The following is a 56760-nucleotide window of genomic DNA, read 5'->3' on the forward strand; positions in this document are numbered from 1 at the left end:
CTGCGCGACTCGGTCGACAATGCCCGCGCGGCGGCCCGCGGCACGGGCGGGGTGCTGCGCATCGGCTTCCAGGGCACGGTGGACGACTACCTCGCGGGCGCGCTCACCCTGTTCCAGGAACGGTGCCCGGGCAGCACCATCGAACTCGTGGAGATCCCGCTGTCCGACCCGTTCGGGCCCTTGCAGCGCCAGGAGCTCGACGCGGCGGTCGTGCTGCTGCCGGTGGAGGAGGAGGACATCGTGCTCGGGCCCGTGTTCTCCCGCCAGCCGCAGACCCTGGCCGTCTCGGCGCGGCACCCGTTCGCCGCGCGGGAGTCCGTGACGGCGGAGGAGCTGGCCGAGGGGCCGCTCATCGGCGTCAACGGCTCCGCGCCCGCGTACTGGCGCCGCGCCCAGGCGCCGAGCCGGACGCCCGGCGGGCGGCGGGTGCCGCCGGGCCCCGCGGTCAACACCCTTCAGGAGGGCCTGAGTCTGACCGCGGCCGACCGCGGCACGATGCTGCTGTGCCGCTCGACGGCGGACTACCACGCCGGCCGCCGCTCAGTCGCGTTCGTACCGGTCACCGGGCTGCCCGACTCCGAGCTCGGCCTCGTCTGGCACCGCGACCACACCCCGCCGCTGGTGACCGCGTTCGCGTCGGCCGTCAGCGAAACCCTGCTCTGACGGGCTCCGACCCGCACGGCGGGGTGGGCCTCAGAGCTTCATGGCCACCCCGCCGTACTGGTGCACCTCCTCGGGCAGGCCGAACGCGAGCGCGTCCGGCCGCCACCTGGAGCAGGAGACGACGCCGGGCTCCAGCAGGTCGAGGCCGTCGAAGAACTCCCGTATGTGCGCCGGGCTGCGCAGGATGTAGGGGACGGCGGCGGCCTCGTTGTAGCTCCGGATCGCCGCCATATACCTCTCGCTGGTGTCCGTGCTGTCGTACTGCACCAGGTAGCTGCCCGGCGGCAGCGCCTCCAGCAGGCTGCGCACGATCGACTTCGCCCGGCCGAAGTCCTCCACGTGTCCGAGAACGCCCATCAGCATCAGCGCCACCGGGCGGTCGAAGTCCAGCGTTCCCGACGCGGCCCGCACGATCGCCGCCGGCTCGAAGAGGTCGGCGTCGATGTAGTCCGCCACGCCCTCGGGCGCGCTGGTCAGCAGGGCGCGCGCGTGGGCCAGCACCAGCGGGTCGTTGTCCACGTAGACGATCCGGGAGTCGGGGGCGACCCGCTGCGCGATCTCGTGCGTGTTGTCGACGTTGGGCAGCCCGGTGCCGATGTCGAGGAACTGCCGGACACCGGCCTCGCCCGCCAGGTGCCGCACGGCCCGCGCCAGGAAGTACCGGGCGGCGCGTGCCCCGTCGACGATGCCGGGGAAGGTCGCCCGGAACCGGTCCCCGGCGACGCGGTCCACCTCGTAATTGTCCTTGCCGCCCAGCCAGTAGTTCCAGATGCGGGCCGACTGCGGCACGGCGGTGTCGATGGGGACCTGCGGCTTCTCTGGCATTGCTCCTCCTGGGACTGGGACTGGGACGAAGATCCGGCCGCCCGTCATTCTTGCCGGTCGGAGGCGGTCAACTCCCCTGTTCCGGACGGACGTTCTCCTTGATCCAGTCGGTGACGGACGCATGCGCCGGCTGCCAGTCCAGATCGGCGCGCGGCGCGGCGCCCCGCACCCGGCTGTTGGAGCCGAGCGCGTACACGGCCGGTTCGTAGCCCCACTCCTCGATCGCGGCGTCCACGCCGATCGGCTCGGGCGCGGGCAGCCCCAGCGCCTCGGCGATGGCAACGGTGATCGCGCGGAAGTCGGACTCGCCGTTCTCGACGAAGTGGAACGAGCCGGGCGCGGCGTCCGCGAGCGCGCGGAGGTAGAGGTCGGTGACGTCGTCGAGGTGCACGTGCGACCAGATGTTCTCGCCGCGGCCGATGTGCCGGGCGACGCCGGTTCTGCGGGCGGTGGCGACCAGACGCGGGATCTGCACGCTGTCGGCACGCAGCGCGCGGCCGGTGCCGTAGATCAGGCTGTTGCACAGCACCACGGAGCGCACGCCGTCGCGCGCCGCGGCCAGCACGCCCCGGTCGATGGCCACGCGCGGCGCCTTGTCCTGGGCGGGGCGCCACGGGCCGCCCTCCGCGAGGTCGGCCTCCGTGTAGACCTCGTCGCGCCGTTCGCCGCCCGCGGCCTCGCCGACGATGCTGGAGCCGCTGGTGTGCAGGAGCGCCTTGCCCGAGCCGGCCAGTGCCTCGGCGAGCACCGAGGCGGCGCCCGCGTGGTCACTGTCCGCGGCGTTGACCACGGCGTCCGCGGCCCGCGCCTCGCGGGCCAGGACCGCCGCGTCGTCGAGGGAACCGGCCACGGGATCGATGCCGAGCCGCGTCAGCCCCGCGCCCGAGGACGCGGAACGGGTGAGGCCGCGCACTTGGTGCCCGGCCTCGACGAGGCGGACGGCGAGCGAGCCGCCGATGTAACCGGTCGCACCGGTCAGGAAGATGCGCATGGAAGCAGGCCCCTGTCTGTCAGTCGGATACGGTCGAAGCGTTCAGGGAACAAGAAACATTCCGACCGTAAACGATCACAGCGGCATCCGCTTTCAGCCCCGGTCGGCCAGCGCCCGGCGGGGCGCGCGCCGTGCGCCGCGGGGCACGGGCGCGGGCGCGGGCACGACGCGCACCAGCGCGTTGATGACCCGGTCCGCCGTATCGCCGCCGCGGTCGTCCGTCAGGTTGACCAGGAGCCTGATCATCCAGCGCATCGCCGCGGGCGACGTGATGAGCCGGCGGCTGACGAGCGAGGTGATCGCCGGTCTGGCCAGCAGCGTCGCCCACGCGTTGCCCAGCCGGTAGTAACGGCCGTTGCGCCGCAGCACCTCGTGCGGGTAGCGCAGCATGGCCCGCTCCCGCCACGGCCCCGCCGGGCGCGCCAGCGCGTCGGTGACGATCTCGGCGGCCAGCTCCCCCGACTCCAGCGCGTACGGGATGCCCTCGCCGTTCCACGGGCTGACCATGCCGCCCGAGTCGCCCGCGAGCAGCAGCCCGCGCGTGTAGTGCGGCAGCCGGTTGAACCCCATGGGCAGCGCCGCGCCGCGCAGCGGCCCGTCGATGCCCGCCGGGTCGCGCAGCTCCCACTCGGGCGGGGTGCGGGCCAGCCAGTCGTCCAGCACCTGCCGGATCTCGGACGAGCCGGAGCGGCGGTCGTTGACCAGGCCGAGCCCCACGTTCACCCGGCCGTCGCCCATCGGGAAGATCCAGCCGTACCCCGGCAGCGGCGGACCGCCCGTCCGCATCCGCAGATCCCCCCAGATGTCGAGGTACGGGTCCGCGTGCCGCACCGACGTGCGGTGGTAGCGGCGAACGGCGGTGGCCATCGGGCGGTGCGGCAGGCGGCCGACGCCGAGGGCCACCGGGAGCCGCGCCGACACCCCGTCCGCGGCGATCACCACCGGTGCGGAGCAGACCACGGGGCGCTGCCCCGCCCCCATCACCGCCCGCACCCCGCACACCCGCCCGGCGCGGTTGAGGACCGGGCCCGTGACGCGGGTCGAGGAGAACAGCCTGGCCCCGGCGGCCACCGCCCGCCGGGCGAGCAGATCGTCGAAGTCGTGCCGGGAACGCGTCAGCCCGTACCCGGGGAAGCGCCCGCTCTCCGGCCAGTCCACCTCGAAGGACACGTCGCCCGAGACGAATCGCACCCCGCGGTTCGTGTGCCAGCCGGCCTCCCTGGTGTCGATGCCCATGCGGACCAGATGGTGCACCGCCCGCGGCGTCAGGCCGTCGCCGCAGACCTTGTCGCGCGGGAACTCCGCCTTCTCCAGCAGCAGTACCTCGTGCCCGTGCCGGGCGAGATGGTAAGCCGCCGACGCCCCGGCGGGCCCCGCGCCCACCACGATGACGTCGGCGGCCTCGGAGGGGAGCGAGCTAGTCGTCATGGCAGCGGTGTCCTCCCGGAAAGCGGGCCGCCGAGGCAGGAACCGGCCCACCGCGGGCCCGCGACGGGGCGGCGGGCAGGGGCCAGGAACTGAATACCCGCCACCGGCCCGGCCAACCCGGCCTCCAGAACGCCGGACCGTTCGACCGACCACAGGACCCGGCCCCCGGCCGGCCCCCGGCCACCCTCGCGTCAGTCCCGCTGGCCGTACCCGGTCGGCGCCGGAGTGCTCAGCGCGAGGAGGGCGATGTCGTCGAGCCCCTCGCCCGCGTGCGCCTCGACCACCGCGCGGCACAACTCGTCGAGCGACTCCCCCGCGTGCTCGGACACGGTGCGCGCCAGCGCGTCGAGGCCGCGGTCCAGGGACTGCGAAGGCCGTTCGACCAGACCGTCCGTGTACAGCAGGACCGTCGCGCCCCAGGGCAGCGCCTGCACGTGCTCCGGGCGGTCCACGCCCGGGTCGACGCCGAGCGGCACCCCCGGCTCCGCGTCGAGGTAACGGGCCTGCCCGTCCGGCCGCAGCAGCAGCGGCGGCAGGTGGCCCGCGTTGCTCCAGCGCAGCCGCCACGCATTCTCCGCGGGCTCGATGCGGGCCAGGCAGGCGGTGGTCATCAGCTCCTCGCCCACGGTCCTCATGATGGTGTCCAACTGTGAGAGAACGGCGCCGGGCGAGGCGGGCAAGGTGAGGCACAGCGCCCGCAGTTTGCTGCGGGTCCTGGACATGGCCGCGGCGGCCCTCAGATCGTGCCCCTGGACGTCGCCGATGACCGCGACGCACGCCCCGTCGGGCAGCAGCAGCGCGTCGTACCAGTCGCCGCCGAGCTGATCCGGCTCGCTCGCGGGCCGGTAGACCGTCGCCGCCCGGAACGGGTGCAGGTCCAGCAGCTTGGGCAGCAGCAGGCGCTGGAACGTCTCCGCGCTGGCCCGCACCCGCTGGTACAGGCGGGCGTGCTCGATGGCGACGCCCGCCGTCCCGGCGAGGGCCCGGATCACGCCCTCGTCGTGCTCGTCGAAGGGGGCGCCGTCCCGCCGGTCGGTGAGGTACAAGTTGCCGTAGACCTGGCCGCGCACGCTGATGGCGACGCCGAGCAGCCTGCGCATCGGCGGATGCCCGCGCGGGAAGCCCGCGGACTCCTGATGCGAGGAGATGTCGGAGACCCGCAGCGGCTCCGGATGATGGATGAGGTGCCCCAGCAGCCCGCGCCCGCGCGGCAGCTCCACGCCGGACAGCGCGTTCAGCTCCTCGGTGCCGAGACCGAGCGGGATGAACTCGGCCAGCTCCTCGCCCCGTTCGTCCAGCACGCCCATGGCGCCGTAGCGGGCGCCGACCAGCTCCATCGCGGTGCTGACGATGCGCCGCAGCACCGCGGGCAGCTCCAGCTCGCTGCTGATGCCGAGGACGGCCTGGAGCAGGCCCTGGAGGCTGCCCTGCGCGCGGGCGAGGGCGTGCAGCTGCTCGCCGATGCGGTCCAGGTCGGAGCTGAGCGGCAGGTTGAGCAGCGAACTGAAGGGCGCCGCGTCCGGCTGCTCGTCCCCGGCCATCGCCATTCACCTTTTCCGTGCGCCCCGATACCTGGTATCCGGGTATACGGCCGCACGCCGGGTGGGAAGCCGACCGGCCCGGCACCGGTCGGCCGTACCCGGTCGGCGGACAGCACCACCGACTCCCGCGAACGACCGCACCGGGCGGGCCGGCGCCGAGGAGAACCGGCGGGCCGGTCCGTCACCGTCAGGTCGCGTCCCGACGGGCGCACAGCCACGCGAGCGCCGCCTCGCCCGCGTGCAGGACCGAGATGTGCCCGTCCTCCGGGTACTCCCACAGCTCCGCCCCCGGGCAGTGGCCCGCGAGCCACCGGCTGTGCGCCGCCGGCACCATCCGGTCCCGCTCCCCGTGCAGCAGCAGCACGGGAACGCGCACCCCGGCCGGGTCGAAGCCCCACGGCGCGACGTAGGCGAGGTCGTCGTCGATCAGCGGCCCGGGACCGCTCTCGACGGCCGGTCCTACGACCTCGCCGAACCAGCCCCACGCACCGGCAAGCGCGGCCAGATCCGCCTCGGTGAACTCCGGCCCTTCATCCCCGCCCGCCGCCGCCGTATACGCCTCCTTCGCCGCCCGCCCCCGCGCGGCGGCCCGCAGGGACGCCGCCGCCGACTCCCCCATGCCGTCGAACCAGCCGAGGCCCGCCGCCCCGAACGGCGCGAGCCCGGCACCGGCGACCACCCCCGTCACCCGCTCCGGCAGCAGCGCCCCGCACGCCAGCGCGTGCGGGGCGCCGCCCGAGTGGCCCATGACCCCGAACCGCCCGAGACCCAGCGCGTCGGCCACCGCGGCCACGTCCCCCGCGGCAGAGGCCACGTCCCGCCCCGGCCGCGGCGAAGAACCGCCGTACCCGGGCCTGTCGTAGGAGACCCACCGCACCCCGAGCCGCTCCGCGGCCGGGAACAGCGGCGCGGGCGGCGCCCCCACGTTCGGCGTGCCGTGCAGCCAGAACACGGGGAACGGGCCACCCCCCGCGTCATACGTCCGCAGCACCCGGCCGCCGTCGAGCTCCAGCTCCCGCACATCCATGCTTCACAAGCTACGCCCCGGGTCCGACAACGGACCGGGCACGCGGACGCGCCCCGCGCCCGCGGCTCATGACCGGGTGAGGAGCACCTCGATCTCGGCCAGTTCCTCCGGGGTGAAGTCCAGGTTCCCGACCGCGCCGACGCTGTCCTCCAGCTGCCGCACGCTGCTCGCGCCGACCAGCGCGGAGGTGACCCGTTCGCCGCGCAGCACCCAGGCGATGGCCAGCTGCGCGAGGGTCTGCCCGCGCCGCTGCGCGACGGCGTTCAGCGCGCGGGCGAGGCCCACGGTCTCCTCCACGCCCTTCGCGTCGAGGAACGGACTGCCGCCCGCCGCGCGCGAACCCTCGGGGATGCCCTGCAGGTAGCGGTCGGTGAGGCGGCCCTGGGCCAGCGGCGAGAACGCGATGGAACCCGCGCCCGCCTCGTCGAGCGCGTCGAGGAGCCCGTCCTCGACCCAGCGGTTGACCATCGAGTACGAGGGCTGGTGGATCAGCAGCGGCGTGCCGAGCCCGGCCAGGATGCGCGCGGCCTCGCGGGTCTGCTCGGGCGAGTAGTTGGAGATGCCGGCGTACAGCGCCTTGCCCCGGCGCACGGCCGCGTCCAGCGCGCCCATCGTCTCTTCGAGCGGCGTGTCCGGGTCGGGGCGGTGGGAGTAGAAGATGTCGACGTGATCGAGGCCGAGCCGCGTGAGGCTCCGGTCCAGGCTGGACAGCATGTACTTGCGCGAACCCCACTCACCGTAGGGGCCGTTCCACATGTGGTAGCCGGCCTTGGTCGAGACGACGATCTCGTCCCGGTGGGACCGGAAGTCGCGCGCGAAGATGCGGCCGAAGTTCGTCTCGGCGGCCCCGGGCGGCGGACCGTAGTTGTTGGCCAGGTCGAAGTGCGTCACGCCGAGGTCGAAGGCGCGGCGGAGGATGGCCTGCTGGGTCTCCAGCGGGTGGCCGTCCCCGAAGTTGTGCCACAGGCCGAGCGAAACGGCCGGCAGTTTCAGACCGGACCGGCCGCTGCGCCGGTAGGGCATGGCGCCGTCGTAGCGGGTGCCGGAGGCGACGTATGTCACGGGTCTCCCTCGTCCTCAAATCCTTACCACCGGGCCACGGCCGCGCTGCCCCGGCGCCGGTGGGCGTTCGCCCAGTAGATCACCCCTGCCCGCGGCCCCGCCCCTGGGAAAAGGGGCGGGGCCGCGTTCCGGGCGGCGCCTCAGGACAGGGGCGCCTCGATCGTCACGAACGAGTGCGGCGGCAGCACGGCGCGCAGCCCGCCCGGCACGCGCTCCACGCCGTCGAACGCGCGCGGCGCGACGGTGTCCGGTGCGTCCCCGGTGTTGAACGCCTGGGGTCGCTCCGCGGTCAGGATGCGCGCGGCGGGCTCGCCCGCGGTCCGGCCGCGCAGGTCGAGCGTCAGCGCGACGGAGTCCTCGGCGTCGAGGTTCGTCAGCGAGATCAGCACCCGGCCGTCGCGGACGCTGGCGGAGGCCGACAGCGTCTCCAACTCGCCGTCCCCGACGGTGCGTTTCGCGTCCGGGGCGCGCAGGTGCACGGCGAGCGAAGTGGCGTCCTGGTGCCCCTTGTTCATCTCGAAGACGTGGTAGGTCGGGGTGAGGATCAGCCGTTCGCGGTCGTCGGTGAGGACCATGGCCTGGAGCACGTTGACGGTCTGCGCGATGTTCGCCATGAACAGCCGCTCGGCGTGCCGGTGGAAGATGTCGAAGTGCAGCCCGGCCACCATCGCGTCGCGCAAGGTGTTCTGCTGGTGCAGGAAGCCCGGGTTGGTGCCGGGCTCCACGTCCCACCAGGTGCCCCACTCGTCCAGCACGAGGCCGACCTTCCGGCCCGGGTCGTAGCAGTCCATCACCGCGGAGTGGCCGCTGATGAGGCGGTCCACGCGCTGCGCGCGGACCAGCGTGCGGTAGTACTCGTCCGCCGTGAACTCCGTTGCGCTGCCCTTCGCCTCCCACGTTCCGGCGATCGTGTAGTAGTGGAAGGACACCCCCTGGAAGAAGTTGCGCGGCGTGGCCTCGCAGCCGAAGCAGCTGATCTGCTTCATCAGCGTCTCGGTCCAGGCGTAGTCGTCGTCGGAGGCGCCCGCGGCGATGCGGTAGAGGGTGTTGTCGCCGTGGTCGCGGCAGTAGGTGGCGTACTGCCGCGCGAGGTCGGCGTAGTGCTCGGCGCGCATGTTGCCGCCGCAGCCCCACGTCTCGTTGCCGAGCCCCCAGAACGGGACGCGCCACGGCTCGTCCCGGCCGTTGCCGCGGCGCAGCCGCGCCATGGGGCTGTCGCCGGGGCGGGTGAGGTACTCGACCCAGTCGCTCATCTCCTTGACCGTGCCGCTGCCGACGTTCCCGCTGATGTAGGGGTCGGCGCCGAGCAGTTCGCACAGGGCCATGAACTCGTGGGTGCCGAAGTGGTTGTTCTCCTCGACGTCGCCCCAGTGCGTGTTGACCATGCGGGGCCGCTCCGCGCGCGGGCCGATGCCGTCCTGCCAGTGGTACTCGTCGGCGAAACAGCCGCCGGGCCAGCGCAGGTTGGGAACGTTGAGCTTGCGCAGCGCCTCGACGACGTCCAGGCGGATGCCGCCCTCGTTCGGGATGTCGGAGTCCTCACCGACCCAGAAGCCGCCGTAGATGCACCGTCCGAGGTGTTCGGCGAAGTGCCCGTAGAGGTGCCGGCTGATGACCGGGCCTTCGAGATCGAGGTTGATGACGGCGGTACCGAGCTTTTCCGGCATGCGGGAGATCTCCTTCGGTGGGCGGGACGGTCTTATATCGATACAACACAGCGGTGCACGACCGTCGCACGCACCGCCGCGGCCGTCAAGGGCCGGGCGACGGGCCGCCCGGCCGCCCGGGAACGCGATTCGGCGGGCCGCGCCGCCGTGATACGCTGCTTCAGCGACAACGGCCCGGGTCAGGGCGTCGCGACAAGCCGGGTCCTGTGGAGCAGTTTGGAGTGCTCGCCACCCTGTCAAGGTGGAGGCCGCGGGTTCAAATCCCGTCAGGACCGCTCCGGCTGGGTAGCTCAGTTGGTACGAGCGTCCGCCTGAAAAGCGGAAGGTCGCCGGTTCGATCCCGGCCCCAGCCACCTTCCTTGACCGGCGCAAACCCCCTCCCGGATCTTCCCGGCAGGGGGTTTTTCAGCGATGTGACATCAACGGCTGACATCAACGCCCCCGGCCAGCTCTCCGCTGAGTCTGTCCAGCGCCCGGCGCTTCTCCCCCAGTGACGCGTGCGCGTACCCCTGCATCATCACGCCGTGGTCGCTGTGGCCCGCGGCCTGCTGCACGATGCGCAGCGGCGCCCCGGGGCGAGCAGCAGCGTGACGCACGTGTGGCGCAGATCATGGAAGCGGTGGGTGGGGCCTGACCTCGGGCGCACCGGCTCCCAGCTCCGGCGCAGGTGGTCCGGCTCGTACGGCGTCCCGACCCGGGACGGGAAGACGAGCCCGTTCTCCTTCCAGCCGACCCCCGCGGCGGTCCGCTCCTGCGCCTGGCGCTCCCTGTGCTCCATGGACACGTCGACCACGAGCGGCGGGAGCGGAAGCGTCCGCACGGCCGCCATGGTCTTCGCCTGCATGAGCCACCGCTCCCCCGCACACTGAAGGCTGGTCGCCACCGCGAGCGTCCGGCGCTCCGGATCGACGGCCGCCCAGGACAGCCCCAGCAGCTCACCGCGCCGCATGCCCATCGTCAGCGCGAGAACGCACAGCGCGTAGAAACGGTGGTCCCGCAACTCTCTGAGCACGGACTTCGCCACAGACGCCGAAAGCCCCCGGCCGGTGGCGTAGCCGTGCGTCGGCGTGCGGACGAGCCGTGCGACGTTCCGCAGCACCAACTCCCCCGCATGGCACGCCGGAACGCCTTGCGCAGCACCGGGGCCCGGCGCGCCGCTTGCCCCACTCCCCGATGCAGCACTGGCACTCGTTGCGCGGCCGGTTCAGCATGCCCGGACCTCCTGCGTGGGGCGCAGGAGCGCCGACCGATGGCGGCGGCATCCGGCGGGGCGTTCAGGGGGTGGGGGCTGACGGGGCCGGGGAGCCCGCCCCGGGCGCGCGCAGACCGCGAACGAGAAGCTCGACCAAGTGGCGGGGGTTGTACCGGGCGTCCGTCTCGTGCCCGACGCAGAGATTCCCAATGCCGCGCATCAGTTCGTAGGCATCCACCCCGGGCGTGATCTGGCCGGAGCGTTCGGCGGCGACCAGCAGCTTTGCGCACACGGGGACGAGCCGGTCGAGGAAGTAGGCGTGAAGTCGCCGGAATCCGGCGTCGTCCGAGCCCAGCGCGTCGGCGAGGCCGTGCTTGGTGATGACGAAGTCGACGAACCGGTCCGCCCACACGAGGAGCGCGTCGAACGGCGAGGCCGTCTCGGCGAGCAGGTGCAGGCCGGCATCCGCGCAGGCTTCCACCTGGTGCCCGTACACCGCGACGACCAGCTCGGTGCGCGTCGGGAAGTGCCGGTAGATGGTCCCCAGCCCGACGCCCGCCTCCGCCGCGATCGCGCGGATCGGCGCGTCGACACCTGTCGTCGCGAAGACGGTGGCCGCGGCGTCGAGAAGCCTCTGCTCGTTCCGGCGAGCGTCGATGCGCCGAGCGCGACGCGGGGGCGCCGCCGGGTCTTGTTCTGTCATCGGAATAGTCCCTGAGGGCCTTGATCTCGCGGAACTTCTCCGCGCCGCAGGTTACTGGGTCACTGATCCGGTGAGTGTAGTCGGCCATATCCCCCAGGCCATCGGCTCATCAGCCGGGCCGAGCGACTCGTTGACATTCCGGAACGCGGTTCCGTATCGTCTTTACCGGAACACTGATCCGCCTAGGTGGGTACGTCAGCCGGCCTCGGCGTCGGCGACGTCCACCGCATCCGTCCGGAGGAGCACATCCATGCGCTACACCCGTGACCCTGTGCCCGCCTCACCGGTGCTCTCCATCGCACCGGTGACGCTGCCTGCCCAGGACCGTGCCGTCGATCTACAGCTGCGGATCTCGGCACCGGTATCCGGCACGGACCTCCCCATCGTCCTTCTGTCGCACGGACACGGCCCGTCGAACTTCCTGTCCTCGCTGCACGGCTACGGGCCGCTGAGGGACTTCCTCGCCGCGCGCGGCTTCGCGGTGCTCCAGCCCACGCACCTGGACTCGGCGACGCTCGGCCTGCGCGACGCCGACGATCCCGAGGCACCGCTGTACTGGCGCACGCGCGCCACGGACATGTCGTTCGTGCTCGATCACCTCGACAGTGCCGAGGAAGCTCTGCCTTCTCTGCGGGGACGCCTCGACCGGACCCGGATCGCCGTCGTCGGACACTCGATGGGTGGCTTCACGGCGAGCCTCCTGCTCGGCGCGCGCAGCATCGACCCGACGGACGGGTCACCGATCGATCTCGCCGAGCCGCGCCTCATGGCCGGCGTCCTGATGTCCGCGCCCGGGCATGGTGGTGACTCACTGAGCGAGTACGCCAAGGAGCACTACCCGGTCCTCTCGGGCACCGACTTCTCCTTCATGAGCACTCCCGCGCTCGTCATCGGAGGCGCCGAGGACCTCTCGTCCCACCTCAACGTCCGCGGACCCGACTGGCACACCGACGCCTACGCGCTCTCCCCCGGTCGCAAGGCACTGCTCCAGCTCCACGGCGCGGGCCATGCCCTCGGAGGTGTCTCGGGCTACGACGCCGCCGAAGCGACCGACGAGAACCCCGGCCTGGCCGCCGCCGCCCTATGGCTCACCTGGGCGTTCCTGCGCACGGAACTGGGCCTGGACGAGCACGCCTGGGACTTCGCCAGCAAAGCGCTCACAACCGCATCCACCCCGCTCGGACGGATCGAGACCCGGTGAGCAACGCGTCAGACCCACAGGACACGGGGAGCGGCACCGAGCCGAACCGCGAAAGCCAGTCGAACCAGCGCCCCGACGACGCGACCGGTCGCCTGACGACGACCGCTCTGATCACGGGCGCGGCACGTGGCATCGGAGCGGAGGTCGCCCGGCAGCTGGGCCGGCTGGGAACGCGCGTCGTCCTCACCGCACGAGACCCCGCCGACGCCGCGGCCACTGCCGAGCTCATCGACGGAGCCGAGGCCATGCCCGTGGGAGTGGACATCGCCGACCAGGCATCGGTCGAGGCCGCGGCACAGCTGTTCGCCGCCCGGTGGGGGCACCTCGACATCCTGATCAACAACGCGGCCGCTCCCCCCGACAGGGACGAGACGCCCTCACAGGCGAACCTCGCGGCGGCCTCGGACGCGCTGCGGGTGACGCTCTTCGGAACGTGGCGGATGACGCAGGCCTTCCTGCCTCTGCTGCACCGGTCGAGCCACCCCCGGATCGTCAACGTCAGCTCGGGCGCGGGATCACACACCGACGGACAGTACGGTTTCCCCGCCTTTGGCGGCGCGGCGGCGAGCCACGCGATCAGCAAGGCCGCGCTCAACGCGTTCACGGCGGTACTTGCAGCCGAACTGTCCGACACTCCCGTGATCGTGAACGCGGTCTGTCCCGGCGTGACGGCGACAGTGCCAGGCGCCGAAGCATTCGGCGCGCGCCCCGTCGAGGAAAGCGCCCCGGGAATCATCTGGGCCGCAACCCTGCCCGACCACGGCCCACGGGGCGGCTTCTTCCGCGACACCCGGCCTCTCGGCTGGTGAACCCGGCTCGACCCGCCGCCTCCGCTGATGCCGCGCCGGCGTAACCACCGGCGCAGGTCGTCGCAGTCGTAGCTCTTGTCGCCCCCTGAGGTCGGCCCGTGCCTTCGGCACCACCCACGAACACGGTTGGGACCCCTCCCGCGCAGGCCCCGGTATCAAAGGGGATATGAGACGACCCGTGCCTTTCGCTGTAGCCGTGGCCGCTGCCACGCTGGCCATCGGCGGCTGTTCCGATGACGGCGGTTCCGCCGGCGACGACAGGTCTGCGGCCACACCATCACCCACGTCGGCAGGACAACCGTCCCCCACGCCGAGTCCGAGCAGCCCCGCCCCCACCCCGACGGACTTCGGCGTCGAGGACCTCTCTGGAGGCTGGATGCCGGCCTACTCGGACAACGGCGCCGTTTACACCCTCCTCATCGACAGGAACGGAGACGCCGACTCGGTCGGCAGCCCCGGTTCCTACTCCGCTCTTGCAGGAGACGAAGTCTGCTTCGGCTCCATCGAGGACGAGAACGACGGACAGCTCACGGTAGAACTGGACTGCAGCAGCCTCGCCGACCTCAGAGGCCCCCAGGACTCATACCGGGGCACAGCCACCGTCGAGACCTCACCCGAGTCGGCCGGTTCCATGTGGGACATCTGGGACTGCGACGAGGGTCCAGGCGTCCTGCTCATCACATGGGAGGACGGGCATCAGGATGCCCTGTGCCGCACAGGCGACACCGACACCACCCCGGCTCCTGAGAGCTGAGGCCCCCAGCCGTCACACCCGGCGCGGGCCGCCATGACCCGTTCGGCAACGCTGCCGGCCTCTTGGTGGCCGGCGGGCTGCGGGGTCCGGTCGACGCCGGCCGGCGCCAGGCGCAGCGGGGCCCGCAGGGCATGCGGTCTCGGGGCGTTGACGGCAACTCCGTGAGCGGACCGGTCCGAGCGGAGGGGCATCCCGACAGGACCCTCCGAGCGCAGCGGCTGCTCGCCCGGGCGACGGCGACGACCCGGAGGACACCACGGAACCCCCGCCGGGGACGGCGGAACGCGGCCGTCCCCGGCGCCGACGGGGTGCGCCGGCGCCGAGGCGGGCGGCCGCCGGGGCGAGGCCAGGCCAGGCCAGGTAGCGAGGTGTCAGTAGCCGTGGATCATCTTGTAGGCGACCTCCGGCAGGAACTGCCCGGCCGTGGAGCCCGATCCGACACCGCAGTCGCCATCGGACTCACCCGGGGTCTTGAGCCACAGGAGCATCTCGGCACCGCTCCCCCCTTCCTGGGTGGGGGTGCCGATCCTGCGACCGCCGGGGTTGCACCATTCGCCGTTGGAGCCGTTGCCGTTGCGGCTGGTGTCCACGACGAACGGTTTGCCGTAGCCGTGACGCTGCCCCAGCACCTGGTTTATGCCGGCGGCGTAGGACGCGTTCTCCGAAGTGGGGAAGTAGTTCGAGACGTTGAGGGAGAAGCCCCTGGCCTGGCCGAGACCGGCGGCGTGGAGGCGGTCGGCCATGGTCGAGGCGTCGACCCAGCCCGGGTTGCCCGCGTCGAGGTAGACCCAGGCGTTCGGCGCCTTGGACCGGAATTCGGCGAGGGCGTTGACGAGCATGTTCTGGCGCTCGTCGATCTGCTCCTGGGTCATGCAGCTGTAGTCGCCGAGGGCGTCCGGTTCGAGAACGACGACCGCCGGACGGTTGCCGACGCCGTCGGCGAAGGCGGCGATCCAGGCCGCGTACTCGGACGGGGACGCGGCTCCGCCCCCCGAGTGCCCACCGCAGGCGTCGCGGCCGTACATGTTGTAGGCGACGAGGAGCGGGAGTTTGTCGGCGGACTGAGCCGCGCCGACGAAGGAGCCCGTGGCGGAACGGATGTCCCCGCTCCACGAGCCGAACCAGCGGGCCATGGGGACACCGGCGATGGAGTCGCGGATCGAGGCGGCGCGTCCGTCACCGGGGTTGGCGGCCGACCAGACCGCCGGGCTGGAATCCGGGTCGACGTAGAAGCCGCTGGTCATGGCGAGCGGGTCGGGGGCCGCCTGCGCGGAGGGCGAGGAGGCCAGGAACAGTGGCAGAGCGAGGAGTCCTGCCACTGCCCCGCGTAGGAGTCTGCGCATGGATGTACCTCATTCATCAAAAGGGGAGCGCCGCGCGGCCTTCGTCCTGAGCCGTCGGCACGGGGAGCGGGGGCATGCCGGGCTGCGGCGTGCCGGGCGCGAGCGGCGCTTCGAGAGCGTTGGTTCGGAAGCGTTGATCTGGAAGCGCTCCCACTCCGGTGAGGGGCGACCTCACGGTCTTCTCGATATGGTGTGTGTGCTGTTGGGAGCTGTCAAGAGGGGCCGCGTCAGCTACTCGTCAGGCAAGGCGTGATGAACGCGGATACGCTCTAGAATGGAAGCGCTCCCAGAGATTCCCAGCGGGATGACCCAGCGGATGACCCAGCGGGAACGACCAGGCGACCGCAGCGAGGAAGGGCCCGCAGTTCATGACAGATATGCCGCGCCGGCGGCCCACGCTCGACGAGGTGGCCGAGCGTGCCGGCGTCTCCCGTTCGGCGGCTTCCCGGGTGCTCAACAACGCGCCCCACGTCAGCCGCGACAAGCGCGAGGCGGTCCAACGGGCCATCAGGGAGCTCCGTTACGTGCCGAACACGACGGCGCGGGCACTCGCGACCCGCCAGCGGGGAGTGGCCGCTCTCGTCATCTCGGGGGAGACACCTGCGATCTTCGCGGACCCGTTCTTCGCCAAGGTGATCGTCGGTGCGTCGGCCGCCCTGGAGGAGGCCGATCTGCACCTGATGCTGTGCCTTGCAGCCGCCGACCGCAGTCGGCAGCGCCTGGCGGAACTGCTGCGTGCCCGGGGCGTCGACGGCGTGATGCTCATGGCTGTTCGCGAGAACGACCCCGTGCTCCACACCGCCCGGGAGACGGAGCTGCCCGTGGTCTTCGGCGGACGCCCGGCCGGTCACGAACCGCCGTGGTACGTGGACGCCGACAACGTCGGCGGCGCGCGCCGGGCCACGGAGCATTTGCTCGCCCGCGGACGGAGGCGGGTGGTCATGATCTGCGGACCGCTGGACACACAGGTCAGCCGCGAACGCCACCGCGGTTACCGGGAGGCCATGATCCTTGCCGGGCTCGAGCCCCTCCCCCCGGCGAGCGGGGACTTCACCGAGCCCAGCGGGGCCACCGCCATGACCGAACTGCTCGAACGGCACCCGGACGTGGACGCGGTTTTCGCCGCCAACGACAACATGGCGGCCGGTGCCCTGCGCGCGCTGCGCGGCGCCGGCCGGGCCGTCCCGCACGACGTCGCGGTCGTGGGGTTCGACGACCTGGACATCGCGCAGATCACCGAACCGTCGCTGACCACGGTTCGCCAGCCCATCCAGGCCCTGGGCCACGAAACAGCACGCATGCTCGTCAGGCTCATCGGCGGCGAGGAGCCCAGCCCGCTGATACTGCCCACCCGCCTGGTCGCGCGTTCCAGCACCTGACCCGCCGGGGGACCGCATGGACGAACGCGTCGGCGGCCACCGCGACGGTGTCCAGGCGGTCCACGGTCGGGCCGGGGCCGCCGCCGAGACCCGCGAGGCCGTCGAGGCCGTCGAGGCCGTCGAGGCGCTCATCCGGCGCCGCGGATACCGGCGCCGGAAGAAGTCCGCCGGGCCGTCGCCGATGCCGGAGCCGATCTCCCACGAACTCGCCTGGCCCTATCCGAGCGAGATCATCAAAAGGAGCCGGCAGGTCGCCCGCGAACACTCGCTCGCCGTGCCCGTGGCCGAGCACGGTGGCCACGCCCCCGACCGGGCCGGACCGAGACCGTGCCGGCCCGTCACCCCACCGCCGTTACGCCACACACGACTGTCCGCCAGGCGTCACCTGCTCGACCCGGGACACCGGCCGCGTCGCCACCATCGCCGGCCCCTCCACTCCTTCGCCGACCGTGCCCGACTGGCCGGCTGCCGCGCGGCATTGGACATCAGCGGCACCCCGGCGGACGAGGACTCTTCCGTACCGGCGACTTCTACGCGAAGCCCTGGCACCTGGTGCGGGCCCTGGCCGACCCGCGGGCCGCCCTGCGTCGCCGGCACCGGGCCCCTCCCGCTGGTGCGGCGGTCCGTGGCACGGCGGCATCACGGCGTCGGCCCGTGCCGGCCGGGCGCCGACCGGGCGGCTGCTCCGGGCAACCGAAGCTCGGCGAGAGGGAGTTGCCGCTCGGTGCCGACCCGCGCGGGCTATGGTGAGGGCGGGGCGTCCGGGGTGCGGGGGACCGCACCGAGTGCCCGGGTCCGGCGTGCTGCGTGGAAGGTTCCGTGAACTACCGAACGTACAGAATCGCCCTCGTGACCCTTCTCCTCGTGCCGGCGGCATGGGGAGCGGCGAGCCTGGCGGGGTCCCTGACGGCGTCGACGGAGGTCGTGTGCCCCGGGGAGAACGTGGGCGAGGACGGGGAGGAGCACCCGGGGCCGATGCGCCCCGGTGACACCCAATGCGCGGTGCTGGACGGGTCCGTCATGGTGGGGACACGAACCTACGAGCAGCAGCAGCGGACACAGTCCCTTGAGCGGCGTCGGGACGCCAGGAACGGAATCCTGCTGCTGACGTACAGCGCCGTGGGGGCGTTCCTGGCGTGGCGCGCCTCGCCGCGGGGAGCGGACGAGGACTGAACGCCTCCCGTCACAGCGTCGGCCCGCCGACAGGATCGCCCCGAACCGGCCGGGCACGCGGAACACCCCGGTACGCCGTTCAACGAGCCGAGCCGAGCCGAGCGCCGTGTGCCGTGTGCCGCCCATCCCTCGAGCGCGCCTCCATACCTTCGGAAATAGGGCTCCGGGCGGTATCGGCTGGCGGGCGGCCTCCCGGCATGGCGCCGGCACCACCAGGCAACCGCCGCCGCAACCACTCGCTCCGCCCTCGACGTGGTGCCGGCCGTGGCAGCCTCCGGAGCCGCCATCCGGTCGGGCGCGTTCAGTCCCGGCCGCCGGGGTGGTGGTGCCGCCAGATGGCGAAGACCGTGCAGGACGCCGCGGCCCAGCCGACCAGCACCAGGTAGGGCTGGACGTGCTGGTGGCCGGCGAAGTACACGGCGGTGTGCTGCGCGTTCACGGAGGCACCGGGCGGCAGCCAGCGGCCGATCGCGCCGAGCACGGACGGCAGGAGCGGCCAGGAGACGGCGCCGCCGGAGGAGGGGTTGCCGAGCATCACCATCAGCACCCAGGTGGGCAGGATCGCCCAGCGCCGCACCAGGGTGTTGAACATCGTGAAGGTCATGCCCGAGGCGAACATGGTGAGCGAGACGATGGTCCAGGACTGGGGGAACGGCAGCTCCACCGCGTCGAGCAGCCACGTCACCGTCGCGACGATCGCGAAGCCGCCGAGCAGCGCGTAGGCGGCGGTGGCGAGGGCCCGTTCGAGGGGTTTGAGCGTGCCCGCGTTGGCGCTGAGCTGCACCGCGCCGAGGAAGCCGGTGATCACGGCGGCGATGGAGAGGTAGAACAGGGCGAGCCCGCGCGGGTCCCCAGGATGCAGGGGTTTGAGGTCGCGGATGTCAAGGCGCGCGTCGACGGAGCGGGCCGCGGCGCGGGCGGCGCCGGTCAGGAGCTCCGCCACCGAGGCGCCGGCGGCGCTCGCGGTGTCCAGCTCGATGCGGCCGTTGCGCTCGCGCACGATGGCGAAGACGCGCTGCGCCTCGACGGCGTCCACAGCCTGTGGATAGTCCGCGTACTCCCGCCGGTCCAGGGAGGCCGAGAGCCGCTCCTGCAACGCGTCGAGGAACGCACCGTCCGGGCGGCCGACGACCGCGACCGGCACCTCGCGCGGCGTCGGATTCGCCATCGCGTACGTGTAGGAGCCGGCGAAGAGACCGGCGGAGGCCGCGACGATCAGCACGATCACGAGCGCGGGAAGGTACGGCGAGTGCCGGAAGGCACGCCAGTGTCCACTCACCAGCCCACCATATTCGGACATAACGCCCACAACACGCCTGGTCGGATAACGGCTCGCCGCCCCCGCACGGAGGTGAGACCCTTGGGTGCGTATGTCTACACACCCCTCCCCCCTATCAGATCTCGCCGACCGGCTGCCCGGTCTCATGCTGCGCGACCAGCGCCGCCTCGGCCGCCGCCTCGACGGGGCCCGACGCGTCCGCAAGCCGGCCGCGCAGGCCGCGGTGCTCGCGGAGATCGCCGAGGCGGTCGGCGCGGCCGAGCTGCGCGTGCAGGCGCGGCGCGCCGCCGTACCGCGGATCACCTATCCCGAGCAGTTGCCCGTCAGCCAGAAGAAGGACGAGATCCTGGCGGCGATACGCGATCACCAGGTGGTGATCGTCGCCGGGGAGACGGGCTCGGGCAAGACCACCCAGATCCCGAAGATCTGCCTGGAGCTGGGCCGCGGGGTCCAGGGGCTGATCGGGCACACCCAGCCGCGCCGGATCGCGGCGCGCACGGTCGCGCAGCGCGTCGCCGACGAGCTGGGCGGGCAGTTGGGCGACGCGGTCGGCTACAAGGTGAGGTTCACCGACCAGGCCGGCGACGACACACTGGTCAAGCTGATGACCGACGGCATCCTGCTGGCGGAGGTCCAGCACGACCGCGAGCTGCGCCAGTACGACACCCTCATCATCGACGAGGCCCACGAGCGCAGCCTCAACATCGACTTCCTGCTCGGCTACCTGGCCCAACTGCTGCCGCGCCGCCCGGATCTGAAGGTGGTCATCACCTCGGCCACGATCGACCCGCAGCGGTTCGCGCGGCACTTCCGCGACCGCGAGGGGCGCGACGCGCCGGTCATCGAGGTCTCGGGCCGCACGTTCCCCGTGGAGGTGCGCTACCGGCCGCTGCTGGAGGAGGAGGGCGAGGCGCCGGACCGCGACCAGGTCACCGCGATCTGCGAGGCGGTCGACGAGCTTCAGGCCTCGGGCCCGGGCGACATCCTGGTCTTCCTCTCCGGCGAGCGGGAGATCCGCGACACCGCGGACGCGCTGGAGAAGCGGAAGCTGCGCATGACCGAGGTGCTGCCGCTGTACGCGCGGCTGTCGCACGGCGAGCAGCAGCGGGTCTTCCAGGCGCACCCGGGGCGGCGGGTGGTCCTGGCGACGAACGTGGCGGAGACCTCGCTGACGGTGCCCGGCATCAAGTACGTGATCGACCCGGGCACGGCCCGCATCTCGCGCTACAGCCACCGCACCAAGGTGCAGCGGCTGCCGATCGAGGCGGTCTCGCAGGCCAGCGCGAACCAGCGGAAGGGCCGCTGCGGCCGGACCAGCGACGGCATCTGCATCCGGCTGTACTCGGAGGAGGACTTCCTCTCCCGGCCGGAGTTCACCGACGCGGAGATCCTGCGGACGAACCTGGCCTCGGTGATCCTCCAGATGAACGCGGCGGGTCTCGGCGACATCGAGCGCTTCCCGTTCATCGACCCGCCCGACCACCGGTCGATCAAGGCGGGCGTGCAGCTGCTCGAAGAGCTGGGCGCGCTCGCGGGCGCGCGGCTGACGGACACGGGCCGGAAGCTGGCGCAGCTGCCGGTGGACCCGCGGCTGGCTCGGATGATCCTGGAGGCGGACCGCAACGGGTGCGCGCGCGAGGTCATGGTGATCGCCGCCGCGCTGTCGATCCAGGACCCGCGGGAGCGGCCGGCGGACAAGCAGCAGCAGGCGGACGCGAAGCACGCCAGGTTCCGGGAGGGGCCCGCGGAGGAGTCGGACTTCCTGGGGCTGCTCGCACTGTGGCGTTACGTGCGGGAGCAGCAACGGGCGCTGTCGTCCTCGGCGTTCAGGCGGATGTGCCGGACGGAGTTCCTGAACTACCTGCGGATACGCGAGTGGCAGGACATCTATTCCCAACTGCGCACGGTTGCGAAGACGTTGCGCATCGAGCTGTCGGAGCTCGACGCGGAGCCCGCGCGCATCCACCAGTCGCTGCTCGCCGGGCTGCTGTCGCACGTGGGCCTCAAGGACCCCGACAAGCACGAGTATCTGGGCGCGCGGGGCACGAAGTTCGCGGTGTTTCCCGGGTCCGTGCTGTTCAAGAAGCCGCCGCGGTGGGTGATGTCCGCCGAGCTGGTGGAGACCTCGCGGCTGTGGGCGCGCGTCAACGGCCGGATCGAGCCGGAGTGGATCGAGCCGCTCGCCGGGCACCTGGTGAAGCGGACGTACAGCGAGCCGCACTGGGAGCAGAAGCAGGCGGCGGTGATGGCGTACGAGCGGGTGACGCTGTACGGCGTGCCGATCGTGGCACAGCGGAAGGTGAACTACGGGCGGATCGACCCGGTGGTCTCGCGGGACCTGTTCCTGCGGAACGCGCTGGTGGAGGGTGACTGGCGCACCCGGCACCAGTTCTTCCACGACAACAGGAAGCTGCTGGCCGAGGTCGAGGAGCTGGAGCACCGGGCGCGGCGGCGCGACATCCTGGTGGACGACGAGACGCTGTACGACTTCTACGACCAGCGCGTGCCCGAAGACGTGGTGTCGGGTGCGCACTTCGACTCCTGGTGGAAGAAGAAGCGCCAGGCGGAGCCGGACCTGCTCAGCTTCGAGAAGTCCATGCTCATCAACGAGCAGGCGGAGCGGGTCACCAAGGCCGACTACCCGGACACGTGGCGGCAGGGGCGGCTGACGTTCCCCGTGACGTACCAGTTCGAGCCGGGCGCGGACGCGGACGGCGTGACGGTGCATCTGCCGCTCCAGGTGCTGAACCAGGTGTCGGCCGAGGGCTTCGACTGGCAGATCCCGGGTTTGCGCGAGCAGTTGGTCACCGAGCTGATCAGGTCGCTGCCGAAGCCGGTGCGGCGGCACTGCGTTCCCGCGCCGAACTTCGCGCAGCGGTTCCTCGCGCAGACGCCGGAGCCGACGGGCGACCCGCTGCACGTTGCGCTGGCGCGCGAGCTGACGCGGCTGACGGGCGTGCGGATCGCGCCGGAGGACTTCGCGCCGGAACGGATTCCCGGGCATCTGCGGATCACGTTCCGGATCGTGGACGAGCGGCGGCGGAAGCTGTCGGTCGACGGCCGCGACGCCGAGGACAAGGATCTGGAGGCGCTGCGGGAGCGGCTGCGGCCGAAGGCGCGGCAGGCGCTGGACCGGGCGTTCGCGGCGACCGCGGAGGGCCTGACGTCCTGGACGGTCGGCACGCTGCCGCGCACGTTCGAGACGCGGCGCGGCGGCCAGCCGGTGAAGGCGTTCCCCGCGCTGGTGGACGAGGGCGCGACGGTGGCGGTGCGGCTGTTCGACAGCGAGGCGGAGCAGCGGCAGGCGATGGGCCCGGGCACGCGGCGGCTCGTGCTGCTGAACCTCCCTTCCGATCCGGGGAAGTTCGCGCAGCGGCAGCTGGACAACGCGGCGAAGCTCGCGCTGTCCAGGTCGCCCCACGGCGGCGTACAGGCCCTGCTGGACGACTGCGTGGGCGCGGCGGCCGATCAGCTGATCGCGGCGCACGGCGGGCCGGTGTGGGACGAGGAGGCGTTCCGCAAGCTGTTCGACGCGGTGCGGGCGGACGTGGTGGACGTGACCCTGCGGATCGTGCGGCAGGTGCGGGAGGTGCTGTCGGCCTGGCAGGTGTGCGAACGGCGCCTCGCGGGGGTGACGAGCCCGGTGCTCGCGCCCGCCGTGGCGGACGTGACGGCGCAGCTGGCGGCGCTGGTGCCGCCGGGCTTCGTGACGCGCCACGGGGCGCGGCGGCTGCCGGATCTGCTGCGCTACCTGATGGCGGCCGACCGGCGGCTCCAGCAACTGCCGCACCAGGCCGAGAAGGACCGGGCGCGGATGGCGAAGGTCCACGAGATGCAGGACGAACACGCCTGGCTGCTCGAACAGTTCCCCGCGGGGCGGCCGGTGCCGGCGCAGGCCGCGGACATCCGCTGGATGATCGAGGAGCTGCGCGTGAGCTACTTCGCGCACGCCCTGGGCACGGCGCAGCCGGTGTCCGACAAGCGCATCCTGAAGGCCATCGACGCGCTCGTTCCATAGGGCCGCGGGGCCGCCCGGTCGGCCGCCGGCCCCGTGCGCGTCCGGGCGCGTCCGGGCGCGGACCGCGCCCGGACCGCGATTGGCCCGGGCGGGGCGCGCTGGGGTAGAGTCTCGCTCGCACGCATGGTCCTGTGGAGCAGTTTGGAGTGCTCGCCACCCTGTCAAGGTGGAGGCCGCGGGTTCAAATCCCGTCAGGACCGCGGACATCAGCCCGGACCCCCATTTGGGGGTCCGGGCTTTCGCTGTTGGGTAGTGATGTAGGTGGGGCCGCGGGTGGGGCGGGCGCGTACTACCGCAAGATCATCCGGGCGGGCAAGCCAACGGAGGTGTGACGGGAGTCACGGAACTTGATAGCGCGCTGAGCTCATTCGACCCCGTAGAGACACTCGCCAATTTAATATGTGCAATTGCACGGGGCACCCGCCACCGGCCCCACACACAAAGAGATCGCGCCGGACCCGGCGGAGTCCGACGCGATCTAGGGCCAAGCGGGCCGGGGTGGGGGCCCCGGGGCCTGGGTCGTGCTGCGTTGCTCAGGCCTCGCCGCGCTGCTGCGGGATGCCCGCGAGCAGCGCGCGCACCTCCGCTTCGCGGTAGCGGCGGTGCCCACCAAGCGTGCGGATTGACGTGAGCTTGCCCGCCTTTGCCCAGCGTGTGACCGTTTTCGGGTCTACGCGGAACATCGTGGCAACCTCAGCCGGGGTCAGCAGCGGCTCGGCATCAGGGGTGCGAGCGGTCATGAGCGGCCTCCTCGGGAGAACCGAACCATCACGGTTCTTTCCTCTAAATTCTGCACCTTGACCCACGTTGCCCGAAATGGCGGACGAGGGTCGAGTCGGTTATAGGACGAACGGCTTGTCCTCGGCACTACAACTACACCATCCGTCCAGCCGGGTCGGCCAAACCGATGGAATTGCCCTCTCAGGTGTTCAACCTCGGCGGAAGCCACCGGAGCATGCCATAGCGGACAGTCACGCCACCGTGACGATCAGTCACTCCACGATGACTCACCACCGGGCCGCCCGACGGACAGCTGAAGCTGCTCCGAGCTCCTTGTCCTATTTTGACACGAGGAGACTACTTGTTGGCAAGAGTTCCTTACAGTGCCTTCCATCACGCTTGGGGCTTTAGTCCCTAGATCAGTTGGCGAACTGACGCTCGCGAATCGCCATCCAGCGGTCGGTCAGCTCCTCGTAGAGCCGGCCCGCCCGTTCGGCGTCGCCGGCCGCGAGCGCGGCGAGCCCCTCCGTGACGTCGGCCGCGGAGCGGTCCGCGGCCAGTTGGTCCTCGGGAATCGTATAGATCAATCCCCCGTAGTCCAGTTCGACAAGTGAGCGGGGGTGGAACTCCTCCAGCCACCGCCCCACATCGGTGAGCGCCTCGGCGAGCGGCCCCTGCGGCATCGCCTCGCGCACCGTGCGCAGCCCGCGCGCCACCCGGCGCCGCGCCTCCACCATCGGCGTCCGGTAGCTCAGCGCGGGCGCCGCCGCCGGCCCCGGCCCCTCCCCGGACTTGCGGAAGATCCGTTCGGCATCGGTGAAAAGCGTGAACCAGCGCACCGGAACGTGCCACAGCGCCGACCGGATCCACGGGCGCGCGTCCGGGTTCCGCTCGCGCCAGTCGCTGTAGTCGGCCGCCGCCCGGCGCCGCACGCCGGGCGGCAGCGCGGCGTCGAGCACCGGCTGCGGCATCAGCCAGTCCCCCACGTCGCCCAGCGCCTGCCAGGAGCGCAGCCGGGTCCGCCACGGGCACACGCACAGCACGCCGTCGACCGTCGTCACGAACGCGTCGCCGCTCTCCCTGGCCGGTGCCGCCCGCGGCGGCGTCGCCACGAGCCCGGCCAGGGCGTGGCCGATCTCGTCCTGCGCGGTCGGCAGCCGGTCGCGCTGGGCGTATGCCGCCCAGTGCGAGCGCTCCGGCTCCGGGAAGGCCGCAAGCGGCTCGTAGACCCGGAGATACGCCGCGTACGGCACGTTCGGCACTCGGCCCTCCCTCTCCCGGGCCGCCGCCGCGGCGGCCCCACCCGCAGGCGACGCGTCCGATCGTGTCAGGGAGCCGAACCCGGGGCATCCCCTCGCCCGCAATCGCCGTAGTCTCATCCCAACAATGCCCTCCCAACCCAACGGGGAGCATCCGCATCGACATACAGGAGTCACCACCGTGACCGACGTAGGTGCCGCGCCCGGCGTCGAGCGCACCGCCCAACCAGGCGCGCTGGAAACCCTCTTCCACTCCGACCAGGGCGGTCACGAAGAGGTCCTGCTCTGCCAGGACCGGACCACCGGCCTCAAGGCCGTCATCGCCCTGCACTCCACCGCCCTGGGCCCCGCCCTGGGCGGCACGCGCTTCCACGCCTACGCCGGCGAGGCGAGGCCGGAGGAGGCCGCCCTGCGCGACGCCCTGAACCTGGCGCGCGGCATGAGCTACAAGAACGCACTGGCGGGCCTGCCGCACGGCGGCGGCAAGGCCGTGATCATCGGCGATCCGGACCAGATCAAGACCGAAGAGCTTCTGCTCGCCTACGGCCGGTTCGTGGACGGCCTCGGCGGGCGCTACGTCACCGCCTGCGACGTGGGCACCTACGTCGGCGACATGGACGTGGTCGCCCGCACCTGCCGCTGGACCACCGGCCGCTCCCCCGAGGCGGGCGGCGCCGGGGACTCCTCCGTGCTCACCGCCTTCGGCGTCTACCAGGGCATGCGCGCCGGCGCCGCGCACCGCTGGGGCAGCCCCGAGCTGACCGGCCGCACGGTCGGCGTGGCCGGCGTCGGCAAGGTCGGGCACCTGCTCGCCGGGCTCCTCGTCGAGGCGGGGGCGCGCGTGCTGGTCACCGACGTCAGGCCCGGCGCCGTCGCGCAGGTGCTGGCCGCGCACCCGCAGGTCACCGCGGTGCCGACGACCGAGGCCCTGATCACCGCGGAGGGCCTGGACATCTACGCGCCCTGTGCGCTCGGCGGCGTGCTCAGCGACACCACGGTGCCCCTGCTGACCGCGGACATCGTCTGCGGCGCGGCGAACAACCAGCTCTCGCGCCCCGGCGTGGCCAAGGACCTGGCCGAGCGGGGCATCCTCTACGCGCCCGACTACGTCGTGAACTCGGGCGGCGTCATCCAGGTCGCCGACGAGCTCCACGGCTTCGACTTCGCACGTGCGAAGGCAAAGGCGGCAAAGATTTACGAGACGGCGCTGGAGATCTTCGGCCATGCGGCGGCCGAGGGCGTACCCCCCGCCGTGGCCGCCGACCGGATCGCCGAGCGCCGGATGGCGCAGGCCGCGAACGCTGAACGTGCGTATGCGTAAGACATGTCACCCCCGCGCGCGAGTCGCGCGTCGAAAGAAGGTAAAATCGCCGTTGACCAGCAAAGAGAGGCCCATCGGTCGCCGTGCGTGCGGCCCGGTCCTGCGGACGGCGTACCGTAGGGTCGCGGAAGCAGGTACGGTTGAAGGCCGATGGACCGGGCTCTCGTCCGAGAGCTCGTTCTCATTCATGAACGGATGTCAACACTCCGGGGCCGTTGCGCCCCGTCGTTGAGGGGGTCGAGCCAATGGGGCGCGGCCGGGCCAAGGCCAAGCAGACGAAGGTCGCCCGCCAGCTGAAGTACAACAGCGGCAGGACGGACCTTTCTCGTCTGGCCGAGGAGCTGGGTGCATCGTCGACGACGCCGCCGGAACAGCCGCCGAACGGCGAGCGGTTCGAGGACGACGACGATGAGCTGGACGACGACCTGTACGCACGGTACGCGGAGTTGTACGACGAGGAGGACGACGACGACGGGCCGTCGTCCGACGCCTCGTCCAAACGCCGTGGCGCCTGACCCGCAGCTTCGCACTGCGGACTGACCGAGAAGACGACGCGACAGACTCCGACCCGGTCCGGCATCGCCGGACCGGGTTCAGTCCTGCCCGCTCGCCTGCGGCCGGACGGGCGCCGGGCGGCTTCAGACCGCATGGTCTCCGGTGAGGACGGCCGTGCCGCCCGGCCGGTCCGCTCCCGCCTCGGTGACCTCGCCCGCCACCCACGCCGGAACGCCGCGGTCCGCGAGCGTGGCCAGCGCGGCGGGCACCGCGTCCTGCGGTACGAGGGCGAACATGCCGATGCCCATGTTCAGCGTGCGTTCCAGCTCCTCCCGGGCCACCCGCCCGGCCGCCCCGACGGCGCCGAAGACCGGCGGCGGGGTCCAGGTGGCGCGGTCCACCGTGGCATGCAGCTCCGGCGGGAGCACCCGCGCCAGATTGGCCGCGAGCCCGCCGCCCGTCACGTGCGCGAGCGCATGCACCTCGACGGCCCCGATCAGCGCCAGGCAGTCGAGCGTGTAGATGCGGGTGGGCCGCAGCAGCTCCTCGCCCAGCGTGCCGCCGAACTCGGGCACGTGCCGTTCGAGGGACCAGCCCGCCCGGTCGAAGAACACATGCCGCACCAGCGAGTACCCGTTGGAGTGAAGGCCGGAGGAGGCGAGCGCGAGCACCGCGTCACCCGGCCGGACGCGCTCGGCGCCCAGCACCAGGTCCGCCTCGACCACGCCCGTGCCGGCCCCGGCGACGTCGTACTCGTCGGGGCCGAGCAGGCCCGGGTGCTCGGCCGTCTCGCCGCCGACCAGCGCGCACCCGGCCAGCACGCAGCCCTCCGCGATGCCCTTGACGATTCTGGCGACCCGCTCCGGGCGGACCTTGCCCACACAGATGTAGTCGGTCATGAACAGCGGCTCCGCGCCGCAGACGACCAGGTCGTCCACCACCATCGCGACCAGGTCCTGGCCGATGGTGTCGTGCACGTCCATCCGCTGGGCGATCACGAGCTTGGTGCCGACGCCGTCGGTGGCCGAGGCCAGCAGCGGGCGGCGGTAGCGCAGCAGGGCCGAAGCGTCGAAGAGGCCGGCGAACCCGCCGAGGGCCCCCATGCTCTCCGGCCGCTGGGTCGTGGCGACCCACTTCTTCATCAGCTCGACGGCGGTCTCGCCGGCCTGGATGTCGACGCCGGCCGCCGCGTAGCTGGCGCCGGGCGGCGCGTTCTCGGTCATCAGGGAGATCTTTCGTATCGGTGTCACGGGCGGGCGTTGCCGCCGCCTGAGCCCGCCGTCAGCAGGGGGGACGACCCGGCCGCGTTCGCCGGCTGCTCCAGCACGTCCTTGCCGAGCACCGCCGGATCGGGCAGCTCCATCGGGTAGACCCCGTCGAAGCAGGCGCAGCACAGCTTCCGCTTGGGAATCGTGGTGGCCGCAACCATCGCGTCCAGGTCGATGTAGGCCAGCGAATCGGCGCCCAGGGAGGTGCGGATCTCCTCGACCGACAGGCCGCCCGCGATCAGCTCGGCCCGGGTGGCGAAGTCTATGCCGAAGTAGCAGGGCCACTTGATGGGCGGCGAGCTGATCCGCACGTGGACCTCGGCGGCGCCCGCCTCGCGGAGCATGCGGACCAGGGCGCGCTGCGTGTTGCCGCGGACGATCGAGTCGTCGACGACCACGAGACGCTTGCCGCGGATGACTTCCTTCAGCGGGTTCAGCTTGAGGCGGATGCCGAGCTGCCTGATCGTCTGGCTCGGCTGGATGAACGTCCGGCCCACGTACGCGTTCTTCACCAGGCCCGAGCCGTACGGGATGCCCGCCGCCTCGGCGTAGCCGATGGCCGCGGGCGTGCCGGACTCCGGGGTCGGTATCACCAGGTCCGCCTCCACCGGCGCCTGCGCGGCCAGCCTGCGGCCCATCTCCACTCGGGAGAGGTACACATTGCGGCCCGAGATGTCGGTGTCGGGGCGGGCGAGATACACGTACTCGAAGACGCAGGTGCGCGGTTTTGCTTCCGCGAAGCGTGTGGAACGCAGCCCCTGCGCGTCGACGGCGATCAGCTCGCCCGGCTCGATCTCCCGCACGACCGAGGCGCCGACGATGTCCAGGGCGGCCGTCTCGGAGGCCACCACCCAGCCGCGCTCCAGGCGGCCGAGGACCAGCGGGCGGATGCCCTGCGGGTCGCGGGCCGCGTACAGCGTGCCCTCGTCCATGAACACGAAGCTGAACGCGCCCTTGACCTGCGGCAGCACGCGCGGGGCGGCCTCCTCCACGGTCAGCGGCTCGCCCGTTGACTCGTCGGTCTGCCCGGCGAGCAGCGCGGTCACCAGATCCGTGTCATTGGTCGAGGCGACCCGCTCCGGCGCACCCTGGCGCGGCCCCTTGCCGTCGGGCAGCGCGGCGACGAGCCCGGCCAGCTCCGTGGTGTTGACCAGATTGCCGTTGTGGCCGAGGGCGATCGACCCGTGGCCGGTCGCGCGGAAGGTGGGCTGCGCGTTCTCCCAGGTGGGGGCGCCCGTCGTCGAGTACCTGGCGTGTCCCACGGCGATGTGGCCCTGGAGCGAGCCGAGGGAGGTTTCGTCGAAGACCTGGGAGACCAGGCCCATGTCCTTGAAGACCAGGATCTTCGAACCGTCACTCACCGCAATACCCGCGGACTCCTGTCCGCGGTGCTGGAGTGCGTAGAGTCCGAAGAAGGTGAGCTTGGCGACCTCCTCGCCCGGGGCCCAGACACCGAAGACGCCGCACGCGTCCCTCGGGCCCTGCTCTCCGGGGTCAAGGTCGTGGCTGAGTCGTCCGTCACCACGTGGCACGACCACGAGTCTAGGCCAGGACCCCGGGCCGGGGAGAACCCCTGGATTGTGAGACATGCCCCATACCGGCCCGGCGTGGATCAGCTCAGGACGGGCAGCTCGGCCGCGAGCGCCCCCGCCCGCTCGCCGCTCGCGCGCAGCCGGCCGGCCGCGAGCGCCGCGTCCCAGGCGGTGCGCCCGGCGGCCAGCCGCAGCCAGGTCACCGGGTCGGTCTCCACCACGTTCGGCGGGGTGCCGCGGGTGTGCCGCGGGCCGGGCAGGCACTGGACGGCGGCGAACGGCGGGACCCGCAGCTCGGTGGAGGCGCCGGGCGCCTTGACGGCCAGCGCGTCCGCGAGCACCCGCACGGTGATCGCCAGGGCCTGCCGGTCCAGCCGCACCGGCCGCCCGAGGGCGCGCGTCAGATCGTCGCTGTGCACCACCAGCTCGACGACGCGGGTGACGGTGAAGTCGAGGGCGCGCATGGCGCCGAACCGATGCGGCAGCAGCACGTCCTCGCGCACGCCGGTCTCCACCACCGCCTCCAGCTCCTCCGCGGCGGCGTCCAGCGCCGCCGCCCGCCTCCGTGCCGCGGCGGCGTCCTGCCGCGTCCCGCCGTCCGCTGCGTTCGCGGTGTCCGCTGCGTTCGCGGTGTCCGCTGCGTTCGCGAGGGACCCGGTGGACCCGGCGGTCAGGGCCCACTCGCTCACCCCCAGCTCGGGGCGCGCCACGTCGGGCGGCGGCTGCGCGAGCACCCTGGGCAGCGCGTCGATCTGGCCGGCGATGTGGACCAGCAGCGTCCCGACGTCCCAGCCCGGCAGGCCGGACGGCGCCCCCCGCGCCTCGTCCGGGATCTCCCGGGCCGCCAGCCGTACGAATTCCACCTGGGCGAGCAGCGCGTCGCGGACCCGGTCGGGGTGGTGGGCGCGGACCTTGCGCCGGACGGCAGACATAGCACGGAGCTTACGACCATCGCCGCGGGCCGGAAGGTGACAAGGTCATACCAAGTGGACCAAGCGGCGGGTGGGGTGCAGGGGGCTGTGCCACGATGCGCCCATGGCTACTGCGGACCGCTACCTGGCGGAGGACGAGGAACTCATCTACGAGACCCGGCAGCACTGGACCACGATGATCAGTGAGTTCCTGGTGCTCTGCCTCGTCGCCGTGGCCGCGGGCGCCGTGATCTGGGTGCTCCCCACCGACGAGGACTGGGGCGGGACCGCGGTGTGGGTGGTGCTCGGCGCCGCGGCGGTCGCCGCCGTGTGGTGGTGGCTGATCCCCCTCCTCCAGTGGCGCGCCACGCTGTACTTCCTCACCACCAAGCGGCTCCACAAGCGGGCCGGATTCCTCAACAAGACGGGGACCAGCATTCCGCTCAGCCGGGTGAACGACGTGTCGTTCTCGGCCACCCTCTGGGAACGGATCATGCGGTACGGCACCGTGCGCGTACAGTCCGCGTCCGAACACGGAATGATGACCCTGCGGCACGTTCCGGAGCCCGAGGCCCTGAAGAACGTCATCTACCAGGCCCTCGACGGGCTGGACGAGGACAGCTGAATGGGCCGGGCCGCGCCGGGTACTCCGGCGGCATGGCTGGAATCGAACTGCGCAGCAGCGCATTCAACGACCACGCGCCCATTCCCGGGCGCTACACCAAGGACGGCGAGAATCTCTCGCCACCGCTGAGCTGGTCACGTCCCCCCACCGGCACGCGGGAGCTGGCCCTGATGTGCGAGGACCCGGACGCGCCGTCCGGCACGTTCCTGCACTGGCTGGTCACCGGCATCGACCCGCACCACGACGGCATCGGCACCGGGGCGCTGCCGCCGGGCGCCGCCGCGCACACCAACAGCTTCGGCGACGCGGACTGGGACGGGCCGAGGCCCCCGGTCGGCGACCCGGCGCACCGCTACTTCTTCCGCCTCTACGCGCTCCCCGGGCCCGTTCCGCTGCCCGAGCCCGCCTCGGCGCGGGACGTGCGCGAGGAGCTTGGCGGACGGCAGCTCGCCGGCGGCACCCTGGTGGGCCTGCACCAGCGCTGACACGAACGGCCGAGGACGGGAGGAACGCCATGGCCGCGACCGATGTGAACGAGATCCTGCACGCCGTCAAGAATGTCGACTTCCCCGCCGGGAAGGACGATCTGGTCCGCGCCGCCAAGCAGGCAGGCGCGTCAGAACCCGCCGTCAAGGCGCTGCGCGGCATCCCGCCTGAGAGCTACGCCAACCGCACCGAGGTCGCGCGCTCCGTGCGCCTGCCCGGGGACGCGGGGCTCGGGCTCAGCCCGGCCCAGCGCGCGGAACAGGCCCGCAGGGGCGGCAGGCGCGGGCAGGCCGAGCAGCTGCGGGACGTGCCGAAGCCCCCGGTGGACGAGGAACTGGACCGCGAGGACCGCGACCGCTGAGCGGAGCGGGAGCGCCGAGAGGAGGCGTCATGGTGCGCAAGAAGGTCGAGGGCAACGAGGAACAGCGGCGCCGCGCGGCGCGTGAGGCCGAACGCGCGGGAAGCAGCCCCAGCGCGCGCGGAGTCACCACGGGCGGCTCCAAGCAGCGCACCCACATGCCCGACCGCTCCTCGCTGACCCACGAGGAGAAGACGGACCCGCTCCACCGCGGAAAGCAGCGCCGGGAGGCCGAGGAACAGGCCGAGGCCCGCGCCGCTGACCGGCCCGCGCCGCCGCCCGGGCGGACGTTCACCGGACGGGAAGCGCCCGGCTACGGAAGCGACCACGCCCGCGTCTTCCAGGCGCTCGGCGACGCGGAACGGCGCCACGGCGGCGACGCCGTGTACGCGACGGAGATCGCCCGCACGGCCGGTCTGCCCGACGAGCGGACGCGGCTGCTGCTGCACGATCTGGTGACCGTCCACCGGCTCGTCACCGAACTCCAGGGCACCGACCGCCCGGACCTCGGCCCCCGCTACGAAACGAGGCCGGGCCGCTGAGCAGCGCACCGTGGCGCGCTGCCTACGCTCCGCCGTCCAGGGCGCGCAGCAACAGGGGCATGGAGCTGCGTAGTTCGCGCCTGCCGTAGGTGCCGCCGTGCGTGCCCGGGTAGAAGTGGGCGGTCACCGGCGTGCCCCGCATGATCAGCCGGTCGGCGAGTGCGCGGGTCTCGATCCCGCAGATCGCCTCGGTCAGCGAGATCACGTCGTCCGGCAGCCGCTCGACCCACTCCTCCGTGCCGGGGATGAACGGGTCCGGCTCGGGGTCCGGGCCGTCCAGCTCCCCGGCCGTGCCGTCGCCCGCCGCGAGGTAGACGGGCGTGTGGCGCAGCGCGTCGGCCAGGTACCACGGGTCGTGGGCCTCCCACACGTGCCGCTGCGCGACCGGGTCGCCGAAGATCGCCGTGCCGTCGACGCCGACGTACCTGGCGCCGGACAGCCACACCTCGGGGTGCGCCAGCGGGTGAACGGCGCCGCTGTAGGAGGCCGCGGCCCGGAACAGTCCTGGGTGGCGCGCCGTGTAGGACAGGGCGCCGAAGCCGCCCTGCGAGTCGCCGCCGACCGCGCGCGCCCGTCCCGCGCCGTAGTCCCGTTCCAGCAGGGGCAGTACCTCGCGCAGGTGGAACGTCTCGACGGCGGGCGGCCCGCCGGCCCCGCCGTTCCACCAGTCGGTGTAGAAGCCGAACAGCGGCATGCCTGGCATGACGACGAGCGTGTCCCGCAGTTCGCCGATGTCCTGCACGAGGTGCTGCTCGGTCCAGATCCGTTCGTCGCCGTCGCCGCCCGGCAGCAGCCACAGCACCGGCCAGGTCCGCCCGGCGGCCCGGCGTTCCCAGCCGCGCGGCGTCAGCAGCACCACCGTTTCCTGGCCGCCGAGCGCGGGCGAGTCGATCGTCAGCTCGACCAGCCGGTCCCCCGTACGGCGTTCCCGGGCGACGCGCGCCCCGCCGCGCCCGGCGGCGCGGGCCCCGCCGGCCAGCCCCACCGCCGCGGCGGCGCCCCCGAACGCCGCCGCGGCCGTCATGAAGCGCCGCCTGCTGTACTCGTATCTCTCCGTCATGCCACCGACGCTATGCGCCACCCCGCCCCACGGCATCCGACGGACGAAGTCGCCCGCTACTCCGCCCGGAGCAGCGGGCGGAGTAGCGGGCGGGGCGCGCGTCAGGCGAACAGTGCGGGCAGTGTGTGCTCGTGGGCCTCGCGCAGTTCGGCGAGGGGCAGGGTGAACTGCCCCTGCACCTCGACCGCGTCGCCGTCCACCACGCCGACGCGCGTCGCGGGCAGCGACCTGGCGCGGCACATGTCGGTGAACCTGACCTCCTCGCCGCGCGGCACGGCGACCACGGCGCGGCCCGCCGATTCGGAGAAGAGGAACGTGAACGCGTCGAGACCCTCGGGAACGACGAGGCGCGCGCCCCGCCCGCCCTTCAGGCAGGATTCGGTGACCGCCTGGATCAGGCCGCCGTCCGACAGGTCGTGCGCCGCGTCGATCATGCCGTCGCGGGAGGCGGCGATCAGCACCTCCGCGAGCAGCCGTTCGCGCTCCAGGTCCACCCGCGGCGGCAGGCCGCCGAGGTGGCCGTGGATCACCTGGGACCAGGCCGAGCCGCCGAACTCCCCGGCGGTGTCGCCCAGCAGGTAGATCAGCTGTCCCTCGGTGCGGAAGGCCATCGGGGTGCGGCGGGACACGTCGTCGATGACGCCGAGCACGCCGACCACGGGGGTGGGGTGGATCGCGCTCTCGCCGGTCTGGTTGTACAGCGAGACGTTCCCGCCGGTCACGGGGGTGCCCAGCGTCCGGCAGGCGTCGGCGAGGCCGCGGGTGGCCTCGGCGAACTGCCACATGACGGCCGGGTCCTCGGGGGAGCCGAAGTTGAGGCAGTCGGTGACGGCGAGCGGCCGGGCGCCGGTGGCCGCGACGTTGCGGTAGGACTCGGCCAGGGCGAGCTGGGCGCCGGCGTACGGGTCGAGCTTGGCGTAGCGGCCGTTGCCGTCGGTGGCGATGGCGACCCCGAGGTTGGTCTCCTCGTCGATGCGGATCATGCCGCCGTCCTCGGGCTGCGCCAGCACGGTGTTGCCCAGGACGTAGCGGTCGTACTGGTCGGTGATCCACGTCTTGGCGGCCTGGTTCGGCGAGGCGGTCAGCCGCAGCACCTGCTCGCGCAGCTCCTCGGGCCCGGCCGGGCGCGGCAGGGCCGCGGCGTCGTCCGCCTGGAGCGCGTCCTGCCAGGCGGGGCGGGCGAGCGGACGGCGGTAGACGGGGCCCTCGTGCGCGACGGTGCGCGGCGGGACGTCGACGATCTGCTCGCCGTGCCAGAAGATCTCCAGCCGGTCGCCCTCGGTGACCTCGCCGATGACGGTGGCGATGACGTCCCACTTGGCGCAGATCTCCAGGAACCGGTCGACGTTCTCCGGCCGGACGACGGCGCACATGCGCTCCTGCGACTCGCTCATGAGGATCTCCTCGGGGGAGAGCGAGGCGTCGCGCAGCGGAACGGTGTCGAGGTCGACCCGCATCCCGCCGGAGCCGGCCGAGGCCAGCTCGGAGGTGGCGCAGGACAGTCCTGCGCCGCCCAGGTCCTGGATGCCGGCGACCAGGTCCTCGGCGAAGACTTCCAGGGTGCACTCGATGAGCAGCTTCTCCTGGAACGGGTCGCCGACCTGGACCGCGGGCCGCTTGGCGGGGCCAGGAAGAGGGTGATGCGTAGCGTCTCCGCTCGGGGTGGTGGGGGGCGACGGGTGGGAAAAGGTTTCCGAGGCGAGCACCGAGACGCCACCGATGCCGTCGCCGCCGGTGCGGGCGCCGTACAGGATCACCTTGTTGCCGGTGCCCGAGGCTTTGGCGAGGTGGATGTCCTCGTGCCGCATGACGCCCACGCACAACGCGTTGACCAGCGGGTTGCCCTGGTAGCAGGAGTCGAAGACGACCTCGCCGCCGATGTTGGGCAGGCCCAGGCAGTTGCCGTAGCCGCCGATGCCCGCGACGACGCCCGGCAGCACGCGGCGCGTGTCGGGGTGATCGGCCGCGCCGAAGCGCAGCGGGTCCATCACGGCGACGGGCCTGGCGCCCATGGCGAGGATGTCGCGGACGATGCCGCCGATGCCGGTGGCCGCGCCCTGGTAGGGCTCGACGTACGAGGGGTGGTTGTGCGACTCGACCTTGAACGTGACCGCGTACCCCTGGCCGACGTCGACGACGCCCGCGTTCTCCCCGATGCCGACCAGCAACGCGTCGCTGGCCGGGGCCTTTTCGCCGAACTGCTTGAGGTGGACCTTGCTGGACTTGTAGGAGCAGTGCTCGGACCACATCACCGAGTACATGGCCAGCTCGGCGCCGGTCGGGCGGCGGCCGAGGATGACCCGGATGCGCTCGTACTCGTCTTCCTTCAGGCCCAGTTCGGCCCAGGGCTGCGCGTCGTGCGGGGTGCCCGCGGCGTGCTTGACGGTGTCGAGGCTCATGCGCTGACCAGCTTCTTGAGGACCGAGGTGAAGAAGGGGAGCCCGTCCGTGGTGGGGCCGGTCAGGGCCTCCACGGCGTGCTCCGGGTGCGGCATCAGACCCACCACGTTCCCCGCGGGGTTGCAGATGCCGGCGATGTCGCGGCGCGATCCGTTCGGATTGCGCTCCAGGTAGCGGAAGACCACCCGGCCCTCGGCCTCCAGCTCGTCGAGGGTGCCCTCGTCGGCGACGTAGCCGCCCTCCCCGTTCTTCAGGGGAACGGTGATCTCCTGGCCCTCGGCGTAGTCGGCCGTCCAGGCGGTCCCGGCGTTCTCCACGCGCAGGCGCTGGTCGCGGCAGATGAAGTGCAGGTGGTCGTTGCGGGTGAGCGCGCCGGGCAGCAGGTGGGATTCGCACAGCATCTGGAAGCCATTGCAGATGCCGAGCACGGGAAGGCCGGCGCGCGCCCCGGCGATGATCGTTTCCATCACGGGGGAGAAACGCGCGATGGCGCCGCAGCGAAGATAGTCACCATAGGAGAAACCGCCCGGAAGGATCACGGCGTCGACCTGATGCAGGTCTTTGTCGCCGTGCCAGAGCGCGACGGGCTCGGCGCCCGCGAGCTTTACCGCGCGGGCGGCATCACGGTCGTCGAGCGAGCCGGGAAATGTGACGACTCCCACACGAGTGGTCACCGCTCCTCCTCGACCCGGACCTCGAAGTCCTCGATCACCGTGTTGGCGAGAAACGTGCGCGCCATCTCCCTGACACGGTCGAGGGCCGCCTCGTCGACGGGCCCCGCAAGCTCCAGTTCGAAACGCTTGCCCTGGCGGACGTCCGAGACGCCGTCGAACCCGAGCCGTGGCAGTGCGCGCTGCACCGCTTGGCCCTGGGGGTCGAGGATCTCCGGCTTGAGCATGACGTCGACTACGACGCGAGCCACTGGTACTCCCGGTGGTGGTGCGGTGGTGGTGATGCTTGACGCTGCACCGGCCAGCGTACCCGGAGGAGAAATCTACGCGGGTAGATATTCAGAGTAAAGGTCACGTTAGGGTATCGGGACCTGGAACCCTTCCAGAAAACGTCCTGGAAAAAGTAAGGTCCCCGTACGAGGATGATGAGTGACTGAATTCATCGTCTCGCATTACTGTGCCAGGCGCAGTACAAATAAAAGAACCATACTCGCGAACGAGTGGGAGTCCAGCGTCGCTGCACGTGATTCGGCGGTAACCGGCCTCCGGGCCGCCGTGGCAGCGAGCCTCCCGGAAGGACCGATATCCGTGGCACAGCGTGTAGTGGTCACCCTCGCCGACGACATCGACGGCGGAGAAGCGTCGGAAACGGTTGCCTTCGGACTCGACGGGAAGACGTACGAGATCGACCTCAGCTCCAACAACGCGGAGAAGCTGCGGACCGCTCTCGCCCCCTACGTGGAGGCCGGCCGCAAGCGCGCCCGCTCGGGCAGGACGTTCCACCACACCGCCGTGGCCCCCGACCCCAAGGCCGTGCGGGCCTGGGCGGAGTCCAACGGCTTCGGGGTGCCCGCCAGGGGTCGCATCCCCAAGAAGGTCTACGACGCCTTCAACGAGGCACACACGACCGTTCATTGAGTCGACTTGCCATGAACCCGGGGTGATCGGCTAGAGTCTGGAGCGCGCCGCGGGGCAGGGCAGACAAGGCCCGAAGCCCCGGGAGCCGCGCGGGTGTAGTTCAGTAGCAGAACACCCTCTTTCCAAGAGGGAGGCGCAGTGTGCGATTCCTGTCACCCGCTCCAGCCCACTGGCCCCGACCCGGGTCGGGTATAGTGAGTGTCGTGCGGACGTGGCTCAGTTGGTAGAGCATCACCTTGCCAAGGTGAGGGTCGCGAGTTCGAATCTCGTCGTCCGCTCGTGAGTCGGAGGGCCCGGTCCTTGAGGACCGGGCCCTCCGCCATGTGCGCGCAAGTTTCGGCCTTGCCCCCTGACATTTGTCATCCGCATGCGTGACAGCCCGCACTGCCGCGGCGTCCGTTCCCCGGCCAGGCTTGACGGCATGGACACGATGATCGAAGTGAGCGCCCTGCGGCGGCGCTACGGGGGAAGCGGCCAGGACGGCTACGAAGCCGTCCGCGGCGTGGACTTCTCGGTGGGGCAGGGCGAGATCTTCGCCCTGCTCGGCACCAACGGGGCCGGGAAGACGTCCACGGTCGAGGTGCTCGAAGGACTGGCCGCGCCGACCGCGGGCGAGGTGCGGGTGCTGGGGCGCGATCCGTTCAAGGAGCGCGCGCAGGTGCGTCCGCACACCGGCATCATGCTTCAGGAAGCCGGGTTCTCCAACGACTTGACCGTCGCCGAGACCGCCCGCATGTGGGCCGGCTGCACCGGCCGGCCGGCTCCGGTATCCGAGGTACTGGGCACGGTGCGCCTGAACGAGCGGGCGGACGTGCGCGTGAAGCAGCTGTCCGGCGGCGAACGGCGGCGCCTGGACCTGGCGCTCGCCCTGACCACGCGCCCGCGCGTGCTGTTCCTCGACGAGCCGACGACCGGCATGGACCCGCAGGCCAGGCAGGACACCTGGCAGGTCGTGCGGCGGCTGCGCGAGGACGGCGTGACGATCCTGCTGACCACCCACTACCTGGAGGAGGCGGAGGCGCTGGCGGACCGCCTGGCGATCATGCACCGGGGCCGGATCACCGTCATGGGCACCCCCGCCGAGGTGATGGCCGCCCACCCCGCCCGCATCCGTTTCCGCCTGCCCGAAGGACTCGACCCGGCGTGGCTCCCGCTGCCGGGACCGGTCGACGTGTTCGACGGGAACGTCGAGGCGCAGACCGGCAACCTCCAGCAGTCGCTGACCGATCTGCTGCTGTGGGCCCGCGAGGCGGGCGTGGAGCTGCCCGGGCTCGACGCCCGGTCCGCTTCGCTCGAACAGGTGTTTCTCGCCATGGCTGAGGAGGCCGCATGAGCACGCACAACGCACAGAAACCGCTGACGTCGTTCCTCACCTGGGGCCTGCCGGACGCGGCGGCGCTGCGCCGCATGGGGGCGCTGGCGCGGGCGGAGCTGACGCTGCTGCTGCGCAACCGCACCGCGCTCTTCGTCTCGCTGCTGATGCCCGCCGCGCTGATCGGCCTCTCGTACACGGCGTCCGACCAGCTCGACCTGGCGGGCACCGGCCTCAGCCGCGGCGAGGCCGTGATGACCGGCGGCATCGGCATGGTGCTGATCATGGTCCTCTACCTCGGACTCATTCCCACATACGTGGCACGGCGCGAGGAGCGGGTCCTGAAGCGGCTGCGCACCGGCGAGCTGACGGACGGCGAGATCATGACCGCCACCGCGCTGCCCGCCGCGGTCCTCGCGCTCGTGCAGTGCGTCCTGCTGGTGGCCGGCGGTATCGCCGTGCTGGACGCGGCGGTTCCCAAGAACGCGGCGGTGCTGCTCCTCGGGCTGCTGCTCGGCACCGCGGTACTCGCCGCGGCGGCCGCGGCCACGGCCACGTTCACCAAGACCGTGGAGAGCGCGCAGATCACCGGCATGCCGCTGCTGATGATCTCGGTGATGGGCTCCGGCCTTTACTTCCCGCTCGACATCCTGCCCGACAACCTCGCGGACATCTGCCGCTTCCTGCCGCTCACCCCGGCCGTCGACCTGGTCAGGGCCGGCTGGCTCGGCGGGATCGACGCGTCCGACCAGTTGCGGGCCATGGCCGTCGGAGTGGCCTGGATCGCGGCCTCGGTGTTTGCTGTACGCCGGTGGTTCCGCTGGGAACCGCGGCACTGAACGGGAAGCAGGCCGCCCGCCGCACGCCCACCGGGCAGCACACCCGCCGACGAGGAGAGTCCGATGGTCACGTTCCGCCGACTGGAGGGCCTGCGGCGCACCAGCCAGCGCGCCAGGTTCCACCACTACGTCGCCTGGAGCCTCTACGTCATCGGCCTCACGAACGCGGTGCTGGTCGGCACGGTCCTGATCCGGGTGGCCGGCGAGAGCGACGCGGCGACGCTGGCCGCGGTGAGCACAGTGGTGGGCGGGCAGCTCGTGCTCGGCCTTGCGCTGACCCGTACCGCGCTGCGGTACTACCTCGGCGGGCAGGACCGGCCGGGCCGGCTGCTCGCGGTGTACTACGCGGCGACGGCGGCGACCCTCGTCGCCCCCGTACTGGCCGAGGCGGCGGGCGGCATGCCGGAGGAGGGCCGCGCCATCGCCGTTTACCAGGCCGTGTACTGCGCCGGTCCCGCCGTGCTCGCGTGGCCGCTGCGCCGCGCCACGGCCATCTGCGCGGCGCCGGCGGCGGCCTGCGCGATCGGCGCGGTCGCGCTGGGCGCGCCGCTGCTCGCCGGCTTGGTGATCGGTGTCGCCACGGCGGCCGGTGCGGCGGTGTGCGGCGCCGCCTTCCGGACCAGCGCGTGGACGTTGAAGGTGGTCGACCGGTTGGATGCGGCCAGGGAGACGGAGGCGAGGCTCGCGGTGGCGGAGGAACGGCTGCGGTTCGGGCGGGACCTGCACGACGTGCTGGGGCGGAACCTGTCGGTGATCGCGCTGAAGAGCGAACTCGCCGCGCAGCTGCTCCAGCGCGACAGGGGCGCGGCGCTCGACGAGATGGCGGAGGTCCAGCGCATCGCGCGGGACTCGCAGCGCGAGATCCGCGAGGTGGTCCGCGGCTACCGCAGGGCGGATCTGCACGCGGAGCTCGTCGGGGCCCGCGGTGTGCTCCAGGCGGCGGGCATCACCTGCCGTATCGAGGACCGGCACGGCGAGCGGCTGCCGGAGCCGGTCCAGTCGGCCCTGGGCTGGGTGGTGCGCGAGGGCACGACCAACGTGCTGCGCCACGCGGACGCGGGTTGGTGCACGGTACGGCTGCGCCGGCTGGCGGACGGTGAGGCGGTGCTGGAGATGGAGAACGACGGGGTGCTCGCGGAGGGCGCCCAGGACAGCCCGGGCGGCGGCATGGGGCTGGCCGGGCTGCGGGAGCGGGTCGCCGCGCTCGGGGGCTCGCTGAGGGCGGAACGGGGCGCGGGCGGGGCGTTCCTGCTGACCGCCCGGGTACCGGCCGGAGGGGCGGAATGACGGGCGACGAGAAGACCAGAGTGCTGCTCGCCGACGACGAGCACCTGATCCGCGGGGCGCTGGCGGCGCTGCTCGCCCTGGAGGACGACCTGGCGGTCGTCGCCGAGGCGGGCACCGGTCCTGAGGCGCTGGCCATGGCGCTGGCGCTGCGGCCCGACGTGGCGGTGCTCGACCTCCAGATGCCGGGGCAGGACGGGGTGGCCGTGGCCGAAGCGCTGCGGTCCCGGCTGCCGGAGTGCGCGGCGATGATCGTGACCTCGCACGGGCGGCCCGGCGACCTGAAGCGGGCGCTCGCGGCGGGGGTCCGGGGCTTCCTGCCGAAGACGCTGTCCGCGCAGCGGCTGGCCGAGATCATCCGTGCGGTGCGCGCGGGCAACCGCTACATCGACCCGGAACTGGCCGCGGACGCGATCAGCTCGGGCGACTCGCCGCTGACCCCGCGCGAGGCGGAGCTGCTCGAACTGGCGGCGGACGGCGCACCGGTCGCGGACATCGCCGCCCGCGCGTCCCTGGCACCCGGCACGGTGCGCAACTACCTGTCGGCCGCGGCGGCGAAGCTCGGCGCGGAGAACCGCCATGCCGCGGCCCGCATCGCCCGCGAACGCGGCTGGCTGTGAACCCCGGGCCGTGAACCGCGGGCCGCGCGGGGTGCGCGGGCGCGTCAGGTCCAGGGGGTGCCGGTCAGCAGCTGGTACGCCTCCGCGTAGCGGGCCCGCGTCCTGGCCACGATGTCCTCGGGCAGGGCGGGCGGTGGGGCGTCGCCGGTGCGGTCCCAGCCGGCGGCGGGGGACGAGAGCCAGTCGCGGATGAGCTGCTTGTCGTAGGGCTTCTGGGGGCGTCCTGGCTCCCACTCGGCCTTGCGCCAGAAGCGGGAGGAGTCGGGCGTCAGGACCTCGTCGGCGAGGATCAGCGGGCCGTCGGGGCCCGCGTCCGGCGCCATGCCGAACTCGAACTTCGTGTCGGCGAGGATGATCCCGCGGTCCCTGGCGATGTCGCGGGCCCGGCTGTAGAGGGCGAGCGTGGCCTGGCGCAGCCGGGCGGCCGTCTCGGGGCCGACCTGGCGGGCGACCTCCTCATAGCTCACATTCTCGTCGTGCTCGCCGACCGGAGCCTTGGTGGCGGGCGTGAAGATCGGCGCGGGCAGCTCGGAGCCGTCGACGAGCCCCGGCGGGAGCGCGAGGCCGCATACGGTGCGGTCGCGTTCGTACTCGGCGAGCCCGGTGCCGGTGAGGTAGCCGCGGGCGACGGCCTCGACGGGGATCATCGACAGGGCGCGGCACACCATGACGCGGCCCGCCCACGCCTCGGGCGCCCCGGGCGGCAGCTCCGTGGAGATCACGTGTCCCGGCACGAGGTCGGCCAGCTGGTCGAACCACCAGAGCGAAAGCCGGGTCAGGATGCGGCCTTTGTCCGGGATTTCGGTCGCGAGCACCCAGTCGTAGGCGGATACGCGGTCGGTCGCGACGAGCACGAGGTCGCCCGTCTCCGTCCGGTACAGGTCCCGGACCTTCCCGGTGTGCACATGCACCAGTCCCGGCACGTGAACGGGCCGCGGCTTGTCGACGAATCCTGGCACGACGCCTCCTGGCGGCTTCTGGGACGGTTGGGCCGCGCGAATCCATTGTTCCGCAGGGAGCTGTCCGTTTCGTCACCGGGGCGGCGACGGACGGAGGCAACGGGGGCGGGAAGGGCGCGGGAGGCGCCCGTGGAGGGCTCCCGGCGCGTGCCGTGCTTCCGGCGGGCGCCGCAGAGACGTTCAGTCGCGTTTGCAGATACGGTCCAGCAGATTGGCCGTCGCCTTCTGGATGCGCGGGTCGAGGTGTCCTGGCCGGGCGAGCGCGGGCGACCAGGCGAAGGTGCCGGAGGCGAAGACCCAGGCGCCGCTCGGTGCCCGGTACAGCGACGTCTCCTGGTGGCGGCGGGCGCCGGTTCCGTCGCGGTACGGCGAGTGGGCGAGCAGGATGCGGCTCTCGGCGTCGGGCAGTTGGGTGCGCGGGTAGTAGCGGTCCGCCTCGCCGGCGACGAGCCCGGGCAGCTCCTCGCCCTCCGCCGCGCCGGTCGCCTCCCACAGCCAGTGGCCGGCATTGCGCACGACCAGCGGGTGCGGCCGCGGGACCGGGCCCGCGTACTGCACGCCGAGCAGCGTCTGCTCCGGCTGCCCCTGGTCGCGCCACAGCGCGGAACGGCCGGGCCCCTGGCGTTTGCGGCAGCTCAGCAGCCGGTCGCTGTCGCCCGAGGGCAGCGCGCTGAGCGTGACCTGCCAGTACATGGTGTTGGCCGAGAGGAACACCAGCGAGGTGCCGCCGTCCCTGGCGTCCTCGACGGCGCCGCGCATCGGCACGGACCAGTACTCGTCGTGCCCGGAGAACACCAGACCGCGGTAGCGGGACGCGTCCACGCGCCCGGCGTGCAGGTCGCGGGCGGTGGCGTAGGCCAGGTCGTAGCCGTAGCGCTCGGCCCAGCGGATGAAGTCGTAGGCGTGCCCGGCGTGCAGCGGCAGCCCGGCGCCCGCGAAGGGGCGGTCGAAGCAGACGGTGATGGCCGCGTTCTGCTCGCCGATGAGCCGGCCGGCCGCGTCCCAGGCGTGGTAGAGGCTGGCGCCGCCGCGGCCGTCCTCGGGGAAGAGGTTGTACGCCTGCCAGGTGATGTCGGGCAGGACGAGGCACAGGTCGGCGGGGTGGTCGTCGCGCACGGTGAACGGCACGTGGGACCGGAACTCGCCGTCCGCGGTCGTCAGAACGGCGACGTACGCGCCCGGCAGCCAGTCGGGCGGCACCTGGAGGCGCCAGGACAGCCACCAGTGGTGGCAGGAGACGGTGCGGCCCGCGATCAGCGGGGCGGGCTGGCGGATGCCGATGAGGCGGGGGCTGCTCAGCAGCAGGCGGGCGCCGTCGCCGCCGAAGTAGCCGATGCGGTAGATGTCGATGGTGAACTCCCGCGGCGGGTCGACCGTGACGCGGAAGTCGAGCGGGCCGCCCGGCGCGACGGTGCTCTCCGTGACGAAACCCTTGATCTGGCAGTCGACGTCGTCGGCGGTCCGCAGTCCCGGCGGTGTCCGCACGGCGGGCAGCCCGAGGCCGTTCGTCCGCAGGTGGCCGTCGCCGGCCCGCACCCAGGGCAGCGGGCCCTGGCCGAACGGGTCGGAGACCGCGTGCGTGAGCGCGCCCGACTCCCAGCGCCGGACCTGCTCCGTACTCTTGCTCACTCGCCCCTCCCGGCCCCTGACGGTGATGCGGCGCGCCCCAGGCACCGCTCCCGGCACCGCTCCCGGCACCACCCTCGACACCGCCCCCGGCACCGCACCGGGAGAAGACGGTACGTCACCGTACCGTCACGGCGGCGGTCGGCGGCGGCTGCCCGATGGTGGCGCCGCCGGAGGGGCCTGTCGAGCCCTCGCGGCTGAAACGTGCGCATTCGCCTCAGACCAGCCGCACCGGCTTGTCCGCGCGCACCCCGGCGTCGACCAGCCAGTCCCGCAGCGGTCCGGGGTCGCCGTCGTCAACAAGGCTGTGCACCGGCGCCGACAGGTCGTCCCGGCGTTTCTCACCGTCGGCGAGCAGCACCGGGCCGTCCAGCCAGTCGAGGCCGGCCGTGGCCTTCGTGGTGTCCGCCGCGGCGCAGCAAACGGCGGCGGACACGTGCTCGATGAGCAGTTCCCTGTCGCTGCGCGGCGGCGCCAGGGGCGGCGGGAAGGCGGCGCCGGGGGCGGCCGGGTCGGCGCCCACGGCGGCCGGGGCGCGCCGGGCGTCGCACCGGGCGGCGTGTGCGCCGAGTCTGGCGGCGAGTGCTTCGGTGCCGTCGGCGACGGCGGCGTCCGCCAGCCGCTGGAGGGCGCGGGCCAGCGTGGGCGTCTCGGCGGCGCCGAGGACGTCGAACAGGCGCGCGGCGCGGTCGCGCCAGATGCGGTCGACGACCTCGTCGGGGTACGCGGTCCAGTCCACGGGGGCCCAGTCGGCGCCGTGGCCGGCGGGCACGCCGTGGAAGAGGCGGGCGGCGAGCAGGGAGACCGCCTCGTCGACGGCTCCCGGCTCCTCCAGCAGGTCGCACGCGGGGCGTTCGCCGAGCCGCGCGGCGAAGCCGTCGGCGAGGCGGTCGCGGCGGGACAGCTCGGTGAGGGCGGCGGCCACGCCGGCGTCCAGGCGCCGGGGCCAGCGGCCGACGCGCCAGGCGGGCAGCGCGACGCGGGTCAGCAGCCGGTCCCAGCCCGCGTACGCGAGGCCGACCTGCTCCTGCGCGAGCGCCCGCGCCCCGTGGTCCACGCCCTGGGCGCGCGCGGCGGCGGCCGCGGCGACGCCGCGCTCCATCTCGGCGCTGTGCGTCGCCGCGATGCGCAGGAACAGCCGGGCGAGGCGGCCGGCCGAGGCGGTCAGCGGGCGGCGCAGCGGCGAGACGCCCCGGGCGAGGCCGGCGGCCGCGTCCCAGGCGCGCACACAGCGGCGCGCGGCGGCGATGTCGGGGTGGGCGGCGGGTCCTGTGCCCGCGACGACGGGCGCGAGGAGGGCCCGCAGCTCGGCGACCCGCATCCACCACAGGAACGGCGAGCCGATGACCAGAACGGGCGCCGCCGTGCCGGGGTGCCCGGGCGGCTCCTCCAGCCAGCTGTCGCAGTCGGGGGTGAGCGCGATGCCGCCGGGCGCGGGCACGTCGAGCCGCTCCGCGAGATCTCGTATCAGGCCGTGGAGCGCGGGCGCGGCACGTTCCGGCAGGGGGATCACCGGGGTCACGGCGGGCCGGGCGCGGCAGATCATGATTCCGGTGGTCACGGCGACGGCCGCGACGACGGCCGCGAGCACGGAGACCGGTGCGCGCAGCGTACCGGCCGCGCCGGGGGCGCCCGAGGCGAACAGCACCACCGTGACGGCGGCCGGGAGCAGCGCGAGCGCCAGCGCGCTGTTCCGCACCCGGAGCACGGCCAGCGCGTGATCCCGCGCGGAGAGTCCGGCTTTTCGCGCCTTACGCTGCCCCATGCCCTGCCCTCCGCAGTGCGACGCCGCTCGGCCTGTCCCCCGCCGTTCCTCCACTGTCGCACCGGTCGCCGGCACCGCAACGTGCGATGCCGCCGATCGCCACGGGGGCGCGTGACCACGTGGGCGGAAGACGTTGCGCCGCACCCTAGTTGGGCGCGGCGGGCCCGTCAGCAGGTCAGCGGATCGGTCACTCGATGGAGGGGCTTTGGGGAGAGGACGGAACCGCGGAGGCCGCCTGCGCGGCAATGTCGGTGCGGTGGTGGGAGCCGGCCAGCCGCACCCGGGCGACGGCGCGGTAGGCGAGGGCCCTGGCCTGCGCGAGATCGGGTCCGGTCGCGGTCAGGGACAGCACCCGGCCGCCCGCGCTCACCACCCGGCCCGCCTCGTCGCGCCGCGTGCCGGCGTGCAGCACGTACGCGCCGGGGGCGTCCTCGGCGGCGATCTCGTCGAGCCCCTCGACGGGGTCGCCGGTCCTGGGCGCCTCGGGGTAGCCCTCGGCCGCGACCACGACGGTGACGGCGGCGCCGTCGCTCCAGCGCAGCGGCGGGAAGCTGCCGAGGGTGCCGGTGGCGGCGGCGTGCAGCAGCCCGGCCGGCGGGGTGAGCAGCCGGGCCAGCACGGCCTGGGTCTCCGGGTCGCCGAACCTGGCGTTGAACTCGACGACCCGCACCCCGCGGGAGGTCAGGGCGAGTCCGGCGTAGAGCAGGCCGGAGAACGGGGTGCCGCGGCGGCGCAGCTCATCGACGGTGGGCCTGAGCACGGTGTCGAGGACCTCGTCGGTCAGCTTCGGATCGGCCCAGGGCAGCGGGGAGTAGGCGCCCATCCCGCCGGTGTTGGGCCCCTCGTCGCCGTCGCGGGCCCGCTTGAAGTCCTGCGCGGGCTGGAGCGGCACGACGGTCTCGCCGTCGGTGACGGCGAACAGGGAGACCTCGGGGCCGTCGAGGAACTCCTCGATGACGACCCGCTCGCAGGAACGGGCGTGCGCGCGGGCGTGCGCCAGGTCCTCGGTGACGACGACGCCCTTGCCCGCGGCCAGGCCGTCGTCCTTGACGACGTAGGGCGGGCCGAAGGCGTCGAGCGCCGCGTCGGCTTCCCCGGGGGTGGTGCAGACGTGGGCGCGGGCGGTCGGCACCCCGGCCGCGGCCATGATCTCCTTGGCGAACGCCTTGCTGCCCTCCAGGCGCGCGGCCTGTGCGGAAGGACCGAAGACAGGGATGCCCGCGGCGCGCACCGCGTCCGCGACGCCGGCGACCAGCGGGGCCTCGGGGCCGACGACGACGAGGTCCGCCCCGAGCCGGGCGGCAAGCTCCGCGACCTCGGGGCCGTTCACCGCGTCGACCGGGTGCGGTTCCGCCACCTCCGCCGTCCCGGCGTTGCCCGGCGCGCAGTGCAGCTCGGTGACGTCGGGGTCCTGGGAGAGGGCGTGGCACAGGGCATGTTCGCGGGCGCCGCCGCCGATGACAAGGATTCTCACGGGGCCCAAGAGTAGGCCCTGTCCGCCGCCCACTCTTTCGGGTGAGGGGTGGTCCGCGGGGTCCCGGCCGTGCCGCCCGCGGGTGGCGGGAACGCGGCCCGGCGCGCCGTTCCCCGCCGGGGAACGGCGGCGGGGCGGCGGCGCGGAAGGCACTAGAAAGGCTTTCCCGGCCCGGGGTGCGGGCCTGTCGTGGGGAGTGTGAGGGTGGTGAGTCTGCCCGAGATGTCCGGGGGAACGGTCGCGGCCGACCGGCTGGCGGAGCTGTATGCCTGCGCCGAGGCGGACGCGGCGCGGACCGCGGACTGGTATCTGGCCGCCCGGGTGTGGAAGCGCCGCACGGCGTGGCTGCTGCGCTGCGGCACGTTCGCGGGGGCGGCGGGCGGCGCGGTGCTGCCGCTGGTGGGCGTGGCGGGCCGCTTCGGCTGCCTGTCGCTGCTCGGCGCGGTGGCCGCTCTGGCCTGCGACCGGTACCTGGGGCTGACGTCCGGGTGGATGCGGGACGTGGCGACGGCGCAGGCGGTGCGGGAACGGCTGGCGGTCCTGCGGTACGACTGGGCGGCGGAGGGGCTGCGGGACGGGCTGGCGGAGGAGGCGGCGGAGCGGCGGCTCGGCGTGCTGCGGCGGTTCTCCGAGGACGTGACGGAGCTGGTGCGGGCGGAAACGGCGGACTGGATGCGGGAGTTCCACCCGTACGGCCGGGTGTCCGCGGGTGGGCAGCGGCGGGTCCCGGCCGCCGGCCGGGACGGCGGCCGGGACGGCGGCCGGTCGGAGGCGGACACAGCGCTCAGGGCCCGCTTCCTGGCGGACCGGACAGGCATGCGGCCGGGGATGCCCAGGCAGCGACCGCCGGAGAGCGGCGGGTGATCCGGCGCGGGTGCGGCGCGGGACGAGGGCCGACGGCAGGAGCGGCACGGACACCGGGCCGGGCCGGTACGGACACCGCGGGAACGGCGCGGGCCGGGGCGCGGCCGGCGGGTGCGCCGTGGCGCACCCGCCGACTCGGCCGAGGACGGTCGTGGAGCCGCCGCGGCACGCATCCCGGGCCGGACGCGGCACGGCGGCGGGTGACCCCCGCCCGGGGAGGGCGGATGCGGGGTCAGCTGAAGACGATCATGGACCCCTGGGCGAGGCTCCGGGTCGCCGCGGCGTGCAGGCCGAGCCAGACGTGGCGTTCTCTGGCGAACGGGCCCTCGCCGTATCCGGGCAGAGCGGCCGGCTCCTCCAGGCTGGTGGGGCGCGACGGCGGGTCGGGGGCGGGCGGCGGGTTGACCGGGTTGATGTCGAGTACGGGGGCCACCAGCTCCAGCTCGCGCAGCAGGCCGTGGCTCGACCCGAGCGGGCCGCCGCCGGCCAGCAGCGACTCGTTGACCAGCGGGTGCGGGAAGTCGACCGGCACGTAGGCGCCCGCGTGGTCGAAGTGCCACACGAGGTGCGCCTGCTGGGCGCTCGCCTCGAACATTTCGAGCAGCTGCTGGTAGTCACCGTCCAGCTCGTCGGCGGGCGAGACCGGCAGGCCGCTCAGCTGGAGCAGGTAGGCGCGGCGCAGCAGGTGCAGGGCCGCGTAGTCGAAGCCGGCGATGGGGGCCACCGAGCCGGACATGCCGGGGACGTAGCCGTACACCGGGACCGGGGGCAGCCCGGCCTCGGCCAGGGCCCGGTCGTACTCGGCGAGCTCGTCGGCGAAAGGGTTGTCGGGGCTGTGGCACAGCACATCGACGAGGGGGACCAGCCACAGGTCACAGGCCACGTAACGGCTTTCTCTCGAACGGTTGCGTACCGCCAGCGTAGGGCCTGGAAGGGCGGTCACGCCCCGGCCAGTTGAGCGGCGAGTTCAAGTGCGTGGGAGCGGTGGGCCTGCAGCAGGCGGCCGGTCTCGGCGGCGTCCTGCCGTTCGACGGCGTCGGCCAGTTCGAGGTGGCCGGACCAGAGCCGCCCGGCGAGGCCGGGCTGCCGGCGCAGGCGGGGCACGGTGAACGCCCAGCAGGCGACGCGCAGCCGGTCGAGGAACTCGCCGATGTGGGGGTTGCCGAGCAGCGCGTCGAGTTCGCGCCAGAAGCGCAGGTCGTAGGCGATGAGGATGTCCAGGTCACCGGCCAGGGCGGCCTGCCTGGCCGCGGCGGCGCGGCGACGGATGGAGGTGAACGCCTCGGGTACCGCCTCGCGCAGGCTTAACCCCGGGTCGGCGTGCAGTATCCCGTCGCTGACGAGCCGCTGGGCTTCGACCATGTGCCGGTAGTCGGTCAGCGAGAAGCGCCGGATGCGGAAGCCGCGGTGCTGTTCGACCTCGAGCAGGCCCTGGGCCGAGAGGTCCACCAGGGCTTCGCGCACCGGCGTGGCCGAGACGCCGTACTGTTCGGCGATCTCGCGCACGGTGAACTCGCCGCCGGGGGCCAGCCGCCCGGCGAGTATTTCCTCCCGAAGAGCGTCGGCCAGTTGTTCGCGCAAGGTGCTGCGTTGAATCACGGCGGTCCAGCCTAGACCCCTTCCATTGACAGCATACCGCTTATACGACAGTATGCTGTCAATGATGACGGGAAGAGACGCGCGCAGAGACGGGCGCAGAGACGGGCGGAGACCGGAGGACACCATGCGGAAGACCGTGCATCTGGCCGTGTACGACACGCTCGCCGACTGGGAAACCGGGCACGCCACGGCCGAGCTGACCAGGCGCGGCCACCGGGTGGTGTCGGTGGCCGCGACGGACGCGCCGGTCACCACCGTCGGCGGCCTGCGCATCCTGCCGGACACCACGCTGGATCTGCTGCGCCCCGAGGACAGCGCCCTGCTGATCCTGCCGGGCGCCGACCTGTGGCTGACCGGGGACGCGCTGGCGCCGTTCGCCCGCGCGGCCCGCGCCTTCCTCGACGCCGGGGTGCCCGTCGCCGCGATCTGCGGGGCGGCGTTCGGCCTGGCGCGGGCCGGGCTGCTCGACGGCCGCGCGCACACCGGCGCCGACCGGCAGGTGCTCGACGCCAGCGGCTACGCGGGCGGCTCGCGCTACCTGGACGCGGACGCGGTGACCGACGGCGACCTCATCACCGCTGGGCCCACGGACCCGGAGGCGTTCGCCCGCGAGATCTTCGCCAGGCTCGGCGTCTTCGAGCCGCACGTGCTCGACGCCTGGTTCCGGTTGTTCGCGCACTCCGACGCGTCCGCCTACCCGACGGTGGCGGCGGCCGGATGAGCGGAACGGAGCGGCCCGCCGGCCCGGCGGACCCCGCGGAGCCCGCGGACCCGGCGCTGCTCTCGGGCAGTGCGCTGGCGGTCTTCCGCCTCAACGGCCAGTTCCTCGCCGCCGCGGAGCGCATGGCGCGCCCCGCGGGGCTGACCGCGGCGTGGTGGCAGGTGCTCGGCGCCGTGCTGCGCGAGCCGCTGCCGGTCGCCGGGATCGCGCGGGCCATGGGCATCACCCGGCAGAGCGTGCAGCGCATCGCCGACCTGCTGGTCGGGCGCGGCCTCGCCGAGTACCGGCAGAACCCGGCGCACCGCAGGGCCAAGCTGCTCGCGCCGACCGCGGAAGGACGCGCCGCGGTCGCGCGCGTCGGGCCCGCGCACACGGAGTTCGCCGCGCGACTCGGCGAAGCGCTCGGCGGGCCGGAGGAGTTCCGCTACGTGCTCGCGGTGCTCACCCGGCTGTCCGAGGTCATGGACGGACTGCCGGACACCCGCGGCTGACCGCGCGCGGGCGAGAACCGTTCGCGGGGACCGCGCGTCCTCAACACTGCGGCGGCCGGACCGGCGGCGTCCGGGCCCGGCGCACGGGCCGCGGCACACGGGGACCCGGCCGCGGCCGGTTGACCTATCCTGCCTGCGACCTGATCACGCCTTCCGGGGGAGGAAAAGCGCGCATGAGACCGCTGGAGCCGGAGGACCCGCAGGCCATCGGCGGTTACCGGCTGCTCGGCCGGCTCGGCGAGGGCGGGATGGGGCAGGTCTACCTCGCCCGTTCACAGCGCGGCAGGACGGTGGCCGTCAAGACCATCCAGCCGGCCCTGGCCAGGGAGCGCGCCTTCCGGGAGCGCTTCGCGCAGGAGATCGCCACCGCCCGCCGGGTGGGCGGTGAGTGGACCGCGCCCGTGCTGGACGCCGACACCGAGGGCCGGGTGCCGTGGGTCGCCACCGGGTACATCGCCGGGCCCACCCTGCACCGGGTGGTGGCCGAGGACTACGGCCCGCTGCCGGAGCGGTCCCTGACGTTCCTCGCCAGGGGCCTGGTCCTGGCACTGCGCGATATCCACACCACCGGGCTCGTGCACCGCGACCTCAAACCGTCGAACGTCATGATCACGATCGAGGGGCCGCGCGTCATCGACTTCGGCATCGCCCGCGCCCTGGACGCGGTCACCTCGGGCGGGCTGACCCGCACCGGGGCGGTCATCGGCTCGCCCGGCTTCATGTCCCCCGAGCAGGTGCGCGGCGCGCGGCTGACGACGGCGAGCGACATCTTCTGCCTCGGCGCCGTGCTGGCCTACGCGGCCACCGGCCGACTCCCGTTCGGCACCGCGGACAGCGGCGGCCACGCCCTGATGTTCCGCATCGTGGAAGAGGACCCGGCGCTCGACGGCATTCCCGACGCTCTCCTCGGCCTCGTCGGCGACTGCCTGGACAAGGACCCGGAACGACGCCCAGGCATCCCCGAGTTGCTGGAGCGCACCGGGACCGCCGCCGAGGCGGAGCCCTGGCTGCCCGCCGAGGTGCTGGCGCAGCTCGGCCGGCACGCCGTGGCCCTGCTGGACAGCGAGGACCCGGCCGCCGCGGCCGGCCCGCCCGCGCCCCCGACCGCGCCGCCGCGCCCCGGCGGGGCGCCGGCCCACATCACCGCGGGCGCCCCCACCGCGCACCCCCTCACGTACACCGCACCGGCGTACGCGCCCGGCGCGGCGCCCGTCCGCACTCCGCCGCCGGCGCACGCACCCGGCGCGCACACACCGCCGCCGTGGCGGACGCCGCCGCCGCCCGGCCACGCCTGGCCCGCGCCCGGCCCGGCCGTGCCGCAGGGGCCGCCGCCGGAGCCGCGGCGGGCGAGCGCCCTGGCGAACGCCCTGACCTGGCTGTTCGCCGTCATGGCCCTGCTCGTCGTGGTCACGCTCGTGGTCCACCTGCAACTGCTCGGCGACCTGCGCGAGGAGCGGAAAGCCGACCCGTATCTCCTCTTCTCCTCCGTGGCGGACGCCGCCGAGGGGAGCAAGACCACGCTCGACGTGCTGACCACGCTCGTCGGCCTGCTCCAAATCGCGATCTTCGTCGTCTGGCTGATCTGGTTCCGGCGGATGCGCTGCAACGCGGAGGCGTTCGCGCCCGGCCGCATCCGCTACCGGCCGAACCGGGCCGTCATCTTCTGGTTCGTCCCCTTCGCCAACCTCGCGCTGCCCAAGCAGATCGCCGACGACATCTGGCGGGCCTCGCACCCGCTGCCGCACCCCGCCGTCGGCCTCGTCAACACCTGGTGGACGCTGCTGCTGGGCTGGATCGTGTACGGCATCGTCGTGAGCGGCGACCCGTGGCACGAGGCGGACGACTGGGACGAGGCCGTGACGCGGGGGAACCTGGGGGCCGTGGAGCAGGTGCTGTGCCTCGCCGCCGCCCTGGCCGCCGTGGTGTTCCTGAGGCGGCTGACCACCATGCAGCACAACCGGCTCACCGGGCCGAGATGAACGCGCGTGGCCGCCGCACCGGCGGCTCTGACCCGCATACGCGCCCACCGCGTTCACCTCTATCCTCGGTGAGACAACCACGTGAAACAATCGGGGGAGTCTGTTCCGTATGGACCGGCTGATGCCACAGGACCCGCACCGCATCGGTGCGTACCGGCTGCTCGGCCGGCTCGGCGAGGGGGGCATGGGCCAGGTGTACCTGGCCCGTTCTGAGCGCGGCCGTACCGTGGCCGTCAAGACGATCCGCTCCGCCCTGGCCCAGGAGCCGGACTTCCGGCGGCGGTTCTCGCTGGAGATCGCCGCGGCCCGCCGCGTCGGCGGCAGATGGACGGCGCCCGTCCTCGACGCCGACACCGAGGGCCCGGTGCCGTGGGTCGCCACCGGCTACATCGCCGGTCCCTCCCTGCACGAGATCGTCAGCCGCGATTACGGTCCGCTGCCCGAGCGCAGCGTCCGCCTGCTGGCCAACGGTCTTGCCCACGCGCTGCGCGACATCCACGACGCCGGTCTGGTGCACCGCGACCTCAAGCCGTCCAACGTGCTGCTCACCATCGACGGGCCGCGCGTCATCGACTTCGGCATCGCCCGCGCCCTGGAGTCCGCCCCGGGCGAGGGCGTCACCCGCACCGGCGCCACCGTCGGCTCGCCCGGCTTCATGTCCCCCGAGCAGGTCCGCGGCCAGCAGATCAGCCCGGCGAGCGACGTGTTCTGCTACGGATCGCTGCTCGCGTACGCGGCGACGGGGCGCACCCCGTTCGGCGCCCTGGACTCCGGCGTGCACATCCTCATGTTCCGCATCGCCGAGGAGGGCCCCGACCTCACCGACATACCCGAGGGTCTGCGCCGGCTGATAGCGGGCTGCCTGGTCAAGGAGCCCGAACGGCGCACCAGCGTCGAGGAGTTGCTGGCCGCGACCACCCCCGACAACTCGCGGGAGCCGTGGCTGCCCGGCGAGCTGGTCGCCCAGCTCGGCCGGCACGCCGTCGCCCTGCTCGACTCGGAGAACCCCGAGAGCCGCACCGACGCCCGCGCCGTCCCCGCGGAGCCCGCGGACCCCACCGCCACCGGCGCCATCGCCGCCGCGCCCGCGGACCCGACGGCTACCGGCGCCGCCGGCCCGACCGCCGTCGGCCCCACGCCGCTCGACCCCGGCCCGACCCGGCCGGCGCCGCCGTCCTGGCCCTCGTCCGCGACCCCGCAGCCGCGGCCCGTTCCCGTGCCTTCTCCCTACTCGCAGCCGAACACCCCGTACCGGCCCGACGTTCCCTCCATCCCCTCGCTCGGCGGCTACGGCCCCTCGCCGTACGGCAGCACGGGCGCAGGACCTGCGGCGCCGCGGCGGCGCCGCGCGGTCCCGATACTCGCCGTCGGCGCGGTACTCGTGGTGATGGCGGTGCTCGGCGTCGTGGTCGCGACGCAGCTGACCGGCGGCTCGGGCTCGGGCTCGGACGCCGCCATCGACGAGGGCTATCTCGGCGCCTGGCAGGGCGAGTACGAGAACGCGAGCGGCGAAGTGCGCGAGCTGCGCTTCGAGATCACGCAGGGGGCCGAAGGCGAGATCGTCGGCAGCGCCCTGACCCTCAGCCCGACCATCCTGTGCTCCTACGAGGTGCGTCTCGACTCCTTCGAGGAACGGCTGTCGTTCACCGAGGAGTCCGCCTGGGCCGTTCCCTCGCACCAGACCACCGAGACGTGCCGCGACAACAGCACGCCGCAGACCCTCCAGCTGTCGGGGAACGGCGAGGAGATGACGTGGAACTACGGCGAGCAGACCGCGACGCTGAGCCCGGCCGACACCGCCTCCGAGGCGAACGTGCCGGAAACGCTGCTCGGCGCGTGGCGCGACGAGTGGCGTGACGAGGGCCTGGACGGCGAAGAGGTCGACGGCGAGGACATCATCACCATCTCCCAGGGTCCGATCGGGGAGCCGGTCCTGCGCTTCGAGCGTTCCGAGGCGGGCGAATTGGTCTGCGCGTGGGACAACCGCCTCGTCAAGGTCGAGGGGAGGGAAATCACGCTCGGACCCGATGTCCTCGACGAGTCGGTCTCCGATCCGGACTGCGGTGTCTACTCCGGTTTCCGGCTGTGGCACGAAGAGGACGACGACGACACGATCAAGGTCATCTGGCTCACCGCGCTGGACAGCGACCCCGGCGAGTTCGAACGCAACGACTAGGTGTGCCCCATGTCACGAAACAGCACGGGTTCCCGGCCTCACGGCAGGATCGGGAACCGATCACGGTTCGGCCTCTGTCCTCACCGGTGCGTACGGGCGCCCGTATTCTCATGAGGCTTACCGGAGCGAAGAGGAGTAACACAGCATGAAACCGCTCGGGCCGACAGATCCGCAACGGGTGGGCCACTACAGGCTGCTGGGTAAATTGGGCGCCGGCGGAATGGGCAGCGTGTATCTCGCCCGTTCCGACCGCGGGCGCACGGTGGCCGTCAAGCTGGTCCAGCCCGAACTCGCGGCACAGCCCGAGTTCCGCAGGCGCTTCCAGCAGGAGGTGGACGCCGCACGGAGGGTCGGCGGCGACTGGACCGCGCCGGTGCTGGGCTGTGACACCGAAGCGCAGACGCCGTGGGTCGCGACCGGCTACGTCGCGGGGCCCTCGCTGCACGAGGTCGTCTCCCACACCTACGGCAGGCTGCCCGAGCGTACCCTCTTCGTCCTGGCGAACGGCCTGGTCAAGGCTCTGCGCGACATTCACGCCGCGGGTCTGGTGCACCGGGACCTCAAGCCGTCGAACGTCATGATCACGATTGACGGGCCGCGGGTCATCGACTTCGGCATCGCCCGCGCCCTGGAGGCCGGCGGCGAAGGGCTGACCCGCACCGGCGCGGCCGTCGGCTCGCCCGGCTTCATGTCGCCCGAGCAGTGCCGCGGCGAAGTGCTGACCGCGGCGAGCGACATCTTCTGCCTCGGCTCCGTGCTCACCTTCGCGGCCACCGCGAGCACGCCGTTCGGCGACGCCAACAGCGCGATGACCGCGCTGATGCTGCGAATAGTCCAGGGCCAGCAGGACCTTTCGCAGGTCCCCGAGAACATCAGGCCGCTGGTCGAACGCTGCCTGGCCCAGCACCCGGCGGAGCGCCCCAGCCTGGACGAGCTGCTCGCCGCGACCACCACCGACGACGACGAGGAGCCCTGGCTGCCGGGCGCCCTGGTGGCGAAGCTCGGCCGGCACGCCGTGGAGCTGCTGGACTCCGAGGACCCGCTCCAGGCCCCGCCGCCGCCCACGACGCAGCCGCCGCCGGCCATGCCGAGCGTTCCGCCGACCCCGGCGCCGCCCTCGGCCATGCCCAGCCCGCCGCCCCCCACGGCCATGCCGAGCCCGCCGCCGCCCACGGCGCCGCTGGCCCCGCCGACGCCGACCCAGCTGAGCACCCCGGCCACGCCGCCGCCGAGCCCGCCGCCGAACTCGGGCGTCGACGGGATGGCGACCATGACCTCGGCCGTTCCCCCCGCGGGGTACGGCTACCCGCAGCAGCCCGGCGGCTACGGCTACCCGCAGGCCCAGGGCACGCCGGGCTACGGCTCGCCCGTGCCGCCCGAGGTGGCCTCGCTCCAGGGCCCGTACGGGCCCGCCTACCCGGGCGGCCCCGG

The 56760-nt window shown here is 73.0% G+C and carries 50 protein-coding genes and 5 tRNA genes (2 of these 55 cut by a window edge); 29 read left to right on the plus strand and 26 right to left on the minus strand.

Annotated elements, in window-relative coordinates; all coding sequences use genetic code 11:
- Positions 1-663: the 3' portion of a LysR family transcriptional regulator gene (locus STBA_RS15895; protein WP_077059883.1), read on the plus strand. Its footprint begins 231 nt before the window's first position; the window shows 663 of its 894 coding nt (coding positions 232-894); the start codon falls outside the window, past its left edge; the stop codon is at positions 661-663.
- A gap of 30 nt (positions 664-693) precedes the next feature.
- On the opposite strand, the gene STBA_RS15900 is transcribed toward STBA_RS15895, so the two are convergent.
- The 7 genes from STBA_RS15900 to STBA_RS15930 all read right to left on the minus strand — a co-directional run bounded on the left by STBA_RS15900 (position 694) and on the right by STBA_RS15930 (position 9204).
- Positions 694-1488, minus strand: a complete 795-nt coding sequence (locus tag STBA_RS15900; RefSeq protein ID WP_077059884.1) for an SAM-dependent methyltransferase — start codon at positions 1486-1488, stop codon at positions 694-696.
- A 67-nt stretch (positions 1489-1555) separates the two neighbouring features.
- A complete protein-coding gene (locus STBA_RS15905; RefSeq protein WP_077059885.1) occupies positions 1556-2479 on the minus strand; it encodes an NAD-dependent epimerase/dehydratase family protein in 924 nt (307 codons plus the stop codon).
- Positions 2480-2572: 93 nt separating this feature from the next.
- On the minus strand, positions 2573-3907 hold the full coding sequence (locus STBA_RS15910) for a geranylgeranyl reductase family protein (RefSeq protein WP_077059886.1): 1335 nt from the start codon (positions 3905-3907) through the stop codon (positions 2573-2575).
- 191 nt (positions 3908-4098) lie between these two features.
- Positions 4099-5448, minus strand: coding sequence for a GAF domain-containing SpoIIE family protein phosphatase (locus STBA_RS15915; protein WP_107485233.1), 1350 nt, complete (start codon positions 5446-5448; stop codon positions 4099-4101).
- 187 nt (positions 5449-5635) lie between these two features.
- Positions 5636-6475 carry an alpha/beta hydrolase gene (locus STBA_RS15920; protein WP_077059888.1) on the minus strand — a complete coding sequence of 280 codons (840 nt, stop codon included), beginning with the start codon at positions 6473-6475 and terminating at the stop codon, positions 5636-5638.
- Positions 6476-6541: 66 nt separating this feature from the next.
- Complete coding sequence (locus STBA_RS15925; protein WP_107485234.1) at positions 6542-7498, minus strand: aldo/keto reductase; 957 nt, start codon at positions 7496-7498, stop codon at positions 6542-6544.
- A 179-nt stretch (positions 7499-7677) separates the two neighbouring features.
- Positions 7678-9204: an alpha-L-arabinofuranosidase C-terminal domain-containing protein gene (locus tag STBA_RS15930; protein ID WP_077059890.1), complete on the minus strand. Its 1527-nt coding sequence runs from the start codon at positions 9202-9204 to the stop codon at positions 7678-7680.
- A 200-nt stretch (positions 9205-9404) separates the two neighbouring features.
- Between STBA_RS15930 and STBA_RS15935 the strand changes: the two genes are divergently transcribed.
- Positions 9405-9479: transfer RNA gene (locus STBA_RS15935), tRNA-Asp, on the plus strand.
- Between the two features lie 4 nt (positions 9480-9483).
- A tRNA-Phe gene (locus STBA_RS15940) sits at positions 9484-9557 on the plus strand.
- Positions 9558-9721: 164 nt separating this feature from the next.
- Here STBA_RS15940 and STBA_RS15945 read toward each other — a convergent pair.
- Both STBA_RS15945 and STBA_RS15950 read right to left on the minus strand, forming a co-directional pair.
- On the minus strand, positions 9722-10303 hold the full coding sequence (locus STBA_RS15945) for a tyrosine-type recombinase/integrase (RefSeq protein ID WP_077059891.1): 582 nt from the start codon (positions 10301-10303) through the stop codon (positions 9722-9724).
- Between the two features lie 175 nt (positions 10304-10478).
- Positions 10479-11099 (minus strand): TetR/AcrR family transcriptional regulator, encoded by a 621-nt coding sequence (locus STBA_RS15950; protein ID WP_077059892.1) that lies wholly within the window; start codon positions 11097-11099, stop codon positions 10479-10481.
- Positions 11100-11349: 250 nt separating this feature from the next.
- On the opposite strand from STBA_RS15950, the gene STBA_RS15955 reads away from it, so the two are divergent.
- The 3 genes from STBA_RS15955 to STBA_RS15965 all read left to right on the plus strand — a co-directional run bounded on the left by STBA_RS15955 (position 11350) and on the right by STBA_RS15965 (position 13863).
- Entirely contained in the window at positions 11350-12300 is a 951-nt protein-coding gene (locus tag STBA_RS15955; RefSeq protein WP_077059893.1) for an alpha/beta fold hydrolase, read from the plus strand.
- Positions 12297-13109, plus strand: a complete 813-nt coding sequence (locus tag STBA_RS15960; protein WP_253194762.1) for an SDR family NAD(P)-dependent oxidoreductase — start codon at positions 12297-12299, stop codon at positions 13107-13109. The genes STBA_RS15955 and STBA_RS15960 overlap by 4 nt, the downstream gene beginning before the upstream one ends.
- A gap of 376 nt (positions 13110-13485) precedes the next feature.
- Positions 13486-13863 carry a hypothetical protein gene (locus STBA_RS15965; protein WP_077059894.1) on the plus strand — a complete coding sequence of 126 codons (378 nt, stop codon included), beginning with the start codon at positions 13486-13488 and terminating at the stop codon, positions 13861-13863.
- A 371-nt stretch (positions 13864-14234) separates the two neighbouring features.
- Here the strand turns inward: STBA_RS15965 and STBA_RS15970 are convergent, their stop codons facing one another.
- Positions 14235-15206, minus strand: a complete 972-nt coding sequence (locus STBA_RS15970) for a glycoside hydrolase family 6 protein (protein ID WP_077059895.1) — start codon at positions 15204-15206, stop codon at positions 14235-14237.
- Positions 15207-15574: 368 nt separating this feature from the next.
- On the opposite strand from STBA_RS15970, the gene STBA_RS15975 reads away from it, so the two are divergent.
- A complete protein-coding gene (locus tag STBA_RS15975; RefSeq protein WP_077059896.1) occupies positions 15575-16585 on the plus strand; it encodes a LacI family DNA-binding transcriptional regulator in 1011 nt (336 codons plus the stop codon).
- An 849-nt stretch (positions 16586-17434) separates the two neighbouring features.
- A complete protein-coding gene (locus STBA_RS15980; protein ID WP_143659493.1) occupies positions 17435-17758 on the plus strand; it encodes a hypothetical protein in 324 nt (107 codons plus the stop codon).
- A 301-nt stretch (positions 17759-18059) separates the two neighbouring features.
- On the opposite strand, the gene STBA_RS15985 is transcribed toward STBA_RS15980, so the two are convergent.
- Positions 18060-19058: a hypothetical protein gene (locus tag STBA_RS15985; RefSeq protein WP_077059898.1), complete on the minus strand. Its 999-nt coding sequence runs from the start codon at positions 19056-19058 to the stop codon at positions 18060-18062.
- Between the two features lie 70 nt (positions 19059-19128).
- On the opposite strand from STBA_RS15985, the gene hrpA reads away from it, so the two are divergent.
- Both hrpA and STBA_RS15995 read left to right on the plus strand, forming a co-directional pair.
- The gene (gene hrpA, locus STBA_RS15990) at positions 19129-23055 is read left to right on the plus strand and encodes an ATP-dependent RNA helicase HrpA (protein ID WP_077059899.1); all 3927 of its coding nucleotides are present in this window, start codon (positions 19129-19131) and stop codon (positions 23053-23055) included.
- 125 nt (positions 23056-23180) lie between these two features.
- Positions 23181-23255: transfer RNA gene (locus tag STBA_RS15995), tRNA-Asp, on the plus strand.
- Between the two features lie 333 nt (positions 23256-23588).
- Here the strand turns inward: STBA_RS15995 and bldC are convergent.
- Positions 23589-23795 (minus strand): developmental transcriptional regulator BldC, encoded by a 207-nt coding sequence (gene bldC / locus STBA_RS16000; protein ID WP_019431930.1) that lies wholly within the window; start codon positions 23793-23795, stop codon positions 23589-23591.
- 399 nt (positions 23796-24194) lie between these two features.
- On the minus strand, positions 24195-25037 hold the full coding sequence (locus tag STBA_RS16005) for a hypothetical protein (protein WP_077059900.1): 843 nt from the start codon (positions 25035-25037) through the stop codon (positions 24195-24197).
- A 178-nt stretch (positions 25038-25215) separates the two neighbouring features.
- Here STBA_RS16005 and STBA_RS16010 point away from each other — a divergent pair, with 178 nt between their 5' ends.
- On the plus strand, positions 25216-26355 hold the full coding sequence (locus STBA_RS16010) for a Glu/Leu/Phe/Val dehydrogenase dimerization domain-containing protein (protein ID WP_077059901.1): 1140 nt from the start codon (positions 25216-25218) through the stop codon (positions 26353-26355).
- A 245-nt stretch (positions 26356-26600) separates the two neighbouring features.
- Complete coding sequence (locus STBA_RS16015; protein ID WP_077059902.1) at positions 26601-26870, plus strand: DUF3073 domain-containing protein; 270 nt, start codon at positions 26601-26603, stop codon at positions 26868-26870.
- A gap of 123 nt (positions 26871-26993) precedes the next feature.
- On the opposite strand, the gene purM is transcribed toward STBA_RS16015, so the two are convergent.
- The 3 genes from purM to STBA_RS16030 form a co-directional block, all read right to left on the minus strand.
- Positions 26994-28073: a phosphoribosylformylglycinamidine cyclo-ligase gene (gene purM, locus STBA_RS16020; RefSeq protein ID WP_077059903.1), complete on the minus strand. Its 1080-nt coding sequence runs from the start codon at positions 28071-28073 to the stop codon at positions 26994-26996.
- Between the two features lie 23 nt (positions 28074-28096).
- Positions 28097-29650: an amidophosphoribosyltransferase gene (purF, locus tag STBA_RS16025; RefSeq protein WP_077063363.1), complete on the minus strand. Its 1554-nt coding sequence runs from the start codon at positions 29648-29650 to the stop codon at positions 28097-28099.
- A gap of 80 nt (positions 29651-29730) precedes the next feature.
- Complete coding sequence (locus STBA_RS16030) at positions 29731-30582, minus strand: sterol carrier family protein (protein WP_077059904.1); 852 nt, start codon at positions 30580-30582, stop codon at positions 29731-29733.
- Between the two features lie 103 nt (positions 30583-30685).
- Here STBA_RS16030 and STBA_RS16035 point away from each other — a divergent pair, with 103 nt between their 5' ends.
- From STBA_RS16035 to STBA_RS16050, 4 genes are read left to right on the plus strand one after another with little or no spacing between them, the layout of a single operon-like run.
- Complete coding sequence (locus STBA_RS16035) at positions 30686-31186, plus strand: PH domain-containing protein (protein ID WP_077059905.1); 501 nt, start codon at positions 30686-30688, stop codon at positions 31184-31186.
- A gap of 32 nt (positions 31187-31218) precedes the next feature.
- A complete protein-coding gene (locus STBA_RS16040; RefSeq protein ID WP_077059906.1) occupies positions 31219-31671 on the plus strand; it encodes a YbhB/YbcL family Raf kinase inhibitor-like protein in 453 nt (150 codons plus the stop codon).
- Between the two features lie 29 nt (positions 31672-31700).
- Positions 31701-32033 carry a DUF2795 domain-containing protein gene (locus STBA_RS16045; protein ID WP_077059907.1) on the plus strand — a complete coding sequence of 111 codons (333 nt, stop codon included), beginning with the start codon at positions 31701-31703 and terminating at the stop codon, positions 32031-32033.
- A gap of 29 nt (positions 32034-32062) precedes the next feature.
- A complete protein-coding gene (locus STBA_RS16050; protein WP_077059908.1) occupies positions 32063-32572 on the plus strand; it encodes a hypothetical protein in 510 nt (169 codons plus the stop codon).
- Between the two features lie 22 nt (positions 32573-32594).
- Here STBA_RS16050 and STBA_RS16055 read toward each other — a convergent pair whose 3' ends face one another.
- From STBA_RS16055 to purS, 4 genes are all read right to left on the minus strand, one after another.
- Positions 32595-33632 carry an alpha/beta hydrolase-fold protein gene (locus tag STBA_RS16055; RefSeq protein ID WP_253194764.1) on the minus strand — a complete coding sequence of 346 codons (1038 nt, stop codon included), beginning with the start codon at positions 33630-33632 and terminating at the stop codon, positions 32595-32597.
- Positions 33633-33733: 101 nt separating this feature from the next.
- Positions 33734-36031: a phosphoribosylformylglycinamidine synthase subunit PurL gene (gene purL / locus STBA_RS16060; RefSeq protein ID WP_077059910.1), complete on the minus strand. Its 2298-nt coding sequence runs from the start codon at positions 36029-36031 to the stop codon at positions 33734-33736.
- Positions 36028-36705 carry a phosphoribosylformylglycinamidine synthase subunit PurQ gene (gene purQ / locus STBA_RS16065; protein ID WP_077059911.1) on the minus strand — a complete coding sequence of 226 codons (678 nt, stop codon included), beginning with the start codon at positions 36703-36705 and terminating at the stop codon, positions 36028-36030. Before purQ ends, purL begins: the two co-directional genes overlap by 4 nt.
- Entirely contained in the window at positions 36702-36953 is a 252-nt protein-coding gene (purS, locus tag STBA_RS16070) for a phosphoribosylformylglycinamidine synthase subunit PurS (RefSeq protein WP_077059912.1), read from the minus strand. The genes purQ and purS overlap by 4 nt, the downstream gene beginning before the upstream one ends.
- A 337-nt stretch (positions 36954-37290) precedes the next feature.
- Here purS and STBA_RS16075 point away from each other — a divergent pair, with 337 nt between their 5' ends.
- From STBA_RS16075 to STBA_RS16105, 7 genes are all read left to right on the plus strand, one after another.
- Entirely contained in the window at positions 37291-37620 is a 330-nt protein-coding gene (locus STBA_RS16075; RefSeq protein ID WP_077059913.1) for an Lsr2 family protein, read from the plus strand.
- A gap of 89 nt (positions 37621-37709) precedes the next feature.
- Positions 37710-37784 (plus strand) — tRNA-Gly (locus tag STBA_RS16080).
- Positions 37785-37825: 41 nt separating this feature from the next.
- A tRNA-Gly gene (locus tag STBA_RS16085) sits at positions 37826-37898 on the plus strand.
- A gap of 143 nt (positions 37899-38041) precedes the next feature.
- On the plus strand, positions 38042-38953 hold the full coding sequence (locus STBA_RS16090; RefSeq protein ID WP_077059914.1) for an ABC transporter ATP-binding protein: 912 nt from the start codon (positions 38042-38044) through the stop codon (positions 38951-38953).
- Entirely contained in the window at positions 38950-39771 is an 822-nt protein-coding gene (locus tag STBA_RS16095; RefSeq protein ID WP_077059915.1) for an ABC transporter permease, read from the plus strand. The genes STBA_RS16090 and STBA_RS16095 overlap by 4 nt, the downstream gene beginning before the upstream one ends.
- A 63-nt stretch (positions 39772-39834) precedes the next feature.
- The gene (locus STBA_RS16100; RefSeq protein ID WP_079251957.1) at positions 39835-41058 is read left to right on the plus strand and encodes a histidine kinase; all 1224 of its coding nucleotides are present in this window, start codon (positions 39835-39837) and stop codon (positions 41056-41058) included.
- On the plus strand, positions 41055-41675 hold the full coding sequence (locus STBA_RS16105; protein ID WP_077059916.1) for a response regulator transcription factor: 621 nt from the start codon (positions 41055-41057) through the stop codon (positions 41673-41675). Before STBA_RS16100 ends, STBA_RS16105 begins: the two co-directional genes overlap by 4 nt.
- A gap of 44 nt (positions 41676-41719) precedes the next feature.
- Here the strand turns inward: STBA_RS16105 and STBA_RS16110 are convergent, their stop codons facing one another.
- The 4 genes from STBA_RS16110 to purD form a co-directional block, all read right to left on the minus strand.
- Positions 41720-42634: a phosphoribosylaminoimidazolesuccinocarboxamide synthase gene (locus STBA_RS16110; protein ID WP_077059917.1), complete on the minus strand. Its 915-nt coding sequence runs from the start codon at positions 42632-42634 to the stop codon at positions 41720-41722.
- Positions 42635-42814: 180 nt separating this feature from the next.
- A complete protein-coding gene (locus STBA_RS16115) occupies positions 42815-44263 on the minus strand; it encodes a N,N-dimethylformamidase beta subunit family domain-containing protein (protein ID WP_077059918.1) in 1449 nt (482 codons plus the stop codon).
- 214 nt (positions 44264-44477) lie between these two features.
- Complete coding sequence (locus STBA_RS16120; RefSeq protein ID WP_077059919.1) at positions 44478-46025, minus strand: hypothetical protein; 1548 nt, start codon at positions 46023-46025, stop codon at positions 44478-44480.
- A gap of 187 nt (positions 46026-46212) precedes the next feature.
- Complete coding sequence (gene purD / locus STBA_RS16125) at positions 46213-47499, minus strand: phosphoribosylamine--glycine ligase (protein WP_077059920.1); 1287 nt, start codon at positions 47497-47499, stop codon at positions 46213-46215.
- A 222-nt stretch (positions 47500-47721) separates the two neighbouring features.
- Between purD and STBA_RS16130 the strand changes: the two genes are divergently transcribed.
- Positions 47722-48363: an SLATT domain-containing protein gene (locus STBA_RS16130; protein ID WP_143659627.1), complete on the plus strand. Its 642-nt coding sequence runs from the start codon at positions 47722-47724 to the stop codon at positions 48361-48363.
- A 232-nt stretch (positions 48364-48595) separates the two neighbouring features.
- On the opposite strand, the gene STBA_RS16135 is transcribed toward STBA_RS16130, so the two are convergent.
- Both STBA_RS16135 and STBA_RS16140 read right to left on the minus strand, forming a co-directional pair.
- Positions 48596-49246 (minus strand): hypothetical protein, encoded by a 651-nt coding sequence (locus STBA_RS16135; protein ID WP_077059922.1) that lies wholly within the window; start codon positions 49244-49246, stop codon positions 48596-48598.
- Positions 49247-49302: 56 nt separating this feature from the next.
- The gene (locus tag STBA_RS16140; protein ID WP_253195238.1) at positions 49303-49959 is read right to left on the minus strand and encodes a GntR family transcriptional regulator; all 657 of its coding nucleotides are present in this window, start codon (positions 49957-49959) and stop codon (positions 49303-49305) included.
- A gap of 127 nt (positions 49960-50086) precedes the next feature.
- Here STBA_RS16140 and STBA_RS16145 point away from each other — a divergent pair, with 127 nt between their 5' ends.
- The 5 genes from STBA_RS16145 to STBA_RS16165 form a co-directional block, all read left to right on the plus strand.
- Complete coding sequence (locus STBA_RS16145) at positions 50087-50683, plus strand: DJ-1/PfpI family protein (protein ID WP_077059923.1); 597 nt, start codon at positions 50087-50089, stop codon at positions 50681-50683.
- Positions 50680-51174 (plus strand): MarR family winged helix-turn-helix transcriptional regulator, encoded by a 495-nt coding sequence (locus STBA_RS16150; RefSeq protein ID WP_077059924.1) that lies wholly within the window; start codon positions 50680-50682, stop codon positions 51172-51174. The genes STBA_RS16145 and STBA_RS16150 overlap by 4 nt, the downstream gene beginning before the upstream one ends.
- A 173-nt stretch (positions 51175-51347) precedes the next feature.
- On the plus strand, positions 51348-53153 hold the full coding sequence (locus STBA_RS16155) for a DUF4328 domain-containing protein (protein ID WP_077059925.1): 1806 nt from the start codon (positions 51348-51350) through the stop codon (positions 53151-53153).
- A gap of 109 nt (positions 53154-53262) precedes the next feature.
- Positions 53263-55329 carry a serine/threonine-protein kinase gene (locus STBA_RS16160; RefSeq protein WP_077059926.1) on the plus strand — a complete coding sequence of 689 codons (2067 nt, stop codon included), beginning with the start codon at positions 53263-53265 and terminating at the stop codon, positions 55327-55329.
- Positions 55330-55474: 145 nt separating this feature from the next.
- Positions 55475-56760, plus strand: partial view of a serine/threonine-protein kinase gene (locus STBA_RS16165; RefSeq protein WP_079251959.1) — the 5' portion only. It continues 964 nt past the right edge of the window; the window shows 1286 of its 2250 coding nt (coding positions 1-1286); it begins with the start codon at positions 55475-55477; the stop codon falls past the right edge of the window.

Origin of the sequence: Streptomyces sp. MP131-18 (assembly GCF_001984575.1) — a bacterium.
In the GTDB taxonomy this organism is placed as follows: domain Bacteria; phylum Actinomycetota; class Actinomycetes; order Streptomycetales; family Streptomycetaceae; genus Streptomyces; species Streptomyces johnsoniae.

What these genes read in the sequence shown, in the direction of transcription:
- STBA_RS15965 (WP_077059894.1), top strand. Translation starts at nt 13,486, where the DNA reads ATGCCGGCCTACTCGGACAACGGCGCCGTTTACACCCTCCTCATCGAC.
- STBA_RS15920 (WP_077059888.1), bottom strand. Translation starts at nt 6,475, where the DNA reads ATGGATGTGCGGGAGCTGGAGCTCGACGGCGGCCGGGTGCTGCGGACG.
- bldC (WP_019431930.1), bottom strand. Translation starts at nt 23,795, where the DNA reads ATGACCGCTCGCACCCCTGATGCCGAGCCGCTGCTGACCCCGGCTGAG.
- STBA_RS16055 (WP_253194764.1), bottom strand. Translation starts at nt 33,632, where the DNA reads ATGACGGAGAGATACGAGTACAGCAGGCGGCGCTTCATGACGGCCGCG.
- STBA_RS16090 (WP_077059914.1), top strand. Translation starts at nt 38,042, where the DNA reads ATGGACACGATGATCGAAGTGAGCGCCCTGCGGCGGCGCTACGGGGGA.
- STBA_RS15950 (WP_077059892.1), bottom strand. Translation starts at nt 11,099, where the DNA reads ATGACAGAACAAGACCCGGCGGCGCCCCCGCGTCGCGCTCGGCGCATC.
- STBA_RS16040 (WP_077059906.1), top strand. Translation starts at nt 31,219, where the DNA reads ATGGCTGGAATCGAACTGCGCAGCAGCGCATTCAACGACCACGCGCCC.
- STBA_RS15930 (WP_077059890.1), bottom strand. Translation starts at nt 9,204, where the DNA reads ATGCCGGAAAAGCTCGGTACCGCCGTCATCAACCTCGATCTCGAAGGC.
- STBA_RS15955 (WP_077059893.1), top strand. Translation starts at nt 11,350, where the DNA reads ATGCGCTACACCCGTGACCCTGTGCCCGCCTCACCGGTGCTCTCCATC.
- STBA_RS15925 (WP_107485234.1), bottom strand. Translation starts at nt 7,498, where the DNA reads ATGCCCTACCGGCGCAGCGGCCGGTCCGGTCTGAAACTGCCGGCCGTT.
- STBA_RS15900 (WP_077059884.1), bottom strand. Translation starts at nt 1,488, where the DNA reads ATGCCAGAGAAGCCGCAGGTCCCCATCGACACCGCCGTGCCGCAGTCG.
- hrpA (WP_077059899.1), top strand. Translation starts at nt 19,129, where the DNA reads ATGTCTACACACCCCTCCCCCCTATCAGATCTCGCCGACCGGCTGCCC.
- STBA_RS16045 (WP_077059907.1), top strand. Translation starts at nt 31,701, where the DNA reads ATGGCCGCGACCGATGTGAACGAGATCCTGCACGCCGTCAAGAATGTC.
- STBA_RS16105 (WP_077059916.1), top strand. Translation starts at nt 41,055, where the DNA reads ATGACGGGCGACGAGAAGACCAGAGTGCTGCTCGCCGACGACGAGCAC.
- STBA_RS16160 (WP_077059926.1), top strand. Translation starts at nt 53,263, where the DNA reads ATGGACCGGCTGATGCCACAGGACCCGCACCGCATCGGTGCGTACCGG.
- STBA_RS16155 (WP_077059925.1), top strand. Translation starts at nt 51,348, where the DNA reads ATGAGACCGCTGGAGCCGGAGGACCCGCAGGCCATCGGCGGTTACCGG.
- STBA_RS15915 (WP_107485233.1), bottom strand. Translation starts at nt 5,448, where the DNA reads ATGGCCGGGGACGAGCAGCCGGACGCGGCGCCCTTCAGTTCGCTGCTC.
- STBA_RS16015 (WP_077059902.1), top strand. Translation starts at nt 26,601, where the DNA reads ATGGGGCGCGGCCGGGCCAAGGCCAAGCAGACGAAGGTCGCCCGCCAG.
- STBA_RS16035 (WP_077059905.1), top strand. Translation starts at nt 30,686, where the DNA reads ATGGCTACTGCGGACCGCTACCTGGCGGAGGACGAGGAACTCATCTAC.
- STBA_RS16150 (WP_077059924.1), top strand. Translation starts at nt 50,680, where the DNA reads ATGAGCGGAACGGAGCGGCCCGCCGGCCCGGCGGACCCCGCGGAGCCC.
- STBA_RS16100 (WP_079251957.1), top strand. Translation starts at nt 39,835, where the DNA reads ATGGTCACGTTCCGCCGACTGGAGGGCCTGCGGCGCACCAGCCAGCGC.
- STBA_RS16030 (WP_077059904.1), bottom strand. Translation starts at nt 30,582, where the DNA reads ATGTCTGCCGTCCGGCGCAAGGTCCGCGCCCACCACCCCGACCGGGTC.
- purL (WP_077059910.1), bottom strand. Translation starts at nt 36,031, where the DNA reads ATGAGCCTCGACACCGTCAAGCACGCCGCGGGCACCCCGCACGACGCG.
- STBA_RS16095 (WP_077059915.1), top strand. Translation starts at nt 38,950, where the DNA reads ATGAGCACGCACAACGCACAGAAACCGCTGACGTCGTTCCTCACCTGG.
- STBA_RS16145 (WP_077059923.1), top strand. Translation starts at nt 50,087, where the DNA reads ATGCGGAAGACCGTGCATCTGGCCGTGTACGACACGCTCGCCGACTGG.
- STBA_RS16130 (WP_143659627.1), top strand. Translation starts at nt 47,722, where the DNA reads ATGTCCGGGGGAACGGTCGCGGCCGACCGGCTGGCGGAGCTGTATGCC.
- STBA_RS16050 (WP_077059908.1), top strand. Translation starts at nt 32,063, where the DNA reads ATGGTGCGCAAGAAGGTCGAGGGCAACGAGGAACAGCGGCGCCGCGCG.
- STBA_RS15910 (WP_077059886.1), bottom strand. Translation starts at nt 3,907, where the DNA reads ATGACGACTAGCTCGCTCCCCTCCGAGGCCGCCGACGTCATCGTGGTG.
- STBA_RS15975 (WP_077059896.1), top strand. Translation starts at nt 15,575, where the DNA reads ATGACAGATATGCCGCGCCGGCGGCCCACGCTCGACGAGGTGGCCGAG.
- STBA_RS15985 (WP_077059898.1), bottom strand. Translation starts at nt 19,058, where the DNA reads ATGTCCGAATATGGTGGGCTGGTGAGTGGACACTGGCGTGCCTTCCGG.
- STBA_RS16120 (WP_077059919.1), bottom strand. Translation starts at nt 46,025, where the DNA reads ATGGGGCAGCGTAAGGCGCGAAAAGCCGGACTCTCCGCGCGGGATCAC.
- purM (WP_077059903.1), bottom strand. Translation starts at nt 28,073, where the DNA reads ATGACCGAGAACGCGCCGCCCGGCGCCAGCTACGCGGCGGCCGGCGTC.
- STBA_RS15905 (WP_077059885.1), bottom strand. Translation starts at nt 2,479, where the DNA reads ATGCGCATCTTCCTGACCGGTGCGACCGGTTACATCGGCGGCTCGCTC.
- STBA_RS15970 (WP_077059895.1), bottom strand. Translation starts at nt 15,206, where the DNA reads ATGCGCAGACTCCTACGCGGGGCAGTGGCAGGACTCCTCGCTCTGCCA.